Source organism: Paenibacillus popilliae ATCC 14706 (assembly GCF_000315235.1).
Classification (GTDB): domain Bacteria; phylum Bacillota; class Bacilli; order Paenibacillales; family Paenibacillaceae; genus Paenibacillus_B; species Paenibacillus_B popilliae.
Genome location: NZ_BALG01000133.1, coordinates 57,672 through 114,684, shown reverse-complemented (window position 1 = coordinate 114,684; position 57,013 = coordinate 57,672). Strand labels below are relative to the sequence as shown.

The window sequence follows — 57,013 nt, the reverse complement described above, 5'->3', positions numbered from 1 at the left end:
ATGAGGGGCTCGAGCTTGATCTGAGATATCTCGAACGGACGCTGCCGTATGTCTACACCTTATGGGGCAAAGCTGTCCATCTCGAGACGAAGGTCGAGGAGAAACTGGTGCTGTTCACCTATGACGGGCAAAAGGCGTCGCGGAGGTTCAAGTGAGCATTTCCTGAATCAAGAAGCCGGCACTTCTCCGCCTGCGTCGATTCATTCCAAGGAATATGGGAACACGGTTCGTATGCTTCTATCTGATTACGAGGAGAAAAAAGAATGGCTTCGTTTAAACGGCACCATCCTGAACGAATAATGAAGACCAACTGAAGCTCTTGCTAAAGGTTGGTCTTTATTTTAAGGTCGCCTGTCAACTGCCGCTTAAAGTCTGTCATGGCCGTCCAATCGCTAATATTGGGGTAACACGCTCTTCAATGAGGTGTAGAACACTTCGTCCTCACCGATACGAACGGAAATCTCTTTCTTGATCGCATGCTCCATCTGTGCCGCTTTCGTCTTTAACCATAACAAAATAGAAGCCAACGATAAAAAAGCTGCAAATGTACAACTTAGCTTATCGTAACGAGTGGCCAGTCTGCGATAGTGTTTACGTTTGTTAAATAAACATTCAACCAGATGGCGCTCCTTGTAAAGCCACCAATCACATGTTCGTTGAATTTTTCGATGCTTCCGACTCGGAATGACAGCGGTGGCTTGCTGTTTCTCGATCAGTTCCAAAATGTTATTCATGTCATAACCTCGATCGGCAATCACTGTCTATCTATAATTGCAAGAATTTTAGTCGTTATTCCGCCTCTGGAGCGCCCGATGGCCTGGAATTGCTGCCCCCTTTTGCGCCCGCTCCATTTTGGTGGACGCGGACGATGGTCGCATCGATCATGACATTTTCCATATCAGGGGATACGGAAACATGCTTTAGAATTTCATCCCATATTCCCGCCCTCTTCCAGCGACGAAAACGAGTGTACACCGTTTTCCATGAGCCGTAGTGTTCGGGGAGGTCTCGCCATGGCGCTCCGCTCCTAGCGACCCTGAGCATGGCATTCAACATCATTCGGTTGTCCTTGGCAATACGTCCACCTTGAGGTTTTCGCTCTGGTGGTAGCAAATCTATTATTTGGTCCCATTGATCATCGCGTATTTCGTATCGTCTTCTCATAGGATAAGTTTACCATGCCTTTTGGTGAGTTTATAGTTTGAAGACACGCTTTAGTATGATATCTTAACTTTCGCAGCATGAAATTGGCAGTAAGGCAGTTAAGTCCGTACTAATTGTGTAAAATAGTTTCTTCCAATAAATGAAGAGAGCCACATTCAAGAAGCTTGATCCCATCGTACTCGCTTGGAGCAAGCGTCCGCTTTGGGGCAGTCATGTACTATTTGCGCGGGTAAATTGCTATGTACTTGAAGGTGCGTGAAGATGGTCGTGTGCGCTCTCGCGGGCTCTTCATTGCAACAGGAGTACATACCGACGGAACACGTAAAGTGCTCGGCCATATGCTTGGTGACTCGGAATCGGAAGAGACTTGGGGAGCGTTCTTCCAAGAACTGAAGCAGCGTGGATTACGAGGTGTGGATTACATTGTCACTGACCAGCATGGAGGGCTTATGCGGGCCATTCACCAGTACTTCCAAGGAGCGACATGGCATGAACCCGAATTTCGACGCTCACTTTTCAAAGCAAAGCTAAAACGGCCTTACATGGGTTGTCGATTTGGATTTGGAGAAGTTCTTTGACCGCGTGAATCACGATATGCTTATGGCCAAAGTAGCACGGAAAGTACAGGACAAGCGTGTTCTAAAACGAATCCGGGCCTACCTGAACGCCGGAGTGATAGAGACGACGGTAACATCTTCGTTGTAAACCGGGAGAAGAGTACGGTAAACGGGCCCATGGAACTGCAAATTCCTGAGGTGTGCTCGAATACGCCCTGGTCCGTAATTTACAATAACCTTTTAACGCTTTTTTTTTCTGATTTCGGGTATACTATACCTATACGCGTATGTGTGTGAGCAGAATGGAGGGAAAGGGATGAATCATTACTCTGATGACGTGAAAAAAAGGCTGAAGCGGATTGAAGGACAAGTGCGCGGAGTACTGCGCCTGATGGATGAGGGAAAATCGTGCAAGGAGGTCGTAAGCCAGTTATCGGCGGTACGGAACGCCGCCGACAAGGCGTTGGCCCAGATCGTGGCCGATAACTTGCAGCACTGCCTGCTGGAGGAGCAGGCTTCGGGCGGAGATACGGGGGAGAGCGTGAAGGAAGCGGTCGAGCTGCTTGTCAAGAGCAGATAACGAAAGGGAGGGCATCGCTGCAGCTCCCTTTCTTCTTGCGCTGGTCCGCTTTACGTGCACTGAACCTGCGGCACGTCCGGCCGGAGGCTATGGCCACGGCCAGATCCGCAAAATTCGCTTGTAATTAAAGCATATTTCCTATGGATGCAGCGATGATTCTACCACCTGGCTAATATGTTCGTACATTTCTAGATACAGATCCCGCAGCTCGTCATGCGTCTGCACCGCCTCCAGCACGATCTCGTCCAGCTGCCGCTGAATGGTCCAATAGGCGCTTGCGGGGTTGCCCTCGCGCAGCGGCTCCAGGATAAAGTTGAATTCCGGGAGCGCCCGGAACCATTGCTCCCTTCTTGCGGCAAGCTGATCCGATTCCTGATCAACCTGCGGCAGGTCATCAACATTCAGATATACTTCCTGCCGCTCCAACACCAGGCCGCCAGTGTGGACAGAGAGCTCACAATGAGCGGCCAGTTGCATTCCCGATGAATCCCCACCTTCTTCCTTATCGCATTTAAGCACGACTAGCCGGAAGCCGTCCGCTTCCCATGCTCCCAACGGCACCGTTACCTGCTCTGCCCCGGACACGGCCTGGAAGCCATAGACTTCCCGCACGCTGACCGACCGATCCGGGAGCACGGTCAACTGTAGTGGCTCTCCCGCTCCTCGGCCGGCCGGAATGCCGAATGACATCTCATTCCCCCTGGCCCAGATGAGAATAATCATAAAAAAAGTGCGAGTCTGCCCCATTAACACATGCCCATCACTACAAACGATGCGCATAGAAGAGTTGACTGACAAGTCTCATTCCTCTTTTCATTTCATAATATTTGAAAATTTAATTAATTAGAATGAATACGCATATTTCTCTATTATGGACCATTCTCCCTGTATTGTCACCCTTATTTTCCGCCGCTGGTTGAAGTACCCGCTGCTGCAAAAGATTGACGGGCAGAAGAAACAGGTACCTGGCAATACCCTTCGGTTTTTCCCTCCATCTTATGATAGAATATAAGAATCGAATGTAACTCGGACACAGAATAGGGGATTACGTATGTTAGCCATCATCTATGATCTGGAAATGACTGTAAAGCGAAAAAAAGGGGAATTCGCGGAAATTATCGAGATCGGCGCGGTAAAAGTAGCAGAGCAGGACGGCAAGGCGGCCATCGCCGACACGTTCCAAGCCTTTGTCAAGCCGACGCTCTCCCCCAAGCTGTCGCAGGATACGGTCAATTTCACGGGCATCCGCCAGGAAGACGTCAACGGTTCGCCCGTCCTGCAGGATGTGCTTGATCAATTCGTTGCCTGGATCGATACCGAGGATTACGCGCTCTGCTCCTGGGGACCGGACGACAAAGCCCAATTCCTGAAGGAATGCCGGATGAAGCGCATCCCGCTTCACTGGCTGCGCAACCATAACAATTTGCAGAAGCCGGTCTCCAAGATCATGAACCGGAGCAGCCACCAGCAGGTCGGACTGAAGACGGCGCTTGACACGCTGCAGGTTCCGTTCGTTGGCACACAGCACCGGGCGCTCGATGATGCATACAATACGGCGCTCATCTACATTCATATGATCGATCGTATTCAGCTTCAGCAGAATGAAGTTCATAAGCATCCGAGCTATGAGAGCGCAGTCGTCTATCGGGACGAGGCGGAAGACGATACGGATAACAATCCGTTCGCGGCGCTCGCCCGGCTGCAGCTGCCGAAGGAGTGAACCAGGGCGAAGCGCCTGGCATCGGACGGCCGAACGAACCGGATCGTTCCGCCCAAGCCTCGGCTAACTGCTCCTTGCACGCCGTTTATCGCTGATCTAGGCGAACGGGATGCCCAGCAGGAGATGACGAAGGTGCGGCTGTTCTTCGGGCACAAGCAAGAACCGTCCGCAATCTGCCGAACGGCTCCTCGACTCGGGACGTATGTCCCGCGCATATGATCAAGCTATCTTCAAGCGTTATTGAATTCGTCCGGATTCGGGCCAACGCGCTTACCCTGATTTAACTCGTTGATATCCGCCATTTCTACTTCCGTGAGCTCGAAGTCGAAAACATTGAAGTTTTCCCGGATGCGCGATGGCGTGACCGATTTCGGAATGACGATATTACCCTTCTGCAAATGCCAGCGGATCACCGTCTGCGCAGGCGTCTTCCCATGCCGGTCCGCAATCGCCCCGATCGTCTCGTTCGTCAAAATATCGCCGCCCTGCATCAACGGGCTCCAGGCCTCCAACAAAATCTCGTTGCGCGTGCAAAATTCCCGCAGCTCATTCTGAGCCAGGCGTGGATGGCATTCCACCTGGTTGACGGTGGGCTTCACGCTGCACTCCTGCAATATCTGCTCCAGATGCGGGATATGGAAATTCGATACGCCAATCGCCCGCACGCGGCCGTCGGCATACAATTTCTCCAACGCTTTGTATGTATCGACATACTTATCGTTCGCAGGCACCGGCCAATGAATCAGGTACAGGTCGATATAGTCAGTGCCCAGCTTTTGCAGACTGGCATCGAACGCCCGGAGCGTCTCGTCGTAGCCTTGATCGGAATTCCACACTTTGGTTGTTAGGAAAATATCTTCGCGCTTCACGCCGGAATCACGCATTCCCTCGCCTACGCCTGCTTCATTCTGGTAAATCGCTGCCGTATCAATGAGACGGTACCCAGTCTCCAGCGCCGTCTTGACCGATTCTGTGACTTGCCGCCCTTCTTCTACGCGCCATACCCCCAGGCCCAGCTGTGGCATGCGCACACCATTATTCAAGGTAACGATCACGTTAACAACCTCCTCATTAGTAAAAAAGTGATTCCATACAAATACTGCGCGATGATGCTTTCTCTATTTAGTATAGCCCCATTTCGCACCCCAAAACAAATGCTGCCGCCAATTCACCCAACGGCACCGCATTCCATTTATCGTCCTGACGGCCCAAGGGACAAGCCTCCTCCAGAGGAATAGCCGCATCCATTGGAAGCGGCCTGGACTTACGATTATGCCTCATCCTGCAGGCGTGGCGTCACGCCCGGATATTGATAATTTAGCGGCTCATCGAAGGTCGCATAATCGAAATTTACCATCAGCATCACGACGCGTTGCCCTGTATTCGGATCGCTGATGATTATATGATCGCGTCCCGCTGCCTCCAGGACGCCGCGGAACACCTTCGCGTTCCATTGGGAGTTGTTCTCGTAGGTCATGTAGAAGGTGCCGACTTTGCCCAGGTTCAGACGGAAAATGTTTTCGATGTAGGACTGCTCATACATTTGCGGCGGCATTGTGATAACGGTTCCGTTCGGCGTCATCGCACTGCCGCTTGATACCGGCGGCGGAACGGCAGCGCCCTGCACCTGCTGCGGTACCATATACCCGGACGTCGTCGGGGTGGCCATATACGGGGTCGGTGTCGGGGAGCCCATGTACGGGGCCATACATTTCGAACCGCCCCAAGATTGCGGCTGATACGCCGGTGGGTTGGAATATCCATACGTGGAATAGCTGTAACTCATCTTGCACTCTCTCCTTATCAGCCTTTACGGCTTTGTAATTTGTTGTATCACACACGAGGGTCACGCTTAACAACCACTGCAGGATGAAGACTTACCGATACACATCCGGACAATCGTCGCCAGACGGGGCAAAGAAGCAATGGGCCTTATACCGCCCGGAATTCGGCTGATTGTACCAGGTTGCCGGACATCCTCCCTCCGGACGGAAGAACCACAACGCGTAAGTAGCGGGCCATGTACGTTCCCCATTGATGACACGTCTGGCCATCTGGATATCGGAATCACGCGCCCTTTGATAGAAGTAGCTTTTCTGAACCGACTCATATCCTCCCGGACTTTGAAAGACCATATCCCTCATATTCCGCACATTTGCAAAATCAAGACAGTCCGCTAAAATGCGATTCACTCCGACATTGCCAACCATCAGCATGCCAAGTTCTCCTTCGCCTTCCGCTTCGGCCCGCAACAGCCGCGCCAACAGTCTTGCGTCTTCGGAGTTTGCTTTGATAACCGCCATCTTCGTCCGCTCCCCTCCTTTCTTTCGATATCCTCATCATATGTGCAGGTGCCTAATTGGTGACAACAGACAAGGACCTCAAAGCAAAAAAAGACCGGCTCTTGCAAGAGTCGGTCCGTTACACCTCTATGAATCCTTTGGTAAGGTACGAATCCTTTTCTACTTCGTTACACGGAAGCGTACAAGCGTTCTACACTTTGTTCCGCTGCGCACTTGGCGTTCTCCAGCAATTCCTCGGCACGGTCCGGAACAGCGTTCATGCCTTCAACAACGATGTTCTCATATTCCGTAATTCCGATAAATGCCATAACTGCTTTTAGATACGAATTCGTGAACTGGAACGCCTGAGCCGGTCCTTCGGAATAGAAGCCCCCGCGCGCTTCGATATGCACGACACGTTTGCCTTGAAGCAGGCCTTGAGGGCCTTCTGCCGTATATTTGAACGTCCGGCCTGCAATAATGACGTTATCAAGATAAGCCTTCAGCATCGCAGGGTAGCTGAGGTTCCACATTGGCGTAATGAATATGATCAGGTCGGCTGCAATGAATTGCTCCAGAATTTCGTTCATGCGGCTGAGCACTTCCGTTTGCTGCGAAGTCAGCGCTTCGCCATTCGCGGCTTTGCCCCAACTGTCCAGCACGCTGCCGTCAATGAGAGGAATCGTATCTTCATACAGGTTAACGTGTTCGATAGCAACGTCTCCCTTCGCCTGCAGCGCAGCCAAATAATGCTCGCCCAGACGGAGTCCATAGGACATTTCCGTCGGCTTCGGATTAGAATTAACAACCAATACTTTTCTCATCTTATCTTTCACCCCTGTGTCAATTTTACTATCAATATCGAGTCGTTGATGTTAACTCAATATTACAGCTTAATTAATAACATAAACTTACTTTATGTAAGTATAATAACGAATGTTACTTACGAATGTCAAGCTATATTTTTTATGATTAATTTGATAAAGGCGGCCCTATAGAGCCGCCGCGTCATTACAACAATGGGTTGCTGGATTGGACACTTCGCACATGATCCTCCGTGCTGGAAGACAGCGACGAAGTGATGCTTTGCACTTGACCGCTTGGATGGAAGTGGCCTGGAACTACGTTTTGCTGCGCGCCATGCGTTTGCGCCGTAATGCTCTGCACTTGACCGCTTGGATGGAAGTGGCCTGGAACTACGTCTTGCTGCGCGCTGTGCGTTTGCGCCGTAATGCTTTGCACTTGACCGCTTGGATGGAAGTGGCCTGGAACTACGTTTTGCTGCACGCCATGCGTTTGCGCCGTAATGCTCTGCACTTGACCGCTTGGATGAAACGATTGGCTTGCAAATGATGGGGCTCCATAGCTATGTAAGCCACCTGGTTGGTAAGTTCCATAGTTGGATTGAAGCCCGCTTACAATACCGCCGGCCATGCCGTAGCCGCTCGTTGGCGCATAGCTTCCTTGACCGCTGAAGCTGCTGTACGCTCCTTGATTTGCTGTGCTGCCCGACGGGCCAGAACTGTTCCCGCTGTATGTGCTTGCCACGATGCCCTCGGGCTGACCGACGGTCATGCCATAGCCGCTCGTTGGCGCATAGCTTCCTTGACCGCTGAAGCTGCTGTACGCTCCTTGATTCGCTGTGCTGCCCGACGGGCCAGAACTGTTCCCGCTGTACGTGCTTGCCACGATGCCCCCGGGCTGACCGCTGGCCATGCCGTAGCCGCTCGTTGGCGCATGGCTTCCTTGACCGCTGAAGCTGTTGTACGCTCCTTGATTCGCTGTGCTGCCCGACGGGCCAGAACTGTTCCCGCTGTACGTGCTTGCCACGATGCCCCCGGGCTGACCGGTTCCGGATAACGGCGCCTGACTTTGAGGTCGTAATGGTTGAAAAGTCATGCCTTAGCCTCCTTATAGGATATGAAATGGGCCGAACCTGCGCTCAGCACTCGCCATTATTATGGATAGACAGGCAGGAGGTTTATGCATTTCCCTTTGTGAACTACTCACCACATAAATTCTTACGAATTTTGAAGTGGGAGCTTCTGGGTAGTAGGAGCTTTTGTTATCCTCCTAAATTTACCAAGCTATAACCGTAGTTCCTACGGCTAAAAATAATACCAATTACATGGCTAGTTTTAGCAAATTTCCACTTGCATTTACATCCCTATCGTGATGGCTATTGCACTCTGGACAAGTCCATTCACGTAGATTTAGGTTTTTTACATCGGGATTCTTGTGACCACATTCAGAACACAACTGACTACTTGCGTAGTTTTTTGGTGCGATTATCAAATCACGACCTTTCATTGGACAATATTGCAAAGTCTTTTATACCAACATTAATACCTACTGCTGTATCAAGTTTAGGGAATAATTGTTCATTCTCTTCGACCAATACAGAAGCAAAATATTTGTTAGATGGTGTTTTAGAAATAGTTACAGACTTGATTAGACCATCAAATTGTCTATGTTGTTTGATTTTCACAAGAGTTCAAGGCTGTCTACTTCCTTTAGGAACAGAAATTCAGCCTTGTATTGAGCTGGGGTAGGATATTTGATAGATTTATCAATTTTTTCTTGAGATTCCTTATAAGAATCAATTCTATCAGCAAGCATCTTATTGTACACAAAGCGTACACAACCAAATGTTTTGCGAAGAATAACTATTGCTGTCGACATGTAAAGGAGCTTATCAATGTTCGAATGGAAAAATATCTTTCGCGGAATTCTCATTGGCGCCAGCGATCTCATTCCTGGCGTAAGCGGCGGAACCATCGCTATTATCCTGGGGATGTACGAACGGATGATCGCCGCCATCAGCGGGTTCTTCAGCCAGGAATGGAAAAATCACTTAGGCTTTCTCATTCCGCTGGGAATTGGGATCGGCACCTCGCTGCTACTGCTCAGCCGCTTGATGAAGTGGCTGCTGGCAGAGCATCCCCAGCCAACATTCTTTTTCTTTTTGGGTTTAATAGTCGGCATTCTTCCTATTCTGTGGAAAGAAGCGGACGCCTCCCGATCCTTTAAGGCCGTTCATTACATATTGGCCATTGTCGCAGGGGCAGCCATAGCGGCGACCGCTTACGTCCGTCCCGAGGGACAGGCTCCGATAATTGAATTGACCGCCTCTTCCGGCGTGTTCTTATTTCTGGCGGGGTGGCTCGGAAGCATGGCCATGATCCTGCCGGGAATTAGCGGCTCCTTCGTGCTGCTGCTGCTCGGTGCCTATCCGACGGCGATCCACGCGCTCTCCACCCTCGATTTTCCGTTGATCGCCATCATCGGCAGCGGCGTAATCGTCGGCTTTATCGTCAGCAGCAAGTTCATCCGCATACTGCTCACACGCTTTCCGATCGTGATGCATGCGCTAGTCATCGGGATGGTCGTCGGCTCGCTCGTCGTCGTATACCCCGGATTGAACGGGTCTACGATGACGCTCATCATCAGCATCGTTACGCTGGCAGCCGGATTTACCGCAGCGTTCTTCCTCGGGCAACGCCCGAAGCATAATAATAAGTGAAGGCACCGGCCGCCACAGCCAGTGTCTTCTACCGCAGATATAAAGTCCATCATAGATGCTGTGAGATTATTGTTCATCCCTTCCATTGGCGCATGTCCGATCGGGTATGCCCCCCTCGGGCATGGATGTGTCGGCGGCGTTATCCGGACGAATCTCCACCCATACGTCCCATCGGGTGTGTCCGCGGCCGTTGCCGTACGGGACACACAGGCTTTCGCGCACATAATGATCATCGGTAAAAAACCTGCAAGCCCTTCGCTCGCAGGTTTCCCGTTATTCCCTTATTCACTTCCGACTGCTTAGCGGTTCAGCAGGCTCCCCACATAACGCAGCAGTTCGTTCGCGCAAACCGGGCAATAGCCGTGCTCATTCATCAACCGGGCAGACACCTCATTGATGCGCTTCAATTGGTTCTCATCCGGCGTCTTCGTCGAGGTCGTAATTTTCACGATATCCTTCAAATCGGAGAACAACTTCTTCTCCACCGCTTCCCGCAGCCGTTCATAGCTGTTGTAATCGAACTTGCGTCCTTTGCGAGAATACGAGGACAAGCGGATCAGAATCTCCTCGCGAAACGCCTTCTTCGCATTTTCCGAGACGCCGATTTGCTCCTCGATCGAGCGCATTAACCGCTCATCCGGATCCATCTCTTCGTCCGTCAGCGGATCATGGATTTTTTTCCAATTGCAGAAGGCCTCGATATTATCAAGATAATTCTCGAACAGCGTCTTCGCCGACTCTTCGAAGGAATAGACAAACGCTTTCTGCACTTCCTTCTTCGCCAGATTGTCGTATTCCTTCCGCGCCACCGAGATGTAATTGAGGTACCGCTCCCGCTCCTCCTTCGTAATCGAAGCATGCTGATCCAGACCGTCCTTCAACGCACGCAGCACATCCAACGCATTTATGCACTGAAGATCTTGTTTGATCAAGGCGCTCGATATCCGGTTTATGACGTAACGCGGGTCAACCCCCGACATCCCTTCCTCGGAAAATTCGCTCTGCATTTCCTTCAGATCATTTTCTTTATAGCCCTCAACCTCTTCACCATCGTACATTCGCATCTTTTTGACTAGATCCATGCCCTGCTTCTTCGACTCCTTGAGCCGGGTGAGAATGGAGAAAATAGCAGCGGCCCGCAGCGCATGCGGCGCGATATGAACATGCTTCATGTCGCTCTGGTTAATCAGCTTCGCATATATTTTTACTTCCTCGGACACTTTGAGATTGTACGGTATCGGCATCACGATCATCCTGGATTGAAGCGCTTCATTTTTTTTGTTGGCAATGAAGGCCTTGTATTCGGATTCGTTCGTGTGGGCAACGATCAGCTCATCCGCGCTGATTAACGCGAATCGTCCCGCCTTGAAATTACCCTCTTGGGTAAGCGACAATAGATTCCAGAGGAATTTCTCATCGCATTTGAGCATCTCCTGAAACTCCATCAAGCCGCGGTTCGCCTTGTTCAACTCCCCGTCGAAGCGATATGCCCGTGGGTCGGACTCCGACCCGTACTCGGTAATTGTCGAGAAGTCGATGCTTCCGGTCAGATCCGCGATATCCTGGGACTTCGGATCGGACGGACTGAAGGACCCGATGCCGATGCGATTTTCCTCCGAGATCAGCACGCGTTCGACCGGAACTCGTTCGATGTCATTCCCGTATTCGGTGCGGAGCCGCATCTGGCACGCAGGACACAGATTGCCCTCAATGCGGACGCTCAGCTCGCGCTCCACTTCGGATCTCAGCTCATGCGGTATCAGGTGCAGAGGTTCCTCGTGCATCGGACAGCCCTTGATCACAAAGACGGCTCCCTTCTCCGTGCGCGAAAAGTGCTCCAGGCCCCGCTTCAGCATCGTAACCAACGTAGATTTACCGCCGCTCACCGGCCCCATCAGCAGCAGGATGCGCTTGCGCACATCAAGACGCTTGGCTGCCGAATGGAAATATTCCTCGACCAGCTTGTGCACGGCACAGTCGAGACCGAAGATTTCCTTCTCGAAGAAGGCATATCGCTTATGCCCGCCAACCTCCTCCACGCCGTGCGACGCAATCATCTCATACAAGCGTGCATGAGCCGTCATCGCAGGTGTCGGGTCTCGACGCAGCAATTCCACATATTCTTTAAAGGTACCGGTCCAGGCCAATCGTTCGCTCTCGGCGCGGTGCTCCGAAATCCGCTTGAAAATATCCATACTCTTTACCTCCATTGCTCCCGATTTGCAACACAGCCCTTTATCGCCGCTTCGCTACGTATACGGTATGCACATGTATCAACGATTGCTCATGCTTCTTATAGACTGGCCGTGTCTCTTGGGCTTTCTCATCCCTGCTGGAGCGGATGCGTGAACAAAGTGTAATACATACTTATGCGGCCCGGACGAATGATTAGCACGATAATTTGCAGACCAACTTTGGGAAAAGCAAGCCCGCTCCACTCATGTTATACTCGTATTATCAACGATCCGCGAATGCCTGTGGCGCGGGATCCGACCGGGAAGTGAGGGTCAACCCATGTTCGGATGGATGAGAGGAGTTGCGAGCATGAACGCTTTAGGCCGTCATGAAGCAAAGCCGGCCAGAACGGCGGCACGGAAGGAATCGGAGCTGTACGCTCCGTTAAAATCATTCTTTGAAGCAAGGGGCTATATTGTGCGCGGCGAGGTACGCCATTGCGATCTGGTCGCGATGCGTCCTGAGGGGGAGGAAGGGCAGCAAGAACCGCCGATTATTGTAGAAATGAAGCCTTCCTTCAATCTGACGCTTGTCCTGCAGGCACTCGAACGGCAGAAGCTATCGCCGCAGGTATACGTCGCAGTCGAGAAAAAAAAGGGAGGCAAAGGACACTCCGTCTCTACCCTGCGCCAGCTGTGCGGTAAGCTCGGCATTGGCTTTCTGCTCGTGACGTTCTACAAGCGCAAAGCGCCGTTCGTCGAGATCATCTGCTCGCCGGCGGGTACGGAAGCCAGTTACATGGAGACGCGGCCCGTGAAGACAAGATCAGCCCAACTCGTGCGCGAATTCAGCTCCCGCAGCGGGGATTACAATGTGGGAGGCACGACGAAGCAGCCGCTCGTGACGGCTTATCGGGAGAAGGCGTTGCGCGCAGCGCATTGCCTGGCTGATGGCCCGCTCCGAGCGGCCGCCGTTCGGGACGGAAGCGGCGTCGGCGATGTGGCCGCTATCCTGCAGCGCAATTATTACGGCTGGTTCGAGCGCATCAGCCGGGGCATCTACGCGCTAACCGGGGAAGGGCGTGAAGCGCTGGAGCGCTACGCCCATATCGTGCGCGAATGGCCCAAGCCCGGGACCGGGACGGGGGATATCACGATCACCAGCCTGCTGACGGCGGGTGATAGATAAGCAGTCACCCGGCTGCAGGCTACAACCCTACACCCCGACATAGCGCCCGAGGAATTCGGATACGGCTTCGCTCAGCCGCTCCATGCCCGTGCGGATAACGTCCGGCTCCGCAAACGAGTAGTTCAGCCGCATCGTGTTGCGCTTCGGCTCTCCGGCATAGAATGACATTCCCGGCACGAAGGCAACGCCCTTGCCGACGGCGCAAGCCAACAGCATCTGGGAATCCAGTCCCTCCGGCAGTTCCACCCAGAAGAACATGCCGCCTTGCGGCTTGTTCCAGACGGAATCGCTCCAAATGCTCCGGGACAGTTCTGCTTCCATCGTCTCCATTCTCTCCTTGTAAATGGAAGACAATTTACGGATATGATCATCAAGCTTGAACACTTCCGGCAGCAGCATCTCGCTCAAAATCAGCTGATCCAGTACACTGGTATGCAGATCCGCTGATTGCTTCGCACGCGCCATCATGCGGATAATCTGGCGATCAGCGACAATCCAGCCGGTTCTTAACCCAGGCGCGATCGTCTTGCTGAACGTGCTCGTATAAGCGACGAGGCGGTGATCCGCCTTGCCCTCCAGCGCAGCGATATTGGGTACGCGAGCCGAAGTGAACCGCAATTCCCCATACGGGTCATCCTCCAGGATGACCGTTCCATGCTCCCGGCACAGATCCAGCAGCGCTTGTCTCCGCTCGACACTCCATACCCGGCCGGTCGGATTGCCGAACGTCGGTACGACATAGACGAACTTGGGCCTATGGTGCTTCAGCTTCTCCGCCACATCCTCGGGAATCATGCCGTGGTCGTCACTGTCCACCGGAACGACATTGGCTTGCTGCATGCGCAGCACTTGCAGGCAGGCCAAATAAGTCGGACTTTCCACCAGGACCGTATCCCCCGGATCCAGCATCGTCCGCGCGAACAGATCGAGCGCCTGCTGCGATCCGTTCGTGATGAGAAACTCGTCGATAGCGGCGGGAATGTTCCGGTGCGATCCGAGACGCTCGCCCAGACGCTCCCGCAGCACGGTCGTTCCTTCCGTCAAGCCGTATTGAAGCGCTTGCGGGCTGTGCTTCAGGATGCGATCCGCTGCATAACGAATCGTTTCCATCGGGAAGTATTCTTCGGCCGGCAGGCCTCCTGCGAACGAGATGATCGATTTTCCTTGCGTTAATTTTAATATATCGCGTAAAGCCGGATTTTCAACGGATGACACGCGGGTTGAGAATGAGTATTGCATCGGCTATCGCCCTTTCTCGTTTTTCAAAAATGATACACTCAATATTAACATTATGCAATGGGATAGGCATTGCACGAAGTGCTGTCTAAGAGGAAATCTATCATTTTTTGTTATATCTATTTCTATTTTGTATGTTTTTTGCAAAATTCTATCCCAGAGTGATAGAATACATGCTAAAATAGTATATGTTTTGACGAGATACGACTTCATTCGAGGTGATTAGACTATGCAGCCATCCACGAATTCCACTCCCGAGACTACCCGTCGCGCTCGAACGAAGACTAGCGGTTCGAATGCCAAATGGTTCCTTCTCTTCTGGGTCGTCATGATCGGGATTGGCGTGACTGCGACCTACTTCTATAGTAATCATATGAAAAAGTCAATGCTGCAAGATTTGCAGAAGCAGACGGAAGCCCAGTTGAAAATGGTACAGCAGTCCTACGAGCAGCAGTTGGCCGACATGAACAAAAAGCTGGACCAGATGCAGAGCAAGGTGGACATGTTCAACCAGCTTCTCACCTTTACGAAGGACAATGCGTCGGATAAGACCGACAACAGCAACAAGCTGTACACCCAATTGAATGAAGTGAAGAAGCAGTTGGATGAATTGAGAAAAAAAATGGATCTCTTGAAATAGCAGTGAGGCGATACGATGAATGTACAAGTGAAACAAATGAACCGGCTGTTCATGCTGGTTACCGCCCCGTTCATAGGGATGATGATCTGGATGATGGCTTCCACGCTGCACGTCACCGCAGAACTGGGTTGGTCCCAGCCCTCCGAACCGGCGGGCTGGGTGGACAAGAACGAGAAGCTGTACATAAGCTTGGATGAAGCGCAGCATACGGCCTCCTTCACGGTAGAGTCCATAAAGAAGACGTCGGTGGTGTACCGGCAGACCACCCAATCGATGAATGACATCGTTAGCACAGCCAGCGCGCAGGCGAAGCGTCCGGAGCAAATCTATGACCAGCGCATCTCGGCCAAGCTTGGCACCGTGCAGGAACGGATCGACAGTGACAAGCTGTGTGCCGAATTGTACCGGATTAACCAGCCGACCTACCAGGGCTATGCCATGAAGGTGAAGCTGAAGGATCCGTCGGCCATGCGCCTGACACTGGGCAAGGACAAGTACGGTGGGGCCGAGACGACCTTGCAGGCCGTCAAGCGCTACAGCGCCGTCGCCGGAATCAATGCCGGCGGGTTCGCGGACGGAAAGGGCAACCGGTATCCGCTCGGCACGACTGTCATGAACGGCGAATATGTCAATTCGTTCGAACCGACCCACAAAGACTTGGCGTTCGTCGGAATCGATGTCAGCGGGAAGCTGATTGGCGGCGAATTTTCAGACAAGGAGCAATTAGATACATTGAAGCCTCAGCACGGGGCCACCTTCGTGCCGGCGTTGCTTAAGAACGGTCGTAAGCTGGCAATACCGCAGAAATGGCAATCTTCCCGGGCTCCGCGCACCGTTATCGGCAATTATAAGGACGATCAATTATTAATTCTCGTCACGGATGGGTATGCTGTGAATGGAAGCTCCGGCGCCAAGCTGGAGGAGCTGCAGGCGAAGCTATCGAACCTTGGCGTCATCAATGCCTACAATCTTGATGGCGGCGGCTCCTCGTCGCTCATCTTCAACGACCGGGTGGTCAACAACCCGTCGGACGGAGAGCTTCGAGCGGTGCCAACTCACTTTTTGTTTTTCAAATAAACATGCATTACCACAGAATGCGTTTGTCACACCGTGCGATTTTTCGCGTTTATCATTTCTTTTTTAGCATGTCTTGGTTATAATGAGGCTAGATCAATGGAGGTGGGCGTACCATGACGACGACGTTCTGGATTATCGTGCTCGTGATGGCCATGTTCTTGACAGCTATGTTAACAGCAGGTTATAACGACGATAAGACCAATGGCTTATAAAGGCGAAAAAGCTTCCCGGACGCAGGGGAGCTTTTTCTCGTGTATGGCGCAATTTGCGCAAAAAAAAGAAGCATCTTGCGATGCTTCTTGGCCTGGCTAGCGAGTGAGATGCGCCATCTCATTCATGCATAGAGAACATATGTATCGTTCCTTGAATTCAACGACTCCATCCATGGACCCGCAGAATACGCACTTCGGACGGTACCGCTCCAAAATAATATGGTCGCCTTGCACCAAAATTTCGACAGGATCCCCCTCGTTCATCTGGTAACGTTTTCTCAATGATTTGGGCAGCACAATACGTCCCAGTTGATCGACTTTACGGACTACTCCGGCAGGTTTCATCTATTCCACCCCTCTTGTACATACTTCCTTATGATTTACCCTTAGAAAACTCTGCTTCTATTACTTCGATACGATAGACGAAATTCCTGCTGAAAAATGTCAATCAATTTCGTTTTTATCTATTCTGTTCTTCTAATGTCTATATGTCCCTGTAGAAAAGTATGCCGCATGCCGCTACTGGCGGGCAATGCAGGCGCGCATCAACCTGAGCATATCTTGGCATATCTCCTTCAAATTCTCCATTGCCGCCTATTTGATCAGGCCGGGAAAATCGAGCTGGCGCAGCGCTTCATAGACAATGATCGCGGCCGAATTCGACAAATTAAGCGAGCGGACCTTGTCAGTCATCGGCATGCGCATGCACGTTTCACGGTTCTCTTCGATCAACTCGGGAGGCAGCCCTTTTGTCTCTTTGCCGAAGATGAGGAAGTCACCGTTCTGGAACGAGAAATCACTGTAGCATTTGTCCGCCTTGGTCGTGGCATAAAAAAAACGCGAATCCGCGTATTGATCCAGTACCTCTTGGAACGAATCATGATATTGGATATGGACAGCGTACCAATAATCCAGACCAGCGCGCCTCAATGTCGCGTCATCCGTACGGAAGCCCAGCGGCCGCACAAGATGCAGGTGGGTTCCTGTCGCGGCACAGGTGCGGGCGATGTTGCCAGTATTGGCTGGAATCTCCGGTTCCACAAGCACGATATGCAGTGCCATTCTGTTCACCTCACATTCTGAATTCATTATACAACATCATGCCAAAAATCGCGATGTAACATTCGTTTACGTTTGACCGGTTAGCGGTAGAGCTTGCTCCGTTTCGCTGAATGGGGTGTCGCCGAGAACGATCTGGAGGGACGGGGGAAATCTTTGTACTAACGCCCGCTTGCCTGTAAATACAACGCCCCGCGAAAAAGCCTCGCGGGGCGTCATCAATTCTTGTTTTAGCCGTTCTTCTGTTGGAATTGCTTCATGAACTGCGCCAACGCCTCGCAGCTCGCATAAGGGACCGCATTATAGATCGAGGCGCGCAAGCCACCGACGCTGCGGTGTCCCTTCAGACCGACGAAGCCCGCTTCCTCGGCTTCCTTGATGAACCACTTCTTCAGCCCCTCATCCGCGATCCGGAAGGTGACGTTCATCATTGAACGGCTGTCACGCGCCGCACAGCCGCAGTAGAAATCGCCGCTGTTGTCGATGATGTCGTACAGCAGCTCCGCCTTCGCCTGATTGTCCCGCTCGACCTGCTGCAATCCGCCGCGTTGCTTGAGCCATTGCAGCACCAGGTTCACCATATAGATGGAGAAAGAGGAAGGCGTATTATGTAAGGAATTATTTTCATGATGAATGCTATAACGAAGCATAGTCGGAATCGTCGCGGGGCTATTCGCTAGCAGTTCTTCCTTCGCGATGACAACCGTAACGCCGGACGGCCCGAGATTTTTCTGCGCACCCGCGTATATCATTCCGAACGTCGACACGTCGATCGGACGGCACAAAATGTCGCTCGACATATCAGCGATAAGAGGCACCGTGCCTGTATCCGGGTAAGCGGCGAATTGCGTTCCCTCGATCGTCTCATTGGTAGTCAGGTGAACATAGGCGGCATTCGCCGGAACGACGATCTCCTCCGGTGCCGGCATCCGCATAAAGCGATCGGATTCGGTCGAGGTGATGACCCGGGTATCGCCGATAAGCTCAGCTTCCTTGATCGCCTTGCCGGCCCAGCTGCCGGTATGAACGTATGCGCCCACCTTGCCCTCGGCGAGCAAGTTCATCGGCACCATAGCGAATTGCAAGCTCGCTCCTCCCTGCAAGAACAACACGTCGTAACCTTCCGGAATATGAAGCAGTTCCTTCAATAATTGCTTCGCTTCATTGTGAACCTGTTCGTAGACGGCGCCGCGGTGCGACATTTCCATAATGGACATGCCATGGCCCTGAAAATCAATGAATTCGGACTGGGCTCGCTCCATTACTTCCAATGGCAAAGCTGCTGGACCGGCATTGAAATTGTACGCACGTTGATGTTGTTCCATCCATTTCCCCCACCTTCGTGTTTTTGTATTTCCAATATTTTGTCGATAATCATAGCAGCAATTGATGTTCACTTCAAGGAGATAACGCAAAAAAGTCTACGCATCTCGAGCATCCTCGGTTGGCGTCTGCAGCGAATGACAACGTGATCGATCGCTGTCCGCTCTGCTAGATCGACATAGAACCATTGATCATTGTCACGTAAATAAAAAAATCCCCCCCATCTAACCTGGATGCGGAGGAACCAAACATCTATTTGATTAGCAGTCGAAATAAAGGCTGTATTCCTGCGGATGAATGCGGATCGCAACGGATTGGGCTTCCTCCCGCTTGATGCTGACATAATTGTCGATGAACTCGCGGGTGAATACGCCGCCTTCGAGCAAAAATTCATGGTCCGCCACCAATGCGTCGAGCGCCTCTTCCATCGTAACCGGAACGCGGCGAATGTCAAGCTTCTCCGCCTCAGACAGCTCATATAGATTGCAGTCATACGGACCGAAGCCGGCAACGGTCGGATCGATCTTGCGCTTGATTCCGTCCATCCCTGCCATCAGCATTGCCGCAAACGCCAGGTATGGATTTGCTGTCGAATCCGGCGTGCGGAACTCGATGCGGCAGCCCTTCGGCGTGACGGCGGCCACCGGGATGCGAATCGCGGCGGAACGGTTGCCTTTGGAGAAGACCAGATTGACCGGAGCTTCGTAGCCAGGGACGAGCCGCTTGAACGAGTTCGTGCTCGGGTTCGTCAAGGCGATAAGCGCAGGCGCGTGATGCAGAATCCCGCCGATATAATGAAGCGCCATCTCGCTTAGATTAGCGTACCCGCCCTTCTTATAGAACAGCGGCGTATCGCCGTTGAATATCGATTGATGCACATGCATCCCGCTACCGTTATCCCCGAACAGCGGCTTCGGCATGAAGGTGGCCGCCTTGCCGAACTGCCGTGCCGTATTATGGACGATATATTTATATTTCATCAGATTGTCGGCCGTGGCCGTCAACGTATCGAAGCGGAAGTTAATCTCCCCTTGCCCCGCCGTCGCCACCTCATGGTGGTGGCGTTCGACGCGAATGCCGCAATCCTGAAGCAGGCGGCACATCTCGCTGCGGATGTCTTGCTGCGTATCGACTGGCGCGACCGGCACGTATCCACCCTTTGGCGGAATTTTGCCCCCCAAGTTGCCGCCGGCCTCCTCGCGATTCGTATTCCAGGACGCCTCTACCGCGTCGACATAGAAGGAGGAGCGGTTCACCGTATTCTCGTAACGCACCTCATCGAAGACAAAGAACTCTGACTCCGGAGCGAAGAATGCAGCCGTACCGACCCTGGACGTTTGCAAATACGCTTCCGCCTTCTGGGCGATGCTGCGCGGATCGCGATGATAGCGTTCGCCATCCGGTGTAAAAATATCGCACATGACAATGAGCGTCGGATGCGCCGTGAACGGATCGACGTAGCAGGAGTTCGCATCCGGCATCATCACCATGTCAGATTCTTCAATTCCGCGGAACCCTTTGATGGAGGAACCGTCGAATGCAACTCCGTTCGTGAACGTGCTCTTATCCACCTCTGAAGCGGGAAGAGTAATATGATGTGCCCGACCGACCAAATCAACAAAGCGAAAATCTACATATTGAATTTTTTTCTCCTGAATAACTATCAAAGCTGGATTTGTCGACATGATGATTCCTCCCATTTCCGAACAATACACGTTCATCACGCATTCATTGTTCCACTTTCAATATGAAGTTGTTGTCATTATAAGCGCTGCAGAGAAATCTCGTCAATATATATGTGAGGTATTTTTATATATTATGTTAGTTTTTATTACACTAAATGATGGGGAACGATAGAAAATCCGCTTTTGCCTATACACTTGATTTATTCTTGTGCCCCCCTGAGGCGACAAAGCGCATGTCGTCGCATGCTACCTAACGAGCTCACATAGGCATATGCCGCTAAAGCAAAAAAAAGCCTCTTTCCTCATAGAAAGAGACTGTACTTCTGCAATATGTCTACTTGACCCATGTCGCGAAATGGACCGACTCCATTTTCTTCATATTGAAGGTCTTACCGCACAGCGGGGCGAGCTGCTCCAGTTCGCGCAGCAGATTGGCGGCTACCCGCTCATTGACGACAGCGTCCCCGCTCGATGAATGGCGGCCCTTGTTATGACTTCGACTTCTCGCGGATGACCGGAAGCAGCTTCTTCATGTTCACGGTCCGCTTCAATTCCCATGTCTCCGGATTGTTCTCGTCATACTGCTCCAAATAAGCGACGACTTCCTTCGTAATCGGCGTCGGCGTTGAAGCGCCGGAGGTCACGCCGACGATCCGGACCCCATCGAGCCATTCCCGCTTCAATTCCGACAGATCGGAGATGCGGAAGGCTCGCACGTCGGCAATCTCCTCCGCCACCTGAGCCAGCCGATTCGAGTTGTTACTCCTCGGATCACCCACGACGATGACGAGGTCGCAACCTTTGGCCTGCTCGGCTACCGCCGCCTGTCTCTCCTGCGTCGCCATACAGATCTCGTTATGAATCTCCGCCGTCGGGAATCGGGCGATGAGCCGATTCATAATATGCTTGATATCCCACTGGCTCATCGTCGTCTGATTCGTAATAACCAGACGATCCGTGCCTACCTTCAAATCGGCGATCTCGGCTTCCGTCTCGATCAGATGCACCTTGTCTGGAGCCACGCCGATGGCTCCTTCCGGTTCAGGATGCCCTTTTTTGCCGATATAAATAATCTCATAGCCCTCAGCCGTCTTTTCCCGAAGCAGATCATGCGTCCGCGTGACATCGGGACATGTCGCATCCACGGTGGTCAGCCCCTTCTCCCGCGCCTTCTTCCGCACTTCTGGGGATACGCCGTGTGCCGTAAATATTACCGTCCCGGAATCGATCTGATCCAGAATATCCAAGCGGTTCGCCCCATCGAGCGTAACGATGCCTTCGCCCTCGAAGGCATCCGTTACGTGACGGTTATGAACGATCATCCCTAATATATATATCGGACGGGGCAAATCCAAATTGCGCGCCGTCTGTTGTGCCAGCACCATCGCATCCACGACGCCATAGCAATAGCCGCGCGGTGTAATTTTCCTAACTTCCATCGGTACACCTGCCTCCTCATTATCACTGCGCTTGACATCCGCTCCTCTATTATACCGGATAATCTTCGCTTCCGTCGACCGTAGCCAGCGGCAGCCACACGATGAACGACGTTCCTTCGCCCGGCTTCGTGACGACCTCAACCGAACCCCGGTGCTCATCAATAATCCATTTGGCAATCGCCAGCCCCAGTCCGGTACCCGATGTGACGCCGCGCGACACGTCGGCTCGATAAAAGCGTTCGAAGATGTACGGTACTTCCTTCTCGTTCATGCCGATCCCCGTATCGTCCACCTTCAGTCCAATCTGGTTTTCCTGCCGCGCAGCCGTAAGCCGGACCTTGCCTTCCGAGGTATATTTGAACGCATTCTCAATGAAAATAAACAGCATCTGCTGTAAATAATCTTTGTTGCCGTACACGTACAAATCCTCGAGCACCTCGATATTGCCTAGTTCCCATTCGGCCTTGCGCGGCAGGAACTGTGCCCGGCGCACGACCTCCTCGACCATCGGCTTCAGCTCGACGAGCACCTTGCTCATCGCATAGCCGGCATCAGCGCGAGCGAGCGACAGCAAATCATTGACGAGATGGCTCATGCGCTGTGACTCGCCCGCGATATCGCGCAACGCTTCCAGCGACATCAGTTCCCGCTCGCTCTGGCTCATCTGATTCGGATCCTGCTGCTGCATCCACATTTTCTGAAGCAGATCGACATTGCCGCGAATCGTCGTCAGCGGCGTCCGCAGCTCATGGGACGCATCGGATACGAACCGGCGCTGAGCCCGATAGGCCTCGTCCAACTCGTTATAGAACGTCTCCATCCGGCCCAGCATGCTGTTGATCCGGTCGGTGATCTGCCCGATCTCGTCGTCTGGCGGACCTTCGCGCGGGATACGAACACTAAGGTCGGCCCCCTTCTGAATCCGGTCCGTGGCCCGGATGATATTCTCGATCGGCCGCAGCGATTTCTGAGCTAGGAACAGGCCGAGCGAGAATGCAAGCACGATCGTGACCATCGACGCAATGAAAAGGATGCTGCGCAGCCCTTTGGTGAATAAGGCTTCACGCCCGGTGAAGGCGAATACCTGGAAGGCACCGAAGGTGTCCTCAACCTGGTCGCCCAGCATGATCGCACTTTCATAGACGAGAAATTCACGGCCGTTAACTTCGACTTTGCGGTAGCCTTCTTGGATCTGCGACGCCTTCTGCGGCATCGGTATATTGAGACCGAGCTCCGAACCGAGCTTCGACAGGTTCGGCGACATGCGCTGCGTTTGGTTGCGGAAGTTGATAATCTGAATGTATAGCTCGGCATCTTCCAGCCGCTGGACATCGGATCTAGGGACATCGAAGTCGAAGCCGTTCTGCAGATCGATGATCGGCCGCACCTTCAACTGTTTGACCTGATTCTCAATCCGAGACTTAATGTCCGTATATGTGTAGTACTCGACAAAGGTGTAGATGGTGATTCCGAATAATAGCAATGTAAACGAGAGCAGAACGGAATACCATACCGTAAGCCGCAGCCGAATTGACATTAATGATCCCCTCTCAAGACGTAGCCCGTTCCCCGAATCGTCTGGATGATACGCTTTCCTCCATGTTCTTCCGTCTTCTGGCGCAGCATGGCGATATACACCTCAAGCACATTCGATTCTCCGCTGTAGTCATAGCCCCATATTTTCTCCATAATGACGTCGCGCGGCAGCACCCGCTTCGGATTCTGCATGAACAGATGGAGCAGCTCGAACTCCTTCGCCGTCAGCTCGATCGGCTTGCCGTCGCGAAGCACTTCGCGGGTATGCAGATCAAGCACGACATCCTCGAACGTCAAGCGGTGCGTCCCGCCCTCGCCCTCGGCCCGGCGACGCAGCAGGGCGCGCACGCGGGCCAGAAGTTCCTCCAGCGCGAACGGCTTAACGAGATAATCGTCCGCTCCGATATCGAGCCCGTGTACCCGGTCCTGCACCTCATCCTTCGCGGTCAGCATCAGCACCGGCACGCTGCTGCCCACTTCCCGCAGCCTGCGGCATACCTCCCAGCCGTCCACCTCAGGCATCATCACGTCCAGGATCAGCAAATCGGGCTCGCGGATCATCATCTCGCGCAAGCCCTCGCTGCCATTCACTGCCGTCCGGACCTCATAGCCTTCGAACACCAAGCCACGCCTCAGCATGGATGTAATTTTCTCATCGTCATCCACGACCATAATCGTTGAACGCGTCATCCTACCAGCCTCTCTTCACCCGTAGATTGATACTTCTCTTCCTCGCCGCCATTCGCATCCCGAATAGCGAAAAGGAAGCCAAGAACGGCGCAGGCCGTCTTATGCTTCCTCTCCCGCTACGTCCGGGCCGCAGCACTCAAATTCATCATAAGCCATGCGGCTTATGGCTGTTGTTGCTGCGACTCACCCTGCTTGTCGAACTTGTTCCGGTCGCCGAGCTTAATCTTCAATTCCATCTCTTTGCCGTTGCGGATTACCTGCATCGTAACGGCATCGTTAACCTTCTTCTGCTGTATCGCTTCGATCAATTCCTCTTTGGTCGCGTACTTTGTGCTATCCATACCTACAATAATATCATAGGCGCGCAAATCCGCCTCATAGGCTGGCGATCCGAACACTACATTGAGCACGAGCGACCCATCCACATTTTTGATGCCCATTTCCTGCGCAATGTCACTGGTCATCGTCTGCAGCGTAGCGCCAATGAACGGAATTGGATCCTGCGCTATTTCACGGTTCGCCTTCAGATCGTCCACAACCTTCTTGATCACATTCGAGGAGATTGCGAATCCGATGCCTTGCGACTGCTTGCTTACCGCGACGTTCATGCCGATGACTTCGCCCTTCATGTTCAAGAGCGGTCCGCCCGAGTTGCCGGGATTGATCGATGCGTCCGTCTGCAGCAAATGCTCGTATTCACGGGTGCTTCCGTTATCATCGACGTTGATCGAGCGCTCGCGGGCGCTGAGCACACCGGTCGTAACCGTATGGTCGAAGCCGGACGGGTTGCCGATTGCGACGACCTGCTCCCCGACTTCCGCCGCATCGGAATCGCCCAGAGTTACCGTTGGAAAATCGCCTTCGCCGTCAATCTTGATAACCGCTAAGTCCAGAACCTCGCTCTGGCCGAGCAGCGTCCCTTTGAGCGGCTTCTTATAGCCTTCCACCGTAACCTGGATGACTTCCGCCCCGGAGATCACGTGCTGATTCGTCAAAATATAACCCGACTTATCGAAAATGAAGCCGGTTCCGATGCCAAGCGGCTGCAACTGCTGGCTCTGACTTGAGCTGTTATTCCCGCTGCCGCCGAAGAACTGGCTGAAGAACGGATCGTTCATCCAAGGGTTGTTGCCATAGCCGTTCTGTGTGCTCACGCGGGCCAACGTCTCGATTTTGACCACCGCCGGACTCGTCTTCTTCACCACATCCGCCACGCTGCTAGCGCCGTTCGGGAACGGAGTCGGCGTCCCGTTGGTCACGACCGCGCTCTCAGACGTTCTGGCCGCGCTCGCCTGTTCCTGTCTTCCCGTGAACAGATTGGTGGTGTCTGCGGCATACATCAAGCCGGTGATGACCAGCATCCCTGCCAGGAAGGAAGCGAACATCGCGCGGACAGAGGTGCCCCGCTTGTGCTTCGGCTCCTTGAACTGCCAATTGCCCTGCTGCGGCTGGGGAGGCATGCCACCTCCGCCGCCTTCGGATCGGAAGCCGTTGCCGGCTCCTTGACCGGTCGCTCTGGAGAATGGCGTCGGCTTGATGGGAGCAGGGGGCGTAACCTCTACTTCACTCACCTTTCCGGATGTCTCCGTTGTTGTGCTGCCCTCGGAATGTTTGCCGGACTGATAAGGGCCGTAAGCGAAATAATAAGCGCCGCCATCCTCCGGCTTATGCGCCTTGGCATCGCCCGCCTGCGGGCCGTCTTGCGCACTTCGAGTCTCATCCGATGCTGTTGTATAAGAATCCGAATCGGAGTCGGATGCAAAAAATAATTCGCGGCGTTGTTCGTCCATAATTGTTACCTCCCAAGTAAGCTGATGTTCACTCGTATCAACAAGCGTTCAATGGTGTGAATAATATATTTATATATTGTACCATCAACCTTAAGCTCAGCTTAAAAAGATTATAAAACCCAATAAAAAGATAATCCTTCGGAGGCAACCCGCTGCAGGCCCGAAGCGGGAGCGCTGGCCGGATACGCAAAAAACAGGCCCATGGACCTGTTTTACGATCTTATTGTGGACGAGGTCAGTTGCTTTTAACCCAACCTTTGCGGTGTGCATGGACGGCAAGCTGCGTCCGATCCTGCACCTCGCATTTCATAAGCAGATTGGACACATGCGTCTTCACCGTCTTGATGCTGATGTGAAGCTCTTCGGCGATGTCCTTGTTCGTCTTCCCGTCGGCGATAAGCAGCAGTACTTCCCGCTCCCGCTCGGTCAACGCCTCATCATCCGACTGCGATGCCTGTTTGCGCAAGCCGCGGGTCAGTGCCTGCGATACCTCTCCGCTCATCACCGGCATGCCGCGCAAAGCGCCGCGAAGCGCATAGACCAGCTCCTCGGCGGATACGGTCTTCAACACATAACTGATTGCCCCGGCCTGAATCGCTTCGAATACTTGATTATCCTCCATGAAGCTCGTCAGCATAACGATCTTCAAATCCGGGTAGCGGCGCGTCAATTCCCGCGTCGCCTCGACGCCGTTCATGTCCGGCATCATCTGATCCATCAGGATGAGATCAGGTAGCCGCTCTCCCCGCTCCGCCCGGGCCGAGATCGATTGGATCGCTTCAAGCCCGCTTCCGGCTTCCCCGATGACTTCAATATCCGGATCCAGCATCAAGTATGTCTTCAATTCCATTCGGACCATCTCATGGTCATCCACAAGAAATACCGTCATTACCGTCTGTACCATTATGAAATCCCTCCGTCTTCGTCCTGCTCTTCCTGCTCGGGGCCGCTTCCCGCCTTCAATCCGGTACCTGACGAGGCTGTCTCCTCCTCTTCCTCTTGTTCGCGAAATAACGGGATATGAACGCGAATCGTCGTTCCCGCGCCGGGCTGGCTGATAACGTCCAGATTGCCGCCCAGCTTGTCTATCCGTTCCTTCATCGTCGTTAGCCCGTAGCTTCCGGTCTTATAGGCCGCACCATGCAGATCGAAGCCCTGTCCGTCATCTGCGATGGCCAATATGAGCTGCGCCGGCGTCGTGTGCATCGTAAGCGTAACCTGCGTCGCCCGTGCATGCTTCACGACATTGGCCATCGCCTCCTGAATCATCAGGAAGCTCTGGTGCTCGATCGCCTCGGACAGCTTGATGTTCATGTCAATATCGAACTTGCCTTGAATGCCGTTCTGCCGGCAGTAGTCGGGGAACCAGTGATCGAGCGCCTCCTGCAGCGTGCGTCCATCCAGTTCCAATGGTCGGAGCTGGGCAATCAGGCTGCGCATTTGCCGTTGGGCGATATGCGACATCTCGATCAATTGGTTGACTACCATTTCTGCCCGCTTCCTATCCCGTTCCATCACTTTGGACAGGGAGGAAGAGGCCATATGCAGCGCAAACAGTTGCTGGCTGACCGTATCATGCAGATCTCTGGCCAGCCTGCGGCGCTCTTCCAGCACAACCGCCTCGCATTCCTTCTCCCGATCCATCACCTGCCGCTCCGACATCTTCTGCAGCAAGCGAAGCTTCTTCTCCATCACGTCGACCATCCTATTGAAGTCTTCATAGAGTTGATCGAAGGATGCCTCGTCGCCGAGCGGAATCCGCTCCGACCAATTTCCCTTGATCACCTGCATCATGCTCAGATGCAGCACGTCGAGGCGGCGCTGCAGCCGGACGCCGGCGACATAGCCCATAATGAGCGACACAACGATGACCGTGCTGATGCCGAACAGCCACCAGTTCATGCCGTGGTACCATGCGCCGCCGTATACAATGCCAATCCAGAAGACGCTCATAATAAGGCCGCCTGAGATAAGGAAGGTAAGGAGAAGCTCCCATTTGACGCTCCGGGAGCGGCGAACCCAATTCATCAGCATCCGTTATCCTACCTTTGTCACCTTCACATCACCGATGAACGTGCTGACGACGATGCGAATTTTTTTGCCAGCCTCATAGAAATAAGGAGTCTCCATCTGAACGCTGCTCATCACCCCGTCCTTCTTCTGATCGAATATTTTGACATCGCCCAGGAAGGAGCTCGACGTTACGCTAACTCCCAAATCCATATCGTTCGGAACGAATACCTTCACGTCTCCGATGAAGGATGAGACCGTAATCTTCGTCTCTCCGTAAGGAACCTGCGCCTTCGTCAAGTCAATGAACGTATCGCCGATAAAATGAGAAAGATTAGTTGGCTTCAACTCCCAATAATCGCTGCCCAGATGAGTATCGCCGATGAACGCCGATTTGTGAAGCGTATCCCGCTTCGGACTGCCTGCCATTCCTCCCATCGGAGGCCGCGGTGGAACCGATCCGGCGAAGGAGCCCGGCTGGCTATGGAAATCATTGCGCTTCGGCTCCTTTTTTGTATAGTTCGTGCCGAATTGCTCATCGAACTTGCTGTCGAAATCATAGTCCGTCGGCGTCGGCGGCGGAGCCTGCGTTTGGGCGTCGTATCCCCAATCGTCCTCCTTCCACTCCTTCCGGCGATAACGTTTCCGGTCCGGCCGCGGATCATCCCGCTTCTTGAACAGCATCCATACTCCGCCCACAATAAGAGCAAGTGGGAACAGCATTTTGAAGAAATCGCCCGGCGACATATAGATGTACCCCAGATTCGACAGCAGGAAGTAGCCGCCGACACCAAGCAGAATGACTCCCCAGAATGCGCCATGCAGGAGCGAATTCAATCCAATAAGGATCAAAATGGCTGGCCAGAAGGTGCGGAACAACTCCCCGATATTCATATCGATGTAGCCTAGCTCGCTAAGCATAAAGAAAGCACCAAGTGCGATGAGCACCAGACCGCCGAACCATCGTCCCCGATGATGTTGCATGTTTCATCCCTCGCTTCTGTCCAAATACGGCTCAGGCTCAAGCCGCTTCATGTATCTCTAGTGTAAATGATGACTCGTCCGGGTGCCAGCGGCGTAAGGTTGAAATCCGCCTCGGTCTCCAGACCGAGGCGGAAGAAGCTGATTCCAGCCTCTCGGGGTCGCAGCCTTCACTCTACCAACAGGCATAGCCGGAGGCGATTAGAGTCAATCTGGTTATTACCAATGGGATTGACAATGGTATGCTGTTTGTATATGATGTGTATTTAATACATGCACAGTTGGTATTGATGGAGGTCCCATGAAAATTATTATTTCCAACGTATCCGATCCGCCGATTTATCAGCAAATCAAGGACCAGATCAAGGATGCCATCCTGTACGGGGAGCTGAAGGAGGGCGAATTACTCCCATCCATTCGGGCGCTGGCCAACGATCTGCATGTGAGCGTGCTGACGACGCGGAGAGTGTATGATGAACTCGAATCCGAAGGATTTATTACAACAAGGCCCGGCAAAGGCTCCTTTGTCGCGAAGGAGAACCTCGAGCTATTGCTGGAATCGAAGCGACATATGGTTGAAGTCAAACTGACAGAAGCATGGATAACCGCTCGTGCGCTCGGGATCAGCAAGGAAGAACTCGTGGCCATGATGGAGATACTTTTCGAGGAGGAAGACCAATGAATTCGATTCTGGATGTCACAGGGCTTCACAAGCAAGTAAGCCCTGATCTTTCCCTACCGTCTGCCGCACAAGCTTGGCTTCCCGTACTGCTCGGGTTGTTGATTGGATGGATGTCGATGCGCCTGTCTGTAGCAATCTATTCGAGACAAAGCCTGTAATCGTGAAACCGGCGCTTGGAAGAAATCGATATGCCGTTTAGGTGCCGGCTTGGATGCCTCAGCAGATTGCACTAGATGCAAAAAAGACCGCCTCATTCGGCGGTCACTTCATCTTTTTATCATCGGAGGACGATCTAGTAGCCCTCCATGGCAGCGGAATGGTTACAGTTGTTCCGGTTATCTTTTGGAGACACGGTTCGCTTGTGGATTGTTCAGAGCGCTTGCAGCACCTTCCGATTCTACTCCAAATTCAGTATCCGCAACGGTGTTTCTTGCGGCTCCCGTATCTGCAGCCGTGTTTTCTGCCGCAAATTCAGCGTCAACATATTTCGAGTTCGCCGGGGACATTCTGTTCGCTTTGTTGTTTTTCATCGCATTTCACCTCCTAAAGTGTTCGCCATCGTTGGCAAGCGTGTCAAGGAAACATCGTTTCCCACAACAAGTAGTATGCGATGGTCCGCTCCGCTTTATTCACTTGGCAGGCTACTGCAGCAATTTAGGAATCGAGCCAGTTTTGAAGACGGCTTTATTCAGTTCATTCAGCATCTCCTCCGACACCTTGCCGTTGCCTTTCTGAATGAGTTGAACTTCCACTTCTTTCTTGCCCCACTGATTATATACCTGCTTTGTTGTGTGAAAATACAAATCGATTTTATTTCCCTTGATTTTCGAACCGACATCCGTTACAATGCCGTAGCCGTAGCCAGGGATATATAATATGCTGCCTAGGGGGAAGACGGACAGATCAGCGGCGATCGTGGATACGTAATCTCTTCGAACCTTTACCCCGGAGTAGGTGATCCCGTATTCCGGATGGCCCGGTTTTTTTCCAGTCGACTCTACCCCTGCCGTATAGCCCGTGGCGATGACCTTTACGCTCTTGATTACCTGCTGCTTACCCGGCGCCAGGTTGATGTCGGAATACGACATTGAGGAAGTTGGAACCGACTTGCTCGGCTCCTTCGAAGCCGAACCGTTCACCAGCGATAGAATAGCCGCATCTCGCTCCCACGTCTCCTTAAGAACGGCTGAGCCTCCCTGTGCAGGTGCAGACACGGACAATCCTTCCCGCTTGATGGTGGCAGACATCGACCCTTGCGCCATCATCTCCACATAGCAGAACGGATAAACATCCGCCTCTGTTCGATCCGGCGCTAAGGCAATGGCCAGTACGCATAGCATAAGAAGAGCTGTTAGCCTTCGCCGCGAACACTTGCCGCCCACACCATCCGACTGCATCATCAGATGTTGTCGCCGATTTCGTTCCTTTTTCATTTCTGTCAACATATGGTTGCCCCTCCCTTAGTGGGAAGGGTGTCCATGGATGGTTTATTTTATGCAAAATCGGTAAAAAACCTTTCGCCCATTCGCAAGGAAGAGATTCTTTCAACATCAGCAACAGCACTCTACTTATGCTCCAATCGGGCAGGTTCAGCGGGTAATGGGCCGATAACATCCAGGATGACGTCAGCCTTATGAATGTGGACACTCAGCACCAGCCCGATCGACACCATATTCTCCAATAAAGAGCTGCCGCCGTAGCTGATGAACGGCAGCGACAGGCCGGTTAACGGAACCAAGCCGATGTGCATGCCGATATTGACGAAGATTTGAAAGACCAGCATCCCGGCAATTCCGATAACGAGATAGGAGCCTGCCAGGTCGGGGCTCGCGCGCGCGATGAGCGCCATGCGGCAGATAAGAAGAAAATAAAGCAGCAGCACCATTTAGGAGGATACGGCGCCAAGGAGAAGGGTATAATCGAACACCGCGACAAGCAGAGTCGGAATGGTGAACACGGCGAACAAGACAACGTTGTTCACATATAAGCCGTCCAGGTTGGTGCCGGAAGTAGCCCCGTGCACGGCTATCGTCCCAAACCCGCCACGCAAAAGGCGGTAATGGCGACCAGTCCGGCCAGCGTGCTGCCCGCATTGAAGCCGAACCATCCGATCTCCCTTGCCGGCAAATTAAATGTAACGTAAACACTTTGCTTCTTATGTCAGGCTGATAGTAAAATACCGCAGGGGAATACATCCCCTGCGGTGTAGAATATCGATTTCTATTATTGCTGAAAAATTTGGGAAATCGGATTCTCGGTAACCTTCTCCTTATAGATCGTGCCGTCTGGATTAAATACGTTATACTGGTAGAAATTCTGCGTCGGGAATAAGGTGCTGAAGCCAGCCAATGGCAAAAATGCCTCTGCCGCCTTGTCATTGATATGATCATCGGTCCAGAAATAATGCACCACAAGCCGGTTCTTGTTATACGGATGAACGGTGCCGTAAGCGCCATAGAGCCCACGCTTGCCCATCACTTCCTTCCATGTGAAACCGGATTGTGCCGATTTCTCCACGAGTTGAGGCTTCATCGCTTGCACGAAGGCGTTCTTCGACGAATTGCCGATCGCGATAACATTGCTCTTCGCCAGCGTCGTCTCCATATTTTTCTTAATCGCCTGCCGCTCCGTCAACACCGTAGCCTTCAATCCCCACGAATCCAGCATATTAAGGAGGCTGTCCTTCACGATCTCCTGCTGCGCCGCGGCTTCCGGGCTTACGGAATCGCTCAGCACGATGGCCAGCGGCTCGCCCTGCAGCGTCTTGTCCATGATGCGGAGCATCGATTGTTGCGGAAGATCTGGATGTTGGCCCAGGATGGCGTCGTATATTTGAGTCATCGTCGTCCGGCCGAAGTTCGCTTTCTCCGCTTCGGTCATCCGGAATTCAGCCTTGAGCTCATAATTCGGCTTGTTCAGATTCTCATCCATCCGCTGGCGAATCTCGGTCCCGAACTGCTCCTCTATCGTCTGCAGCAGCCCTTCGACTGTCGCGTTCCGGTAAGCGTAGCGATCATAATATGCCTTCATGAACGCATCGAATTTGGCTTGTCCCACCGTACGGTACAGTTCGTATATAGCCTGGCGGCCTTTTTTGTAAAATACGGCATCTGGAGCGTCGCCCACATTGTCATTCGTGGAGTTGATCGTTGCTTCCAGTGAATATTCATCCATCCGTACGCCGTCGAAGCCGCTTATCTTATTGCCCTGCGCTTCATAGAAATAGGCCATGGCGAAGTCGGCAAAGCCTTCATCAAGGAACGATTCATGCTCCGAATCATTGCCGATGATGGAATGGAACCATTGATGCGCAATCTCGTGCACGAAGGCCGTATTATTCTCCGGATCGTCCTGCGGACGAACCAGCCCCATTTGGATAAGTCTTGAGAATTCGACGGCATAGCCCTGGACATGGGATTCCACAATGCGGAATTCCGGATAGTCGTAAGGTCCGAACTTCTTGCTGAAGAAGCTGATCGCCTTGAACGCCTGATCGATATATTGATGAATAACGTCCGTCTTTTTCGCATCATTGTCGTCATTGTAATAATAATATTCCACCGTTAAGCCGTTTACCGTTTTGCTCGCCTTATGGTACTTCGGGCTAGCGAAGAATACGAACTCCCGGGTATTGTTGGCCTGGGCCGTGACCGTTTTGCGTCCGGCCTCTGCCGCCGATTCGGTCAGTTGGCCCGGCATCGCCACCTGCAGCTCTTCCGGGACATTCAAGCTGACGTGATAATCAGCTATATCGTAATAATCGGATTCGAACGTTTTGCTGTACGGCTTTTTCGCCCAAATATGCGTCTTCCCGTCATAGACCGACATGACCGGGAACCAATGCGCGCCATTTACAATGTCTTCGTAATAGGATAGTCGTTGCTCGCCGAACGGAATCTTCGTCTTGAATTCCAGCTCCAGCGTCACCGCTTCCCCTTCCTTCAATGTCTTCGCCAACGGAACCGTCAGCGCCTGATTCTCCTTCTGGTAGTCGAGCGTCTGTCCTGTGCTCGTATCCTTCACGCTGATTATGTCGATTCCACCGAGAAAGTCCTCCGGCTTCTTATCGGGATTATCCTTGGCGATCTGCTCATTGTTCCCGGCAAACATGGTCGGCTGGGTCTCCTTCGAGCGGTTCGCATCGGCGAACAAACGGAAGACGACATCATGAAGCGGGTCGGAAGACGTATTGCGGTACGTTACGGTCTGCTTGCCGGTAATCGTCATCTTCTCCGTGTCCAACTTCGCTTGAATATCATATTGAACCTGTGCAGCGACTTCCCGCTTCGCCTGTTCCGCTGTAGAAGCATGCTGTGCCAAGCCAGGCTTGGAATTCTCCTGGGCATAGGCGGTGCCTGTCCCGGCCAGAGGGACCGCCAGCATCGTGAAGGCCATCGCTGCCGCCAAGGTCGTATGCAGCCGTTGGCGTCCTGTTATTTTTATCAAAATCCCCACTCCTTGTCCTTACAGATAGGTCTTGCTGTTATTCCTATTGTAATGGAGGTGAGAAGCGGAATACCAGTGTTTTCCCTTATCGGAAACTTACAAACTTGCAACATAACCGCCGATCCTATCATTTTGTCCCCCCGATAATAGAAAGCTTAACGCAGTGAGACCCGGAACATCGAATCGAAGTCAGGCATCAGGCGGGCGCTCATCTTCTATTTGGTTTCAAGCCCGCTACGCCGCGTCATCGGCAGGGAGCCGGCGTGCCGCAACTGGGAAGCAGCCAAAAAAGACAGCGGAATTCCCTCCAGCAGCCCTCTATTCTCAACAAGGGTTTTTCTGATATATTGCCCTGGAGCAGGCTTTACGTATGCATTCATAGAAATAGAATCAGCAAAACCATCCACCTGCATCAGAAAAGTATAGGCCCCCATAGCAATGAGTTGGAATCTTAGATCCAGGTACTAAATTTACTACAATCCATTGCGCACCAGATTCAGTGGTAGACACTGTTTTAAAATTTTCATGTCTACCATTAATATTAGAAACGAAATGCGAGGTAATATATTTTGTTTCTGTGTATCCTCTAGTACCACCTGCTGCCAAATACTTAATCGAAAAGCTTAACCAACCAACTCCACGCGGTTTTGAAATTGTTTTTTTGTACGTCCCTTTCTTTTTTTCGTAGTAATTCCGGTTAGTAGGATATTGGTTAGAAATGAAAATAAAGAAATGAGGCGACATTATTAGGAGATAAAATATGGTGAATAAGAAACAATTAATTATCGGAGCTAAACCTATTATATGTATACTCACCTGTGCTTCATAACCATGTTGAAACTACTCGTATTGATAAGGAAGTTATCCAAAGCAGTGCTTTTCATTTCGCGAAATTAAGGAATACACTAGTATATTTACCTAGAATGGAAGGTCGAAATCATTTGGCATCTATAGCTTCCCCAGTTCATGATGTCATGCATTTAAGCGTTTCCATGATTCGTGTACATATAAATAATTTATTTATTAGATATCATGTTAAGTCCCGTTCAGAGCTTGTAGGACTATATTACAATTACCATTTGAATGAAGGGAACTATTTATCATAGTCATGTATGAACCTCGACACTGACATTGCCGTATCCGCTCAGGGCGAATCCAATAGACATACAGATCAACAGAAGACGCCTGTCAGCGGCAGGCGTCTTGCAATGACTTCACCGTATTGACCACTCGGCCCGCGAAGCTTCGGCTTCGTCCGCGTGCTGGCAGGCCATGCAGATTATTGTTCCTTCGGCTCCGCGATATGGCGCGTCCGGATCTCTTCCTGCATCAAGCCGATAAGTTCCGCGAGCGGCTTCATGCCCAGATCGCCTTCTCCGCGCTTGCGGACGGAGACGGCGCCTTCGTTCTTCTCATTCTCGCCGACGACGAGCATGTAAGGCATTTTCTCCAGCTGCGCTTCACGGATTTTGTAGCCGAGCTTCTCGTTCCGCACATCGGCTTCCGCGCGAATGCCCGCATCGAGCAGCTTCTCGGTCACTTCCTTGGCATACGCCTCATAGGTCGGCGATACCGGAAGCACCTTCGCCTGAACCGGCGCCAACCAGAGCGGCAGTGCGCCGGCGAAGTTCTCCAGTAGGAACGCCGTCATACGCTCCATCGTGCTGATAATGCCGCGGTGAATGACGACCGGGCGATGCTTCTGCCCGTCATCTCCGACATATTCCAGCTGGAAGCGCTCCGGCAGCAGGAAGTCCAGCTGCGCGGTGCCCAGCGTCTCTTCCCTGCCCAGCGCGGTCTTGATCTGCACGTCGACCTTCGGACCGTAGAAGGCGGCTTCCCCTTCGGCCTCGAAGAACGGAAGTCTCAGTTCTTCGACCACTTCGCGGAGCATACGCTGGGACATCTCCCACATCGCATCGTCCCGGAAATACTTCTCGGTATCCTGCGGATCCCGGTAGGACAAGCGGAAGCGGTACTCCTTGATGCCGAAGTCATCGTATACTTTGCGCAGCAGCGTAATGACGCGTGCGAACTCTTCCTTAATCTGATCCGGACGGCAGAAAATATGAGCATCGTTCAACGTCATCGCCCGCACGCGGTGGAGCCCCGTCAAGGCGCCGGACATCTCATACCGATGCATCATGCCGAGCTCCGCAATCCGGACCGGCAAGTCGCGGTAGCTGCGCATCTCGCTCTTGTACACCATCATGTGATGCGGGCAGTTCATCGGACGAAGCACGAGCTCCTCATTGTCCATCTCCATCTTCGGGAACATGTCTTCCTGGTAGTGCTCCCAGTGGCCCGACGTCTTGTATAGCTCGACGTTCGCCAACACCGGCGTATAGACGTGGCTGTAGCCGAGGCGCTCCTCCATGTCGACGATATAGCGCTCCATCGTGCGGCGCATTGTCGCCCCGTTCGGCAGCCAGATCGGCAGCCCCTGGCCAACTTCGCGGGAGAAGGTGAACATTTTCAGTTCCTTGCCCAGCTTGCGGTGATCCCGTTTTTTCGCTTCCTCCAGGAAATGCAAGTATTCGTCCAACTGTGCCTTCTTCGGGAAGGCGGTACCGTAAATCCGCTGCAGCATCTGGTTGTCCGAATTGCCACGCCAATAAGCGCCGGCAAGGCTGAGCAGCTTGAACACCTTGATCTTGCCGGTCGACGGCACATGCGGACCGCGGCACAGATCGAAGAACTCGCCCTGATCATAAATGGTGATCACCGAATCCTCCGGCAGATCGCGAATCAGATCCAGCTTCAGCTCGTCGCCCATCTCCCGATAGATCGCCAACGCCTCTTCCCGGGAGACAACGCGGCGCGTAATCGGCAGATTCTCCCCGATAATACGTGCCATTTCCTTCTCAATCTTCGGCAGATCTTCCGGCGTCAACGAAATATCGAGATCGATATCATAATAGAATCCGTCCTCGATAACCGGGCCGATGCCCAACTGCACATGCGCATCCTTGTATAGGCGCTTAATCGCCTGCGCCATCAGATGGGCGGTGCTATGACGCATCACCTCCAGCCCTTCCTCCGAATCCGCTGTCACAATCGCCACCTCGGCGTCATGCTCAATCGGCGTCGCCAGATCGACCATTTTGCCGGCCAACTTGCCGGCCAGTGCGTTTTTCTTCAAGCCGCTGCTGATGGAACCGGCGACTTCCTCCAATGTTGTGCCCTGCGCATACTCCCGTACGGCGCCGTCGGGCAGAGTTACTTTGACCATAGACATGATGTTGGACCTCCTCATTTCAGCTGTTGCGCTGTGAATGCGTATGCGCCACCTGTGCGGCCATTGCGAACCCGCGAATAACAAAAAACACCCGTCCCTAGCAAGGGACGAGTGTTCAAATACGCAGTTAACCCGTGGTTCCACCCTCATTCAACCGGAAGGCCTGCACTTTCGCATCACCGCATAACGGCTCCCTGCGATCGGTCTGTCCGGTTCTTGAGCATTCGGTAACGGGAATGACTCGTTAAGCGATACTGTCCGGCATTACCGCATGTTCGGCCTCCGGGGTTCCCGCCCAATGCTACGAAGGGGTCAATATGCGCGGCCACCGAAGGGACTTGCAGCCAAGGTCCCTCTCTCTGGGCGGTTCCGTCTCGCTATTGTTGTCTTCGTCACAGCATGTTGCATCGCGAATAGTATCGCATGTTTGATTATGCCATATTATATGGCATTTTCGGCAGAAGGTCAAGCAGGTGCCTGACGCGTCGTCCTCAAAAATCAGGCGCCGTCTCCTGCTTCTGCCAGAGTATCGCTTGACAGGCGTTGCAGCGGACACAGACATGAACCCGCGCTTCGAAAATTTGCTGAATCGTCTTGATGACCTGCGAATCCGGCTCTCGAGTATGAATGACGATATTTTGCGGAGAGACATGAATAAGCGTACTCACAATCATGTCCTCCATTTCCATATCGCAATCGACCATTTCCACGATCATGCCGTCCATGACATGCTTCGACTCAAACGGCTGCAGCTCCTCATTCAGCAAGGTAAAATCATGGCCTCCGCTATGCATCAAATGCGCCAGCGGCACCTTCGTTTCCTGAATATAGACAAAATATTTCAACAGTGCGATAAATTCCTGGTATTGCCGTTCAAGCACAAATTCACCCACGGCATAATCGACGACTTCCTGGAGCTCGGCCATATAAGGCTGCAGCCGGAAGCGGATAAACCCGTCCATCTGAAGGAAGGAATTCTCCTCCAAATAACTGCGGATGGCCCGCATCACCTTCTTTTTGCGGCGCCGCCGCGCTTCCTTGCCACCGGCAACCGTATCATCGCCGCCGCTCAATAGAAGCAGACAATAATCTTCGATTTTGACGCATTCCTCCGGCTCATAGCTCGTATCTTTTTGAATCAAGGAGCGCAGAAGCTGATCTTCTTTGGCAGACAGAATAAATTCGGCCAAGGCGCGGGCGCTTCGATTCCACACTTCAGCGCCATAGCGCGCTAATTGAAAATCAGGAAGCACTCCGCTGCATGCAATGGAGCTCATCTGTTCACCGAACGTGACATCCAATTGGATAACCGTCTGCTCTTTATGTAAATCACCCAGCTCCTGCTGCAGCAATTTGCTTAAAGACAAAACCTCTTCCCGTGACGCATTCGGGAGCGTTAACGTGAACAGTTCCATACGCCCACTCCTTTCTGTTCCTTATTCAGTATATGGGACTGAAGAAACAGATATACGAAGTGACTCCTGGAAATGAAGGCAAACCGGACAAGCGCTGGAGAGTTCGTCTGACAAGCTGATGGAATGTACGTCAGACAAGGTATCCTGTGAGGAGCAAAGCTCTACTGTGCCGCGACCCGTCAGAAAAGCTCGCTTGGCATGGCGAATTGAAGTATTGCGTTGCATGGCCATACGCACCACAACACGAAAAGGATTCAGAGATTATAAATCCGATTGAAATAGGGCTTGCGAAGCATTAGCTAGTATATTTTACCGTGTTGAAGATGAAGCATTTCGTGTACAGTTATGGGTATGTCCGTATAATAGAGGAAGGAGCGGCCTTTTGCCAGGCTGCTTTTTTGTGCGATCAATGATAACCACGCCCTAGAAGGAGGACGCGATGAATATTCTAGTTGTCGATGACGAGCAGAGCATCTTGAACCTCATCCGTCTCAATCTCGAGATTGAAGGCTACACGGTACACACGGCCGCGAGCGGCCAAGCCGCTCACGAACAATGGCAGGCGCAACAGATAGATTTGATTATTCTTGATGTTATGCTTCCCGATACAGATGGGTATCAATTGCTACGCGAGTTCCGCAGCAGCAATTCAGACGTTCCCGTCATCATGCTTACCGCCAAAGGACAAATCAACGACAAGTTGCTGGGACTGCAATTAGGCGCTGATGATTACCTCGTCAAGCCGTTCCACAGCACGGAGCTGCTGCTCCGAATCAAGGTGATCGAAAGACGGATGAAAAAACAAGAGCAGACGAACTCCGGATCCAGCATCATGCATTGCGGACCTTTTCGAGTCGATCCGGAAAAGCGCGCGATAGTTGTGAACGGACAGGACATTACGCTAACGTATCGAGAGTATGATCTGCTTCTGCTGTTATTATCCAATAAGCAGCGTATCTTCACTCGCGATGATCTCCTTATGAAGGTGTGGAAGCTTGATTATCCGGAAAATACGAGAGCAGTCGATATTATGATACAGCGCCTCCGCAAAAAGCTAGGAAAAGAAGGAGAGCGAATCAAAACCATTTACGGCGTCGGATACAAAATAGATTGTTGATTTGCACGCCATTTTGAACAAGGTGGACAACCCATGACTTTACAAAAACGCTTTCACTTGGCACTTCTTGCCCTATTCATTCCTGTCATGCTTTTTCTCTATATCGTGCTTGATATTTCTTTGCAGAATAATGTTTATCAATCCGCGGTCAATTCGCTGCAAAAGCTAAGCGTAGAAGCTCAGATCTACACGATCAATTATGTGGAGCGCGAACAAAAAGGAAAACCAGACTTCACGCTTCAAAAAGGCGCGCCGCTTATTGCCTCATATCTGTCCAAGCGCATGGGCGTTCGCGTACAGCTCATTAACGCGCATCATCTCGTCCTGGCCGATACCGAGCGTGGAGCGCTGTCTTATGTGAATCAGGATATGGAACAAGCGATGCATGGCAGTAAGTCCTATATGATTCAAAAGGCCTCTCCTTCTCCATTGCTGCTGTTCTCCAGCCCAATCTACGTCGACAATCAAGTCATCGGATTAATTCGATTCCTCCAGCCCTTGGAGAATGAATCACAGCTGCTCAAGCGAATGAAGATCACCTTCGCGGTTGCTTGCTTGCTTCTTCTCGCTGCCGCCGTGTTGATTGCGAATCGCTTCGCCAAGTCGCTGAGCAAACCGATCGAGCAGCTTCGAGATATGGCGAAGAAGCTCGCCAACGGCCATTACGGCAGCCGTATCGAACTAAGCGGTTATGAGGAAATAAGTCAGCTGGCGCATTCCTTGCATGCAATGGCCGATGCAATCGAGCTGCACATCAAGCAGCTAAGCCGGGAGAAGGACAAGCAGCGCGAGTTCCTGGATCGAGTCACCCATGAGCTAAAGACGCCTCTGACCGCGATTATGGGATATTCGAACCTAATTCCACGTCTGAAGGATCCGAAGAATGTTCAAGAAAGCCTGCGCCATATCTCCGTGGAAAGCGAGCGCATGCTTACACTTGTCGAGGAACTGCTCAGCCATTCCAAGTATGGAGACAGCCCGTTCTCGGTATCTCCTACCATATGCGATATCGCGGCGATTGCGAGCGAAGCCATGTATATAATGCAGCCACGACTCGATAAATATCAGATTCGGCTGCACAACGAGCTAGTAACTACAATAGTTGTCGCAGATCCGGATAAGACGAAGCAGATTTTCCTGAACCTGCTCGATAACGCAATCAAATATAGCGATGCATCCGAGCTAGTGATTCAACAGACATCAAGCGATAATGCAGAGCGAATTACGATCCGGGACGATGGAATCGGCATAAGCCATTCACTCATTGCACGGTTCGAAAGCTCTTCATCGGACGCAGCCCTGACATCGACCGCAGGCAATGGCTTCGGATTGCTAATATGCAAGCAGCTGATGGCCCTGCAAGGAGGAGAAATGTCCATACAATCCGAGGATGGGATCGGAACGACAATCACGCTCCAATTCCGCTCACCGGCAGCATTGGATACACATCCTACGCCAACATGCTCTAAATAATACATTTGCGAAACAATTCCGTGGAAATTATGAAATGATGATTGTTTATGCTGAGCAAGGAGAGTAATGCAGAATGAACAAGCTTATATGGAGTGCCTTTCTTTTTACGGGAATCATTCTATTGCTGTCTTTTGCCGGGTTCTTCCTGAATGAGCAGGTCTATCAGAAGGTCGGCATTATCAATGATAAGGATGAAGTATTGCGAAAAGTAAGCGATTCCCTTCCTGTTCAAGCAACAATTTCTCATCAGAAATGGGGATCTTTGCATGTCAATGATGAGGTAAGTCTGCACGCGTTCGTATCCTATATGGATCGGATCAAGCAGGAGTATGAACCGAAGCTGTCTACTGATACCGACAGTGAACAGGCCATTCTCTCGGGACGCATCCAATATTTGAACGGAAGCGAGCAGACCTTTGAGCTTGGCAGCACCTTTACCCTAGGCAAATGGTCTTACGGCCCAGGACATGAGACTCCTCTGCTGACTGCCCTGCAGACTCAGCTGCAAAGTCTTTTTTTTACGCCCGAGCATTTCGCACAATTCATACGAACTGCAAAGGGGCTCACTTTCCGTTCTGACGGCGTACAAGGAAATTTGCTTGATCATGAAAAGGGTTACTTGGTGTCCAGCATTCAACAAGCATTGGAAATCAAAGATCAGGTCGAAATTAAGCAATTGTTGCTCCGCAAGCAAGAGCCGCTCGGCTCTATTACTGCATACAAGGAGGACAAGGAGCTGAAAAATGACCGCAGCAATATCCTGCATATCGTCGTTTATTCCGGCTATGTTGTCATGCAATATATGGGCGATGACAACGGAAATTCGATTTATTTGCAGGCAGGCTTGGGGAAACTGCTGCTTCATGGAAAGAACGAAAAGGCGGATATAAGATGACACGATTACTCTACCTTTTACTATTCGTCTGTCTCGTTACGCAGGCAGGCTGTTCCAATGATCATCATGTCATTACTGTGGATGAGCAAGGTATGCCCGACATGAAAGGGCGCCATCTGGTTGCATACGTGGCCGCTCGTGAAGAAGTCGGCAGTGCCCTGCTGTCCTCATTCTGTCAACAAACAGGATGTACGTACGAATACATCCGACTGTCGACAGAGGAGATATTGCGCCGTGTGTCTCAGGAATCAACGAAGCCGCAAGCGGATCTCGTCATTGGGGGAACGATCGATGCGCACATGACGATGAAGGAAGAGGATCTATCCTCCCCGATTCGCAGCGCAAATATGGATCTTATCCCTTTCCCGTTCAAGGATGAGGACAGTTATTGGGCTGGTTACGAGGTTGAGCAGTTATCCATTGCGGTTAATCGCGAACGCTGGGATCAAGAATTTGCGCCGCTCGGGTTGAAGTTCCCTAAGACGTGGGAAGAACTGCTTGTTCCTGCATATCGCGGCAAGATCGTCATGCCAGATCCGAATTATTCAGGAACCGCGTACACGTTTATCGCCTCGTTATACGATGCATGGGGCGAGCAGAGAACTTCCGATTATTTGCGACAGTTGAATCGCAATATCGGTCTGCTTACTGTAAACGGCTTCATGCCGGCACAATACGTCAGCTCGGGCGAGTATGCAATCGGTATCAACTTTCTGGGAGATCAGCGCAAGCTGCGCGAGGCCGGGTTCGATATCGTAAGCAGCGTTCCGATAAAAACGAGCCTATTCGCCAATGGCATATCGAAAATCCGGAACGGGCCCAATGAGGCCGCTGCAGACTGGTTCATCAATTACTGCTTGTCACAAGAGGCTGCGGCTGTCTTGGAACGAGTGTCTTACGGCACCCCGACCGTTCACGAGAATAAGCAGGATGTAGAGAAGTCTGCTGTCTTGCCTGTACACAGTTCTATGCGTAGGCATGAGCAAATCCTAGACCTGTGGAACAGAATGCGTGCGGACAAAAAAGGTCAAGGAGAATGAAGAATGTTTGGTTGGTTGAAAAAAGCTCCCGCCATACCTCGATTGCCGGAGCACATGATCGCGAAGATGTACCGAATTTTCCGTATGCGTACTATAATCGGCATTTTTATCGGTTACGCAGGCTACTACTTAGTACGCAGCAACTTTACGTTGTCCACACCCTATTTGAAGAGTGAGTTCGGGTTCAGCCCTTCTCAAATCGGTATGTTGAGCGCGGCACTTGCCGTTACCTACGGAATAAGCAAATTCTTCATGGGGAATTTGGCGGATAAAGCCCATACGCAGCGATTTATCGCTGTTGGTTTGTTCTTGTCTGCCGTAGTTAACCTTATCTTAGGATCTACTTCCTCGTTCGGTCTCATCTTCATGATGCTTGTCGTGAACGGGGTGTTTCAAGGGATGGGCGCTCCTCCTTGCAGTATCGTACTGGCGAACTGGTTCTCGAAGAAAGAGCGCGGTACGTATATGGGAATCTGGAATACGTCCCATAATATCGGCGGAGGCATTATCGCGCCAATCATCGGTGTTGCATTAGGGATTCTCGGCTCTGCTTACTGGCAAACCGGAATTTTCGTCGTTCCCTCGATTATGGCCATGATTATCGCCGTTTTCGTATGGTTCTGCGGCAAGGATACTCCACAATCGGTTGGTCTGCCGCCAATCGATGAATATCGCAACGATTATGACGATGTGGAACGCAATCCAGACGGCGACAAGCTGTCCATGAAAGAAATCTTGATCAAATATGTACTTAAAAACAAATTCATCTGGTACCTGTGCTTGGCGAACGTATTCGTGTACTTCATTCGCTTCGGCGTCTTGAACTGGGTACCATTATACTTGACGGAAGAAAAAGGCTTCACGCAATCGCAATATCACATTGCATTTGCTGTATTCGAATGGGCAGCCATTCTGAGCTCGCTCGTCGTCGGTGTGCTTAGCGACAAGTTGTTCAAAGGCAACCGGATGCCGCTCTGTATTATCAGCATGATCGGCGTCGTGTTGGCTACGCTTGTGTATTGGCAGTCTTCGAGCGTCCTCGTAATTACTATCGCCGTATCCATTATCGGCTGTCTCATCTATGTGCCGCAGTTCTTGATTGGCCTTAGCGCAATCGACTTCGTACCGAAGTTCGCTGTAGGTACAACTGTTGGTTTGACTGGTTTGTTCGCTTACTTGTTCGGTAACTTGACTGCAAGCGCACTTGTTGGATTCATCGTCGAATCCTCCGGTTGGAACGGTTGCTTCCTGTTGCTTCTCTTGAGTGGCGTACTGGCAACACTCTTCCTGACGATGATTCAGGTCGGTCGCAAGAAGAAGCTGGCTAACGCTGCGAACCAAGCGTAAGTCGTAGCAGGATATAAATTATAAAAAATAACCCTCTGATGTCACGCTACCAGGGCTGGGCATCAGAGGGTTTCCTATTTATTCAACATTTTGCGGGAGTTTTATCAACACTCTGGAACCGGCGTTCACCGGACCTTCAACTTTCCTCATAAATAAAATAACGCAATCAAGCGCATCCTAAAACAATAATAAGGTTGACCGCCGTCCGGCAGAATTAATTTTGCATGACGAAGTCGCAATCCACCTTCACGTTCTCGTCGTTGAACACCTTCAAAATATTGTACTTCGTGTCCCGCTGCGCCGGAATTTTGCCGGCCTCGCGGATAAGCTGCAACGTACTGCTAATGTTGACCTTATGCGTCGTTCCTGCCGCAGAGACGACATTTTCCTCAATCATTGTGCTGCCGAAGTCATTGCAGCCGTAGCTTAGCGTCTTCTTGCCCACTTCTGGCCCCATCGTTACCCAGGACGCCTGGAAGTTCGAGATATTATCAAGGAAGATGCGGCTGATCGCCAGCGTCTTCAAATATTCCTCCGGGCTGACCGGCTCACCCTTCATATTCGTATTCTCCGATTGGAACGTCCATGGAATGAAGGCAAGGAAGCCCTTGGACGGATACTTGTTCTCCAGGCACTCGTCCTGGGCGATGCGGATCCGCTCCAGATGAAGGGCGCGCTCCTCCAGGAGCTCGCCGAAACCAACGACCATCGTCCCGGTCGTGTTCATGCCGACCTTGTGCGCGGTCTGCATCACATCCATCCAGTCGCGCCAGGAGCCTTTGAGTCGGCTGATTTTGCGGCGGGTGCGATCGTCCAGAATCTCTGCACCGCCGCCTGGCAAGGAGTCAAGCCCTGCCTCGTGAATCATGCGCACCACTTCCTCCAGAGACAAACCGTCCGATACTTCCTTCATCTTCCATATTTCCGCCGGAGAGAAGGAATGCATCGTAATTCTAGGGAAGCGCTCCTTAATCGCTTTGAGCAGATTCGTATAATAGCTGAACGGAAGCTCCGGATTCGTTCCGCCCTGCATCAAAATTTCCGTTCCGCCGACATTGATCGTTTCCTGAATCTTCTGGAAGATGACTTCGTCCGGAAGCACGTAGCCTTCTTTGGAACCCGGTACGCGGTAGAACGCGCAGAACCGGCAGTACGTATCGCATATATTCGTATAATTCACATTACGTCCGATGACGAACGTAGCGATCGGTTCAGGATGCCAATTCAACATGATCTGGTTGGCGACATGCCCGATCTTCTCCACCTGATCGGACGCGAACAACGTCACACACTCATCCGTGTCGATACGTTCACCGCGCAGCGCTTTATCCAAAATGCGATCAATCGGTGACATCGTCACAGTCACTTCCTCTCTCAAAAGTTGCATGCTGTATGAGCGTACATGCAGCACAAAGCGGATGCATCCAGTACGATGCTCCTCTATTCACAAAGTCATTCGATATCCGATCCTGACATACGCCGCTACGCGATCAAGCATAGGAGCGTTCATGTCAATGACTTCATAATCGTACCACAATAATGGGTGAAAAAACAGCACCCTCTCTAGCGAAATCAGGCGCACGACATGGACGGTTCTTCGCGTTTATTGAATGCCGGCGGCTCGTAAATGTCATGGATGATGGAACGTCGTTGCCTCATGCCGGACTCCATTTCTCGGCTCCGCTTATCCTTGCTCCACCTCCAACCGGGCAGCTTCCAGCACCTGCGCCAGCTCTTCGATCAAGTCGTCGACATGCTCGATGCCGACGGAGAAGCGCAGCAGCCGCTCGTCGACCCCGATCCGGTCCCGAATTACCGCCGGAATGTCGGCGTGAGTCTGAACCGCAGGATACGTCATGAGCGACTCGACGCCGCCCAGGCTCTCCGCGAACGCGATCAGCTTCAGATAGCGTAGAATTGGATCGACATAGCGGGCATTCTTCAAGCGGAAGGAGAAGATGCCCGTGTTGCCGGAGGCTTGGCGCCGCTGAATCTCGAAGCCCGGATGGTTCACCAGTCCAGGGTAATAGACCGCTTCGACAGCCGGGTGCTCCAGCAGCCATTCTGCGATGCGGGTCGCGTTGTATTCATGGCGCTCCATCCGCAGCGCCAGCGTCTTCATGCCCCGCATCATCTGATAGCAATCCGACGGACTCAGCACAGCGCCGATCGAGTTGTGAAGGCAAGCCATCTCTTCCGACAGCTCGCGCCCCTTCGTCACGATAAGGCCGGCCAGCACATCGTTGTGGCCGCCGAGATATTTCGTCGCGCTATGTACGACGATGTCTGCTCCCAGCTCCAGCGGTCGCTGGAAGAACGGCGTCAGCAGCGTATTGTCCACAATCGTCAGCAGATCGTGCTTCCTCGCCCAGGCCGCCACCCGCTCGATATCCGTAATCATCATCAGCGGATTGGTCGGCGTCTCAATGAAGACCGCCTTCGTCTGCGGCAGGCGGGACGACTCCAGCGCATCTAGGTCATTCGTGTCGACATAGGTGGCGGCAACCCCGCAGCGGGACCATATCCGCTCCAGCAGACGGTACGTACCGCCATACAGATCGAGCGACACGATCAGATGATCGCCTTGCCCGAACTTGGAGAGCACCGTCTGTATCGCGGCCATGCCCGAGCTGCAAGCGAAGCCGGCATCGCCTTGCTCCAGGGCGGCTGCCGCTTCCTCCAACACGGTACGTGTCGGATTCTTCGTACGGATATAATCGAAGCCCGTGCTCTGTCCCAATCTCGGATGACGATAGGCGGTAGCCTGATAAATCGGATAATTAACGGCTCCTGTGGCCGGATCGTGAACCGACCCGATCTGGGCAAGCCGGCTTTCCATGCGGCAATCGGCTTCGTTGCGCTGCACCATTATACGTTGGCCCCTTCCTTACGCCATTCGGCTTTGCCCAGTTCGTATGGCGTTTCCTGATAGACATAGTAGTTCAGCCAGTTCGAGAATAACAGATTGGCGTGGGCGCGCCACGACGAACGCGGCTGGCGTGACGGATCGTTGTTCGGGAAATAATTGACCGGCAGATCCATCTCCATCCCTTTGGCAATATCCCGATCGTATTCCCATTTCAACGTGCAAGGGTCGTACTCGGAATGACCGGACACGAAGATGTGCTTCCCGTCCCGCGTCGCCACAAGATATACGCCCGCCTCTTCCGACTCGGCGAGAATATCCAGTTCAGGGACGCGCTCCACGTCCTCGCGGCGAATCTCCGTATGCCGGGACTGTGGCACGAGGAATACGTCGTCGAAGCCGCGCATCAGCCTCACATTGTCCAAGGTCGTACAGTGCGGATACACGCCGAAAATTTTGCGATCGAGCGGATATTTCGGAATGCCGTAATGGAAGTACAAACCAGCTTGGGAAGCCCAGCAAATATGTAACGTGGAGGTCACATTTGCGGAAGACCATTCCATAATACGGCACAGCTCGCTCCAATACGTTACTTCGTCAAATTCCATCTGCTCTACCGGCGCTCCCGTAATTATCATGCCGTCGAATGGCTGTTCCTCGATTTCATCAAATGTCTTATAAAATGCCGATAAATGTTCAGCGGATGTAGTTTGGGACGTGTGCGTCGCAGGATGAAGCAGCGTCACATCCACTTGCAGCGGCGTATTGCCTATGAGGCGCAGCAAGTGGATCTCGGTCGTTTCTTTCGATGGCATCAGATTCAAGATGACAATTCGCAACGGACGAATATCTTGGTGATACGCGCGGGTTTCGTCCATGACGAATATATTCTCCTGTGACAATATTTCTTTGGCTGGCAAATGATCGGGAATCTTGATCGGCACGACGCACTCCTCCTTCATGACATCCATCATGGCTTGGTTGTCGCTTGCGGTATAGCGGTATAATGGTACAAAAAAACCTTCCCCGACACTCGAGAAAGGTTGTGCATTGCCTGGTTCATGCGCCTCTCTCATCTGTCAGCAGCCGTCTGCTGACCGCTGCCGCAAGAAGCACCGTGCGCACTGCAGATACGTCCTTGAATGCAAGAACGGCTCTACGCATCTGCCGGTTGCCGGGTTTCATCGGGCCGAAGATTTGGTAATAATTTAAAGCTAAGCCAAGCAATATGTCAAGAGGAAATCACCTTTTTCTCCTTCCGGTATTTCGTATTCCATATACGTCGCGGCAACCCGATTTTGTCTTGAAAAAGGGACGTGCCGAGCAGTATACTAAACAGGTGCCTGAACGGTCACTTTGTCATAAAACGTTCGAAGCTTTTCGTAAAATCATGTAATATTTAACGGCTCTAGACTGCATCTGCCCTGCGCGAATCGTCTGAACAGACGAAGCAAGCTGCTGCATGCCGAAAGGGGGGAAAGCAATGAAAATCCGTCTAGTTAGCGAAGGCGTCTTTACGCCCGTGGATGACATACAGATGACACTGACTCCACCGGAGAACGGCTTCTATTGGTTAGATGCCGACCTCGAAGATCTGGTCGAGCTGCAGCCCTTGTTCTCCATTCATGATCTCGCTGTCGAGGACTGCATGAGCGAGGAAGAGCAGCGGCCCAAAATCGAAATTTATGAGAACCATTACTTCATCGTTCTTAACAGCATCCGGTTCGACGATGAGGAGATATTCCTGCGGGCCTTGAACATATTCCTCGGCAAGCACTACATCATCACCGTCACGAAGCAGAAAATCAATGAATTGCGCATGGTCAAGCCAATATTGTGGGAGCAGCAGGCAAGCGCGGCCGACCGCATGCTGTACCACTTAATCGATATTTTGGTGGATAACTACTTTTCGGTAGCCGATCGGATCGAAGTCAAGATCGACACCTTGGAGGAAGCACTGATCGTCAGCGCCAAGAAGGCCCATTTGAATGAGATTATCAGTCTTCGCAGCGAGATTCTATGGCTGAAAAAAGGATTGGCCCCGCAAAAAGAGGTGCTGCTTGTCCTCTACCGGAAAGATCTGCGGCTTATCGATGACGATCTGCAGAAGTACTTCCGGGATATCTATGAAAATGCGGTCAAAGTCTCCGAGACGTTCGAGACATTCCGCGACCTGATGGGCAACCTGCGTGAATCCTATCAGCTCAGCATCGCCAACCGCGCGAATGATATCATGCGCGTATTTACCGCGATTACGACGATCTTCATGCCGCTGACGCTCATTACCGGCATTTACGGTATGAATTTCGATTTTATACCATTCATGTCATGGGGATACGGATCGCTCTATATTATCGGCTTTATGCTCATTCTCGGGGTCCTTTTGTTCTACCTGTTCCGTAAAAAAGACTGGATCTAAGAGAGTCCGAAAAACGACCTTTTATTATATGTATTGATGAACAAACCCGCTTCAAGGGATGCGGGTTTGTTCATCAATGTTGTCAGGTTAAGCAGCTAAAGCCCTCTCTGAACCATCTGAGCTTGGGCCAGGCTCCGGTTTTGGTATGGTCGGCAAGCTCGATGGTCCGGTAACTAAAATCAAGCTTCACATCCATATTTATCAATAGTAACCTCATACTCTTCCTTCGTCGCTTTGTTGACGGCTTTCATCTTAATGAAATCCTGAATCAGAATATTCGTATTATCCAAAACAGAGTCGTTGACAGCCCCTGTAATTTTTCCTTTGCGTTCCTGCGGATGATCTACCCAAATCTCTGGCTTCTCAACCTCGACTGCGGGAGCTGTATTGTCGATCCAGACAGGTGTGCGCTGATCATCCAAACATTCGCCATTTACAACGGGCACCAGATAATATTTACCGTCGGCAAGTGGAATGGAAGGGTTCCCAACTAGACTTCCGCCCCAATCGTTGGACAATAATCCCGGGTTCTCTTCCATTGTATTTACGTATGCATCCCCGACTTCTTCACCATGGCGATTTAGGATAGTTAGTTTGAAATCGTTGATTTTTTTATTGAGCTGCGAACTTAGTTTTGTCTTATTATGGTCGGGATGCCCGTTCGGCGCAAATATTTTGGGGCTGACCCTAAGCTTCTCGATTACGGGCACTTCAAATTGTTTACCGACATACACGTTTACAGGAAGCCTGATCTCGTGGCCACCATCGCCTTTCAATATAATATTGCCTTCGAAATTCCCTGTTACGTGAGCCGGGATGTGCAATATCACGTCGAACATCTGCCCAGGGCTAACGGTTGCCACACTCGACGTTACGATTCCGCCGTCTGTAGGCCAATCGATGGCGACCGAATATGACTGACGGGCATTGGAGATGCTCTTCAGCCGTACCGTTTTCTTATACGTATTAGTCGGAGATATGGCCCCGAACGATAGGCTGCCCGTTTCATATTCGAACGGTGCGCCGGGATGATCTTTAAGCGGAACGTTCGCTGTCTCTTGCACCAAGGCGATTGCCGGAGCCTCTATGCAGCGCTTCAAATCAACCCGGCCTGCACCTTGTTCCGTCAGCTTATATAGGTTCCCCGTGCGATCTTTCAGATCTACGGCATGATTCATTATCAGCGCCTTGATTTCATCCGGAGTCAGATCAAGGTTGTTCTTGCGGGAATACTCCACCAGCAATGCTGCAGCGCCGGCGATATGTGGCGAAGCATAGCTCGTGCCTTGTGAGCTTTCGTACGCGTGTTCGTAATTGCCGTCCCAGGCCGGCACGGATGATGTGATGGCCACGCCCGGCGCGGCAATGTCCGGCTTTATCGTATAGTCTGGCAGCGCAGGACCGCGTGAGCTAAAGGAAGCAAGCATATCTTGCTCCTCGACATCGGTGCAGACAACCGTGTTCTCCTAACCGGATGTAATATCATTTTTCAAGATAAGGCCGTCGGCTTGCGAAATAGCATACGTAGGAACGAATTCATCGACGTCCCCATGAAGGTTGGGGGCCCAATCGCCATCTTTGTCGTTGAAAATAATGAGCACCGCGGTTCCGGCTATTTTGGCGATTCTCGATTTGTTGCCGGACCTGATTTTGCCGCGAGCGACGAGCACGAGCTTCCCTTTCACGTTTTTGTTTTTATAATCATCTGGCGTTCCGAATCCGGCATAGACCGCTTCAAGCGGATGATCTACGGCCAGAACCAGAGATGGAGTGGCGTGATGCGAGAAAAACTTCTGATACAGTCCCTCGACGTGAAACACCGGGGTCAGGACTGGAGGGCAAGAGGCGGCAACGGAAATGGCCGCATGGGCTCCTCCCGGACAATTCAGCATGCGCGGCTTCGGTCCGGAATTGCCCGCAGCGACGGCCACGACGATACCGGCTTTGGTCGCATTGTCCAGCGCAACCGATTCGGCGGTGTACTGGAAGTTGTAATCGCTGCCGAACGACAGATTGAGAACATCTACCTGATCTTGATAGACGGCATGCTCAATCGCGCGTAAAGTCCTTTCCGTATTTCCTTTCCCATATGGCCCGTTAACGCGATAAGCATACAGGTCTGCCTGCGGCGCGATTCCACGGATTTTGCCGCTATCGCCGGGATGGTCGTCATTTCCTCTGCCGACAATGATTCCTGCGACATGCGTACCATGGGTGGTATGATACTCTTTTCCATCGATTTTGGGCTTTGCCTTATTTGGTTGCGTCTCCATCGGATCATCGTCGTTATCGACGAAATCGTACCCGCCTTTCAAGGCGCCCTTCAGGCTCGGATGATGGTAATCGACACCAGAGTCAAGCACCCCGACCTTGATGCCTGCTCCCTCATAGCCTGTTGCAGTTCTACGATCACGGTAATCCTGTCGCTGCTGTCCGCAGGCGGGACAAAGTTTTGTGCTATGGCACCAGATCGGTTCTGTTCAGAGATGCGGGGGAGTTGCAGCTTGGTTGCAGGCTGCTCCGTGAACTGATCCTTGACTTCGCTCTGCAGTTGATGCGCCGTCTCGGAGGCGTCCCCGTCCATTTTGTTGGTCGCGCCCGCTACTCCCGGCAACACCATGTCGGCAAGCAGCAAGGCACTAAGGATTAAAGATATGAAATTGCGAAATGAATGCCGTCTCAAACGTAAGCCTCCTTTGTATAATTGTCGGATTTCTCCTTGATGCAGGCAAATGGCGGCCTCAGCCTCCTTTATTGCGGGCGGTATGGAATACATGATATTTGTCAAATGATGTCGATATATGAATCAAGCTTACATCTACTTCGTATGGAAGGTAAGGGGACGATTCCCTATATCCCCATTCCTTTCCCTGTTGAATAATGTCGAAAATTTTCTAACCGCACCTTTTCTTTGAGACTTCCAAGCACTTCACTTGTTCCGTCCGTATTTACTCCTGTTGCAATTAAGAGCCCGCAGGAACGCACATGACCGTCTTCACGCACCTTCAAGTACATGGCATCCACCAGTATAAAGGGAAAGTGGCTCTACTAAAAACCGTGGATGCTTTCTCAACGGCTCTTCGTTTTGTTTTTCGATACGGACATAATACCACTAATAAATATTTTCTTGAGAATTTTGTTGAAAATCATACCATTAGTTTCTGATAATCTGATACTTTAGTCCTATTTATATAAAAAAACATCCCTGTAAATCTTAATTTTTTGAATTCAATTTAATACGATAGGAGGCTATATTATATTAAAAGAGGCTCAATCAAAAATGATTAAAACTACGGCAACTGGAGGTATTGAATTAGACTCAAAGCTTGTAGGCGATGTTAATATCCTTAACAACTATGTCACAGAAGGTCCAGACAAATTATTGCACATTGATCCTAAAGCAAAAGAAAAAGTTAACCATGAATCAACGTGATACTGAATTATTTGCATATCAAATGAACCAATTTAAAGCAGGATTTGCCACAGAAGCCGCTATAGCGGGGGTGATTGGTGGCATAGTAAGCGGACCCGCCGCATGGTCTGCTGCGGCAGCCGGTGCACTAGTGTCGCTTGGCTACAGTCTAGTCGCTAACAGTCTTGAGGCGCTCAATAATCCAAATGGTACCACGCTTAATGTACATTGGTTACCAGTTCTACATTACGAAGTCACAGAAAACAGTCAAAAACCATATTGATTATGTTATAATTAAAGTTACACTTCCGGGGATGTGATTCTTTGATAGCGTATCGCCAATATTAAGTGTTACTACTCTTCTTCTTTATGGAGGGTGATTTTACATGTTTATGCACTAATTACTGTAGGAGTTGTTGTATGGATCTTTTAACGCTTAAATAAACCCAATGTTATTAGTGCGATATTGGTGTTAGTTATAACCTTAACTAGTGCGATTTACCAGTTTATAAACAACTCAGATGATTTCTCGATATTTGATGTTACGACTTTAAGCTTTGTATTGATCATTATCGTTACCATAGCAACAATTCGTCGAAAAAACGATTAGTAATTCTGGATGACTGTAATCAGGGGTATATTCCCAATTACAGTCATTTTTTGTCTCTTCAACTTTTCGGCCATTTCCCCATCTGCTTCAATATCCGATCTAACACCACCGCTAACTCAGCCCACATAATCTGCCCATTCGTTCATGCTCCCCCCCAGATTAACCAGCCTTCGTCTGTCGCGCCTGCCGCCTCTCCCGTCTGCGGTGCAGGAGCCGGAGAAAGCGAATCCGTTCATAATTGGTCTGGATTTCGGAAGCCGACAGCTCCAGTGCCGCTTCGCCGAATACTTTGATATAGATCGGCTTGATATACTCGTCCCCCAATTCAATGAGGGCAGACTCGACCGCTTCTCGCTCGGGGGGAGGCATAGAAGCCAGCTCTTCCTCGGCCAGCCCTTCGATCGCGCCGCCTTCCTTCGCAATCTTCTCGATGCGCATAATCATTTCGCGCCGATCCACCTGGAGTAGATCCATCAGCTGCTCGATCCCCATTCCTTGCTGCAGCCCTTCCATCAGCAGGCGGCGCTCCGATATTTTGGCCAACTCATTTGCCTGCTTCGCTTCCCATTCCACATAGACCCATCTGGCGAATTCAGGCTCGCTAACAGCAGCGGCCACCCAGTCCAGCGGGAAATCCGTCGTGCGGGCATACTGCTTCGTTATTTGAACAATCTCTTCGCCGAAGTCGCGAACCTTCACTGCGCCGAACCCCGGAATCTGCTCCAGCTCCTCCGATTGCTGCGGCAAATAGGCGCTGACCATGCGAAGCATCCGGTTCGAAGCGATCCAGTACGGAGCGCGTCTGAGCCTCGTGGCCGCTCCCCTGCGCCATTGGGCCAGCCGATCGTACACCTCCGAATTCGGATGGAGATCGGCATAGCAGGCGATCCACTCCTGCTGCTCCCGCATGCGGCGCTCATGAATGTCCACCTCTGGAACGAAGCCAAGCGACAGCCGATACCCTGCGCTCATGAGTCGCGCCATGCCCCACCGTAGTGAAGCTCGCATCTCGACCCAATCGCCGCCTTCGAACCAGATCTCCGGCTCCGCTCCTTCCGCCTCCCACAGCACCATCCATTGCCCCTGCTCCTCGCCTGCGGTCAGGAGCCCGAAGGGAGCCGCGCACGAGTCTTCCTTCCGCTTGCCGCCGCGCTTCGGCCGCTTCTCGCTCCCATCCTCCTCCATACTACGCTCTAATCGTACCATCCATACAACCTGCATGATCTACCATCCTCCTTCTCGCTTCTCAATACCACCCATACCTAAGCGCAAAAAAAAGAAAGCACCTCTTCCAATGCAGCCTACGCATTATGAAGAGGTGCTTCCTCGTCCTAGTTATGAGTTTATATAGATTATAACATGACTGCGGAATCTGTCAATTGATTATGACCTTTACGCAAGCGTGCGGTATAATGATAGTGTTACTGATACAAGGAGGCTCTTCCCATGAGTGCACATGAACTCGATTTTTTGGCCGATCATACTGAAATGACATCAACGAGGTTCGTTACGTTTATCGGCGGCAGCATGCGCCGCTTCAATCTCGCGCTTACCATAACTTCCCGCTTCTATGGCAAGACGCTCGTCACCGATCTGCAGAGCGGTCTGACCTCGATTCTCGGACAGGACGATCTGGAAGAGGAAGGCTATCTCGAGCATTTCTACCAGTTAACGGACGAAGAGGCCGCCGATCTGCGCCAATTCCTGTCCCTTGTTGTCGGTGCCGCGCATTTTACCGACTGATTTGGACTCCGCGATGTCCAGACACGAGCTTACTCAGAGCACCAGAGCACATTGCTCAGCTCCCGTCCCGGTGTAGAGAAACATATGATCATTACTCTTAAAATTATCACTCTAATTGAGATAATATAAGGTAGCGTTGTAACCTGTAACCGTCAAGGTACTTTTGAGCAGATTCCGCTAAATAATTTTCAACACCTAGATATTCCTAAATATGGTTTCTCGATGCTTGAGGCGGAAGCTGTCTCCGCTCAACTTAATGACCTCGCTCTTATGCAAGATCCGGTCGAGAATGGCGGTCGTGATGGCCGGATCACCGAGCAATTCACCCCAATCCTCCGGTCCCTTGTTCGAGGTCAGAATGATAGATGTTTGACCATAGAGCTTGTTCACAAATTGAAAGAATAAATGCGATTCCCCTTTCTCCATGGCCATGAACATCAAATCATCAATGATTACTAGGTCGGATCCCAAAATACGCTTCATTCGGGTCTGTGATGTTCGTGCTATCTCATGTGTCTTGAGGAGATGGATGAGGGTATCCATCGCAACAAAACTGACCCGATGCCCTCTCCCTAACGCTTCGATTCCAAGCCCCACGGACAGGTGAGCCTTTCCTACCCCAGGCGGGCCTAAAAGGATTACATTGTAGGTGTGCTCCAGCCAGAGCAGTTCCCGCAATTGCTCCATATGGCGCTTGCTGAGTGACTGCTGTTCCTCCAAATGAAAGTCATCCAACGATTTTATGAAAGGGAATGCGGCCCATTTCATCCGTTTCGTTCGCTGTTTTTCTTCCCGCCTTTGCAGCTCGTACTTGAGGAGATGGCGCAGGAAATGACTACAGCTCCAGGTAGTGGCTCACGGCATCTGCAAAGTCGGCAGCACGGTACAGGCTGTGCGGGCCTGATCCACATCCGTGAATCGTTCAGCCACATGATCGATGTACGCCTGAACACCCTTTGTCCGATCTCTGCCGTGATTATGGTTTCGTATGAGTTCACCCTTGCGATGAAGACAAAGCGTATGCTCCGCCAGGATGTGCCCCGAGCCTTCCTCATAGATGATCAGTTTGTTGTCTTCCGCAACCCGTACAGCGACTTCCTTATCGGACCCGTCATACGTACCGATCGGGACGGTATACCGGTTCGATTCATACCAGATGGTATTGTCCTTCCGTACGGTCCTTGTTATACTGGAGTTGCTTATTCTTTCTATTTTTTTCTGGACTGGGCGGAGGTGCGCTTTTTCTGAAGCGTACACTTCGGCCGGTATTTTTTGGGTCGTATGATGCATCTTGGCGTTGCCCGTGCGGCTTAGCCAGGCCAAGCACTGTTCATTGAGCTTGTCAATATTTGTGAATGAACGATGCCTTGCAAAGTTGCGTTTGATGTATTTCACCACGTTCTCTATTTTGCCTTTGCTCTCCGGATCGGCTTTGCGACACAT

At 51.8% G+C, this 57,013-nt stretch carries 53 protein-coding genes and 7 pseudogenes (2 of these 60 only partly in view); 20 read left to right on the top strand and 40 right to left on the bottom strand.

Annotated features, from left to right (window positions below):
• Nucleotides 1–155 (top strand): annotated as a pseudogene (locus tag PPOP_RS10305) (SpoVR family protein) (its annotated part extends 1,120 nt beyond the left edge of the window); the annotation flags it as partial.
• A 363-nt stretch (nt 156–518) separates the two neighbouring features.
• On the opposite strand, the pseudogene PPOP_RS20535 reads toward PPOP_RS10305, so the two are convergent.
• Nucleotides 519–1,164: pseudogene (locus PPOP_RS20535) on the bottom strand (IS5 family transposase); the annotation flags it as partial.
• A 157-nt stretch (nt 1,165–1,321) separates the two neighbouring features.
• Between PPOP_RS20535 and PPOP_RS10290 the strand changes: the two are divergent.
• From PPOP_RS10290 to PPOP_RS10285, 3 genes and pseudogenes are all read left to right on the top strand, one after another.
• A pseudogene (locus PPOP_RS10290) lies at nt 1,322–1,697 on the top strand (transposase); the annotation flags it as partial.
• Nucleotides 1,696–1,842: pseudogene (locus PPOP_RS24200) on the top strand (group II intron reverse transcriptase/maturase); the annotation flags it as partial. The pseudogenes PPOP_RS10290 and PPOP_RS24200, both read left to right, overlap by 2 nt.
• Nucleotides 1,843–2,037: 195 nt before the next feature.
• Nucleotides 2,038–2,301: a metal-sensitive transcriptional regulator gene (locus PPOP_RS10285; RefSeq protein ID WP_006286248.1), complete on the top strand. Its 264-nt coding sequence runs from the start codon at nt 2,038–2,040 to the stop codon at nt 2,299–2,301.
• A 138-nt stretch (nt 2,302–2,439) separates the two neighbouring features.
• On the opposite strand, the gene PPOP_RS10280 is transcribed toward PPOP_RS10285, so the two are convergent.
• Complete coding sequence (locus PPOP_RS10280; protein WP_006286247.1) at nt 2,440–2,991, bottom strand: hypothetical protein; 552 nt, start codon at nt 2,989–2,991, stop codon at nt 2,440–2,442.
• A 361-nt stretch (nt 2,992–3,352) separates the two neighbouring features.
• On the opposite strand from PPOP_RS10280, the gene PPOP_RS10275 reads away from it, so the two are divergent.
• On the top strand, nt 3,353–4,021 hold the full coding sequence (locus tag PPOP_RS10275; protein ID WP_006286246.1) for a 3'-5' exonuclease: 669 nt from the start codon (nt 3,353–3,355) through the stop codon (nt 4,019–4,021).
• Nucleotides 4,022–4,251: 230 nt separating this feature from the next.
• On the opposite strand, the gene PPOP_RS10270 is transcribed toward PPOP_RS10275, so the two are convergent.
• From PPOP_RS10270 to PPOP_RS25905, 7 genes are all read right to left on the bottom strand, one after another.
• The gene (locus tag PPOP_RS10270) at nt 4,252–5,076 is read right to left on the bottom strand and encodes an aldo/keto reductase (protein ID WP_006286245.1); all 825 of its coding nucleotides are present in this window, start codon (nt 5,074–5,076) and stop codon (nt 4,252–4,254) included.
• A gap of 215 nt (nt 5,077–5,291) precedes the next feature.
• Entirely contained in the window at nt 5,292–5,807 is a 516-nt protein-coding gene (gene gerQ, locus PPOP_RS10265) for a spore coat protein GerQ (RefSeq protein WP_006286244.1), read from the bottom strand.
• A 91-nt stretch (nt 5,808–5,898) separates the two neighbouring features.
• Nucleotides 5,899–6,324: a cell wall hydrolase gene (locus PPOP_RS10260; protein WP_006286243.1), complete on the bottom strand. Its 426-nt coding sequence runs from the start codon at nt 6,322–6,324 to the stop codon at nt 5,899–5,901.
• Nucleotides 6,325–6,491: 167 nt separating this feature from the next.
• On the bottom strand, nt 6,492–7,127 hold the full coding sequence (locus tag PPOP_RS10255) for an FMN-dependent NADH-azoreductase (RefSeq protein WP_042228321.1): 636 nt from the start codon (nt 7,125–7,127) through the stop codon (nt 6,492–6,494).
• A 187-nt stretch (nt 7,128–7,314) separates the two neighbouring features.
• Nucleotides 7,315–8,202 carry a hypothetical protein gene (locus tag PPOP_RS10250; protein WP_042228318.1) on the bottom strand — a complete coding sequence of 296 codons (888 nt, stop codon included), beginning with the start codon at nt 8,200–8,202 and terminating at the stop codon, nt 7,315–7,317.
• Nucleotides 8,203–8,427: 225 nt separating this feature from the next.
• Nucleotides 8,428–8,613, bottom strand: coding sequence for a zinc ribbon domain-containing protein (locus PPOP_RS25910; protein ID WP_006286240.1), 186 nt, complete (start codon nt 8,611–8,613; stop codon nt 8,428–8,430).
• Nucleotides 8,614–8,787: 174 nt separating this feature from the next.
• Nucleotides 8,788–8,985, bottom strand: a complete 198-nt coding sequence (locus PPOP_RS25905; RefSeq protein WP_006286238.1) for a helix-turn-helix domain-containing protein — start codon at nt 8,983–8,985, stop codon at nt 8,788–8,790.
• 16 nt (nt 8,986–9,001) lie between these two features.
• On the opposite strand from PPOP_RS25905, the gene PPOP_RS10245 reads away from it, so the two are divergent.
• Nucleotides 9,002–9,826 (top strand): DUF368 domain-containing protein, encoded by an 825-nt coding sequence (locus PPOP_RS10245; RefSeq protein ID WP_006286237.1) that lies wholly within the window; start codon nt 9,002–9,004, stop codon nt 9,824–9,826.
• A gap of 299 nt (nt 9,827–10,125) precedes the next feature.
• On the opposite strand, the gene PPOP_RS10240 is transcribed toward PPOP_RS10245, so the two are convergent.
• Nucleotides 10,126–12,021, bottom strand: a complete 1,896-nt coding sequence (locus PPOP_RS10240) for a PrkA family serine protein kinase (protein ID WP_006286236.1) — start codon at nt 12,019–12,021, stop codon at nt 10,126–10,128.
• 349 nt (nt 12,022–12,370) lie between these two features.
• On the opposite strand from PPOP_RS10240, the gene PPOP_RS10235 reads away from it, so the two are divergent.
• Nucleotides 12,371–13,189 (top strand): DUF2161 family putative PD-(D/E)XK-type phosphodiesterase, encoded by an 819-nt coding sequence (locus PPOP_RS10235; protein ID WP_006286235.1) that lies wholly within the window; start codon nt 12,371–12,373, stop codon nt 13,187–13,189.
• A 27-nt stretch (nt 13,190–13,216) separates the two neighbouring features.
• Here the strand turns inward: PPOP_RS10235 and PPOP_RS10230 are convergent, their stop codons facing one another.
• Nucleotides 13,217–14,428: an aminotransferase-like domain-containing protein gene (locus tag PPOP_RS10230; RefSeq protein WP_006286234.1), complete on the bottom strand. Its 1,212-nt coding sequence runs from the start codon at nt 14,426–14,428 to the stop codon at nt 13,217–13,219.
• 226 nt (nt 14,429–14,654) lie between these two features.
• Between PPOP_RS10230 and PPOP_RS10225 the strand changes: the two genes are divergently transcribed.
• Together PPOP_RS10225 and PPOP_RS10220 are read left to right on the top strand one after the other, a co-directional pair.
• Entirely contained in the window at nt 14,655–15,065 is a 411-nt protein-coding gene (locus PPOP_RS10225) for a hypothetical protein (RefSeq protein WP_006286233.1), read from the top strand.
• Nucleotides 15,066–15,080: 15 nt separating this feature from the next.
• Nucleotides 15,081–16,142: a phosphodiester glycosidase family protein gene (locus tag PPOP_RS10220; RefSeq protein ID WP_006286232.1), complete on the top strand. Its 1,062-nt coding sequence runs from the start codon at nt 15,081–15,083 to the stop codon at nt 16,140–16,142.
• Between the two features lie 308 nt (nt 16,143–16,450).
• On the opposite strand, the gene PPOP_RS10215 is transcribed toward PPOP_RS10220, so the two are convergent.
• The 11 genes from PPOP_RS10215 to liaF form a co-directional block, all read right to left on the bottom strand.
• Nucleotides 16,451–16,699, bottom strand: a complete 249-nt coding sequence (locus PPOP_RS10215) for an AbrB/MazE/SpoVT family DNA-binding domain-containing protein (protein WP_006286231.1) — start codon at nt 16,697–16,699, stop codon at nt 16,451–16,453.
• Nucleotides 16,700–16,948: 249 nt separating this feature from the next.
• Nucleotides 16,949–17,416: a tRNA (uridine(34)/cytosine(34)/5-carboxymethylaminomethyluridine(34)-2'-O)-methyltransferase TrmL gene (gene trmL / locus PPOP_RS10210; protein ID WP_006286230.1), complete on the bottom strand. Its 468-nt coding sequence runs from the start codon at nt 17,414–17,416 to the stop codon at nt 16,949–16,951.
• A gap of 227 nt (nt 17,417–17,643) precedes the next feature.
• Nucleotides 17,644–18,738, bottom strand: coding sequence for a 3-phosphoserine/phosphohydroxythreonine transaminase (serC, locus tag PPOP_RS10205; protein WP_042228316.1), 1,095 nt, complete (start codon nt 18,736–18,738; stop codon nt 17,644–17,646).
• Between the two features lie 258 nt (nt 18,739–18,996).
• A complete protein-coding gene (glnA, locus tag PPOP_RS10200) occupies nt 18,997–20,421 on the bottom strand; it encodes a type I glutamate--ammonia ligase (protein ID WP_006286228.1) in 1,425 nt (474 codons plus the stop codon).
• Between the two features lie 488 nt (nt 20,422–20,909).
• Nucleotides 20,910–21,860, bottom strand: coding sequence for a 4-hydroxy-3-methylbut-2-enyl diphosphate reductase (locus PPOP_RS10195; RefSeq protein ID WP_006286227.1), 951 nt, complete (start codon nt 21,858–21,860; stop codon nt 20,910–20,912).
• A gap of 49 nt (nt 21,861–21,909) precedes the next feature.
• A complete protein-coding gene (locus PPOP_RS10190; protein ID WP_006286226.1) occupies nt 21,910–23,397 on the bottom strand; it encodes a sensor histidine kinase in 1,488 nt (495 codons plus the stop codon).
• A complete protein-coding gene (locus tag PPOP_RS10185; RefSeq protein ID WP_006286225.1) occupies nt 23,397–24,086 on the bottom strand; it encodes a response regulator transcription factor in 690 nt (229 codons plus the stop codon). Before PPOP_RS10185 ends, PPOP_RS10190 begins: the two co-directional genes overlap by 1 nt.
• A gap of 161 nt (nt 24,087–24,247) precedes the next feature.
• Entirely contained in the window at nt 24,248–25,876 is a 1,629-nt protein-coding gene (locus tag PPOP_RS10180) for a S1C family serine protease (RefSeq protein WP_006286224.1), read from the bottom strand.
• Nucleotides 25,877–26,111: 235 nt separating this feature from the next.
• Nucleotides 26,112–26,780: a response regulator gene (locus PPOP_RS10175; protein WP_006286223.1), complete on the bottom strand. Its 669-nt coding sequence runs from the start codon at nt 26,778–26,780 to the stop codon at nt 26,112–26,114.
• Complete coding sequence (locus tag PPOP_RS10170) at nt 26,780–27,910, bottom strand: HAMP domain-containing sensor histidine kinase (RefSeq protein WP_042228314.1); 1,131 nt, start codon at nt 27,908–27,910, stop codon at nt 26,780–26,782. Before PPOP_RS10170 ends, PPOP_RS10175 begins: the two co-directional genes overlap by 1 nt.
• Before the next feature lie 3 nt (nt 27,911–27,913).
• The gene (liaF, locus tag PPOP_RS10165; RefSeq protein WP_006286221.1) at nt 27,914–28,870 is read right to left on the bottom strand and encodes a cell wall-active antibiotics response protein LiaF; all 957 of its coding nucleotides are present in this window, start codon (nt 28,868–28,870) and stop codon (nt 27,914–27,916) included.
• A gap of 298 nt (nt 28,871–29,168) precedes the next feature.
• On the opposite strand from liaF, the gene PPOP_RS10160 reads away from it, so the two are divergent.
• Together PPOP_RS10160 and PPOP_RS20520 are read left to right on the top strand one after the other, a co-directional pair.
• Nucleotides 29,169–29,549: a GntR family transcriptional regulator gene (locus tag PPOP_RS10160; protein WP_006286220.1), complete on the top strand. Its 381-nt coding sequence runs from the start codon at nt 29,169–29,171 to the stop codon at nt 29,547–29,549.
• Nucleotides 29,546–29,707: a hypothetical protein gene (locus PPOP_RS20520; RefSeq protein ID WP_006286219.1), complete on the top strand. Its 162-nt coding sequence runs from the start codon at nt 29,546–29,548 to the stop codon at nt 29,705–29,707. The genes PPOP_RS10160 and PPOP_RS20520 overlap by 4 nt, the downstream gene beginning before the upstream one ends.
• Nucleotides 29,708–29,884: 177 nt before the next feature.
• Here PPOP_RS20520 and PPOP_RS10155 read toward each other — a convergent pair whose 3' ends face one another.
• The 8 genes and pseudogenes from PPOP_RS10155 to ytxC form a co-directional block, all read right to left on the bottom strand.
• Nucleotides 29,885–30,079 (bottom strand): hypothetical protein, encoded by a 195-nt coding sequence (locus tag PPOP_RS10155; RefSeq protein WP_006286218.1) that lies wholly within the window; start codon nt 30,077–30,079, stop codon nt 29,885–29,887.
• A gap of 111 nt (nt 30,080–30,190) precedes the next feature.
• Nucleotides 30,191–30,889, bottom strand: a complete 699-nt coding sequence (locus PPOP_RS25325) for a 3D domain-containing protein (RefSeq protein WP_006286217.1) — start codon at nt 30,887–30,889, stop codon at nt 30,191–30,193.
• A 224-nt stretch (nt 30,890–31,113) separates the two neighbouring features.
• Nucleotides 31,114–31,434: pseudogene (locus PPOP_RS24190) on the bottom strand (FtsW/RodA/SpoVE family cell cycle protein); the annotation flags it as partial.
• On the bottom strand, nt 31,435–31,656 hold the full coding sequence (locus PPOP_RS24185; RefSeq protein ID WP_006286215.1) for a hypothetical protein: 222 nt from the start codon (nt 31,654–31,656) through the stop codon (nt 31,435–31,437).
• Nucleotides 31,657–31,772: 116 nt separating this feature from the next.
• Nucleotides 31,773–33,995, bottom strand: coding sequence for a M1 family metallopeptidase (locus PPOP_RS10140; RefSeq protein WP_006286214.1), 2,223 nt, complete (start codon nt 33,993–33,995; stop codon nt 31,773–31,775).
• Between the two features lie 215 nt (nt 33,996–34,210).
• Nucleotides 34,211–34,408, bottom strand: a complete 198-nt coding sequence (locus PPOP_RS10135) for a hypothetical protein (RefSeq protein WP_042228311.1) — start codon at nt 34,406–34,408, stop codon at nt 34,211–34,213.
• An 866-nt stretch (nt 34,409–35,274) separates the two neighbouring features.
• Nucleotides 35,275–37,233: a threonine--tRNA ligase gene (gene thrS, locus PPOP_RS10130; RefSeq protein ID WP_006286211.1), complete on the bottom strand. Its 1,959-nt coding sequence runs from the start codon at nt 37,231–37,233 to the stop codon at nt 35,275–35,277.
• 491 nt (nt 37,234–37,724) lie between these two features.
• Complete coding sequence (gene ytxC / locus PPOP_RS10125) at nt 37,725–38,648, bottom strand: putative sporulation protein YtxC (RefSeq protein WP_006286210.1); 924 nt, start codon at nt 38,646–38,648, stop codon at nt 37,725–37,727.
• Between the two features lie 439 nt (nt 38,649–39,087).
• Here ytxC and PPOP_RS10120 point away from each other — a divergent pair, with 439 nt between their 5' ends.
• The 5 genes from PPOP_RS10120 to pgtP all read left to right on the top strand — a co-directional run bounded on the left by PPOP_RS10120 (nt 39,088) and on the right by pgtP (nt 44,520).
• Nucleotides 39,088–39,765 (top strand): response regulator transcription factor, encoded by a 678-nt coding sequence (locus PPOP_RS10120; RefSeq protein WP_006286209.1) that lies wholly within the window; start codon nt 39,088–39,090, stop codon nt 39,763–39,765.
• Between the two features lie 33 nt (nt 39,766–39,798).
• Nucleotides 39,799–41,238 carry a sensor histidine kinase gene (locus tag PPOP_RS10115; RefSeq protein WP_006286208.1) on the top strand — a complete coding sequence of 480 codons (1,440 nt, stop codon included), beginning with the start codon at nt 39,799–39,801 and terminating at the stop codon, nt 41,236–41,238.
• Between the two features lie 73 nt (nt 41,239–41,311).
• On the top strand, nt 41,312–42,133 hold the full coding sequence (locus PPOP_RS10110) for a DUF3919 family protein (RefSeq protein ID WP_006286207.1): 822 nt from the start codon (nt 41,312–41,314) through the stop codon (nt 42,131–42,133).
• On the top strand, nt 42,130–43,173 hold the full coding sequence (locus PPOP_RS10105) for an ABC transporter substrate-binding protein (RefSeq protein ID WP_006286206.1): 1,044 nt from the start codon (nt 42,130–42,132) through the stop codon (nt 43,171–43,173). The genes PPOP_RS10110 and PPOP_RS10105 overlap by 4 nt, the downstream gene beginning before the upstream one ends.
• Nucleotides 43,174–43,176: 3 nt before the next feature.
• Nucleotides 43,177–44,520 (top strand): MFS transporter, encoded by a 1,344-nt coding sequence (gene pgtP, locus PPOP_RS10100; RefSeq protein WP_006286205.1) that lies wholly within the window; start codon nt 43,177–43,179, stop codon nt 44,518–44,520.
• Nucleotides 44,521–44,734: 214 nt separating this feature from the next.
• Here pgtP and mqnC read toward each other — a convergent pair whose 3' ends face one another.
• The 3 genes from mqnC to metA all read right to left on the bottom strand — a co-directional run bounded on the left by mqnC (nt 44,735) and on the right by metA (nt 48,330).
• Nucleotides 44,735–45,874, bottom strand: coding sequence for a cyclic dehypoxanthinyl futalosine synthase (gene mqnC, locus PPOP_RS10095; protein ID WP_006286204.1), 1,140 nt, complete (start codon nt 45,872–45,874; stop codon nt 44,735–44,737).
• Between the two features lie 330 nt (nt 45,875–46,204).
• Entirely contained in the window at nt 46,205–47,389 is a 1,185-nt protein-coding gene (locus tag PPOP_RS10090; protein WP_006286203.1) for a PLP-dependent transferase, read from the bottom strand.
• Entirely contained in the window at nt 47,389–48,330 is a 942-nt protein-coding gene (gene metA / locus PPOP_RS10085; RefSeq protein WP_006286202.1) for a homoserine O-acetyltransferase MetA, read from the bottom strand. Before metA ends, PPOP_RS10090 begins: the two co-directional genes overlap by 1 nt.
• Before the next feature lie 539 nt (nt 48,331–48,869).
• Between metA and corA the strand changes: the two genes are divergently transcribed.
• Entirely contained in the window at nt 48,870–49,805 is a 936-nt protein-coding gene (gene corA / locus PPOP_RS10080; RefSeq protein WP_006286201.1) for a magnesium/cobalt transporter CorA, read from the top strand.
• Nucleotides 49,806–49,984: 179 nt separating this feature from the next.
• Here corA and PPOP_RS24180 read toward each other — a convergent pair whose 3' ends face one another.
• The 4 genes and pseudogenes from PPOP_RS24180 to PPOP_RS24165 all read right to left on the bottom strand — a co-directional run.
• The gene (locus PPOP_RS24180; protein ID WP_006286200.1) at nt 49,985–51,232 is read right to left on the bottom strand and encodes a S8 family serine peptidase; all 1,248 of its coding nucleotides are present in this window, start codon (nt 51,230–51,232) and stop codon (nt 49,985–49,987) included.
• Between the two features lie 39 nt (nt 51,233–51,271).
• Entirely contained in the window at nt 51,272–52,168 is an 897-nt protein-coding gene (locus PPOP_RS24175; RefSeq protein ID WP_006286199.1) for a S8 family serine peptidase, read from the bottom strand.
• Nucleotides 52,129–52,488 (bottom strand): hypothetical protein, encoded by a 360-nt coding sequence (locus tag PPOP_RS24170; RefSeq protein ID WP_006286198.1) that lies wholly within the window; start codon nt 52,486–52,488, stop codon nt 52,129–52,131. Before PPOP_RS24170 ends, PPOP_RS24175 begins: the two co-directional genes overlap by 40 nt.
• A gap of 236 nt (nt 52,489–52,724) precedes the next feature.
• Nucleotides 52,725–52,844, bottom strand: a pseudogene (locus PPOP_RS24165) (transposase); the annotation flags it as partial.
• Nucleotides 52,845–53,085: 241 nt separating this feature from the next.
• On the opposite strand from PPOP_RS24165, the gene PPOP_RS22715 reads away from it, so the two are divergent.
• Nucleotides 53,086–53,238, top strand: a complete 153-nt coding sequence (locus PPOP_RS22715; RefSeq protein ID WP_006286197.1) for a hypothetical protein — start codon at nt 53,086–53,088, stop codon at nt 53,236–53,238.
• The gene (locus tag PPOP_RS10070) at nt 53,225–53,500 is read left to right on the top strand and encodes a hypothetical protein (RefSeq protein ID WP_006286196.1); all 276 of its coding nucleotides are present in this window, start codon (nt 53,225–53,227) and stop codon (nt 53,498–53,500) included. Before PPOP_RS22715 ends, PPOP_RS10070 begins: the two co-directional genes overlap by 14 nt.
• 486 nt (nt 53,501–53,986) lie before the next feature.
• Here the strand turns inward: PPOP_RS10070 and PPOP_RS10065 are convergent, their stop codons facing one another.
• Nucleotides 53,987–55,048 (bottom strand): HRDC domain-containing protein, encoded by a 1,062-nt coding sequence (locus tag PPOP_RS10065; RefSeq protein WP_006286195.1) that lies wholly within the window; start codon nt 55,046–55,048, stop codon nt 53,987–53,989.
• Between the two features lie 225 nt (nt 55,049–55,273).
• Between PPOP_RS10065 and PPOP_RS10060 the strand changes: the two genes are divergently transcribed.
• Nucleotides 55,274–55,570, top strand: a complete 297-nt coding sequence (locus PPOP_RS10060; RefSeq protein ID WP_006286194.1) for a DUF3055 domain-containing protein — start codon at nt 55,274–55,276, stop codon at nt 55,568–55,570.
• Nucleotides 55,571–55,765: 195 nt separating this feature from the next.
• Here PPOP_RS10060 and istB read toward each other — a convergent pair.
• Together istB and PPOP_RS23360 are read right to left on the bottom strand one after the other, a co-directional pair.
• Nucleotides 55,766–56,416: pseudogene (gene istB, locus PPOP_RS10055) on the bottom strand (IS21-like element helper ATPase IstB); the annotation flags it as partial.
• Nucleotides 56,417–56,425: 9 nt separating this feature from the next.
• Nucleotides 56,426–57,013: the 3' portion of a transposase gene (locus PPOP_RS23360; RefSeq protein WP_199898964.1), read on the bottom strand. The gene runs 27 nt beyond the window's last position; 588 of the gene's 615 nt are visible here — the last part of the coding sequence; its start codon lies off the right edge, out of view; it ends in the stop codon at nt 56,426–56,428.

Excerpts from the sequence above, each read along its gene's own strand:
- ytxC (WP_006286210.1), bottom strand. The coding sequence starts at position 38,648 with ATGGAACTGTTCACGTTAACGCTCCCGAATGCGTCACGGGAAGAGGTT.
- PPOP_RS25910 (WP_006286240.1), bottom strand. The coding sequence starts at position 8,613 with ATGAAAGGTCGTGATTTGATAATCGCACCAAAAAACTACGCAAGTAGT.
- PPOP_RS10240 (WP_006286236.1), bottom strand. The coding sequence starts at position 12,021 with ATGGATATTTTCAAGCGGATTTCGGAGCACCGCGCCGAGAGCGAACGA.
- PPOP_RS10175 (WP_006286223.1), bottom strand. The coding sequence starts at position 26,780 with ATGGTACAGACGGTAATGACGGTATTTCTTGTGGATGACCATGAGATG.
- PPOP_RS10155 (WP_006286218.1), bottom strand. The coding sequence starts at position 30,079 with ATGAAAAACAACAAAGCGAACAGAATGTCCCCGGCGAACTCGAAATAT.
- PPOP_RS10105 (WP_006286206.1), top strand. The coding sequence starts at position 42,130 with ATGACACGATTACTCTACCTTTTACTATTCGTCTGTCTCGTTACGCAG.
- PPOP_RS10065 (WP_006286195.1), bottom strand. The coding sequence starts at position 55,048 with ATGCAGGTTGTATGGATGGTACGATTAGAGCGTAGTATGGAGGAGGAT.
- trmL (WP_006286230.1), bottom strand. The coding sequence starts at position 17,416 with ATGGCACTGCATATCGTGCTTGTGGAACCGGAGATTCCAGCCAATACT.
- PPOP_RS24185 (WP_006286215.1), bottom strand. The coding sequence starts at position 31,656 with ATGGTTCGGCTTCAATGCGGGCAGCACGCTGGCCGGACTGGTCGCCAT.
- PPOP_RS10225 (WP_006286233.1), top strand. The coding sequence starts at position 14,655 with ATGCAGCCATCCACGAATTCCACTCCCGAGACTACCCGTCGCGCTCGA.
- PPOP_RS10135 (WP_042228311.1), bottom strand. The coding sequence starts at position 34,408 with ATGCAGGTGGATGGTTTTGCTGATTCTATTTCTATGAATGCATACGTA.
- PPOP_RS10070 (WP_006286196.1), top strand. The coding sequence starts at position 53,225 with ATGAATCAACGTGATACTGAATTATTTGCATATCAAATGAACCAATTT.
- PPOP_RS10160 (WP_006286220.1), top strand. The coding sequence starts at position 29,169 with ATGAAAATTATTATTTCCAACGTATCCGATCCGCCGATTTATCAGCAA.
- mqnC (WP_006286204.1), bottom strand. The coding sequence starts at position 45,874 with ATGTCACCGATTGATCGCATTTTGGATAAAGCGCTGCGCGGTGAACGT.
- PPOP_RS24180 (WP_006286200.1), bottom strand. The coding sequence starts at position 51,232 with ATGCTTGCTTCCTTTAGCTCACGCGGTCCTGCGCTGCCAGACTATACG.
- PPOP_RS10255 (WP_042228321.1), bottom strand. The coding sequence starts at position 7,127 with ATGAGAAAAGTATTGGTTGTTAATTCTAATCCGAAGCCGACGGAAATG.
- PPOP_RS10185 (WP_006286225.1), bottom strand. The coding sequence starts at position 24,086 with ATGACGCGTTCAACGATTATGGTCGTGGATGACGATGAGAAAATTACA.
- gerQ (WP_006286244.1), bottom strand. The coding sequence starts at position 5,807 with ATGAGTTACAGCTATTCCACGTATGGATATTCCAACCCACCGGCGTAT.
- PPOP_RS10090 (WP_006286203.1), bottom strand. The coding sequence starts at position 47,389 with ATGGTGCAGCGCAACGAAGCCGATTGCCGCATGGAAAGCCGGCTTGCC.
- corA (WP_006286201.1), top strand. The coding sequence starts at position 48,870 with ATGAAAATCCGTCTAGTTAGCGAAGGCGTCTTTACGCCCGTGGATGAC.
- PPOP_RS10235 (WP_006286235.1), top strand. The coding sequence starts at position 12,371 with ATGAACGCTTTAGGCCGTCATGAAGCAAAGCCGGCCAGAACGGCGGCA.
- PPOP_RS10260 (WP_006286243.1), bottom strand. The coding sequence starts at position 6,324 with ATGGCGGTTATCAAAGCAAACTCCGAAGACGCAAGACTGTTGGCGCGG.
- PPOP_RS10190 (WP_006286226.1), bottom strand. The coding sequence starts at position 23,397 with ATGTCAATTCGGCTGCGGCTTACGGTATGGTATTCCGTTCTGCTCTCG.
- PPOP_RS25325 (WP_006286217.1), bottom strand. The coding sequence starts at position 30,889 with ATGCTATGCGTACTGGCCATTGCCTTAGCGCCGGATCGAACAGAGGCG.
- PPOP_RS10230 (WP_006286234.1), bottom strand. The coding sequence starts at position 14,428 with ATGCAATACTCATTCTCAACCCGCGTGTCATCCGTTGAAAATCCGGCT.
- liaF (WP_006286221.1), bottom strand. The coding sequence starts at position 28,870 with ATGCAACATCATCGGGGACGATGGTTCGGCGGTCTGGTGCTCATCGCA.
- PPOP_RS10250 (WP_042228318.1), bottom strand. The coding sequence starts at position 8,202 with ATGACTTTTCAACCATTACGACCTCAAAGTCAGGCGCCGTTATCCGGA.
- PPOP_RS10115 (WP_006286208.1), top strand. The coding sequence starts at position 39,799 with ATGACTTTACAAAAACGCTTTCACTTGGCACTTCTTGCCCTATTCATT.
- PPOP_RS10285 (WP_006286248.1), top strand. The coding sequence starts at position 2,038 with ATGAATCATTACTCTGATGACGTGAAAAAAAGGCTGAAGCGGATTGAA.
- PPOP_RS10110 (WP_006286207.1), top strand. The coding sequence starts at position 41,312 with ATGAACAAGCTTATATGGAGTGCCTTTCTTTTTACGGGAATCATTCTA.
- PPOP_RS10275 (WP_006286246.1), top strand. The coding sequence starts at position 3,353 with ATGTTAGCCATCATCTATGATCTGGAAATGACTGTAAAGCGAAAAAAA.
- thrS (WP_006286211.1), bottom strand. The coding sequence starts at position 37,233 with ATGTCTATGGTCAAAGTAACTCTGCCCGACGGCGCCGTACGGGAGTAT.
- PPOP_RS25905 (WP_006286238.1), bottom strand. The coding sequence starts at position 8,985 with ATGTCGACAGCAATAGTTATTCTTCGCAAAACATTTGGTTGTGTACGC.
- pgtP (WP_006286205.1), top strand. The coding sequence starts at position 43,177 with ATGTTTGGTTGGTTGAAAAAAGCTCCCGCCATACCTCGATTGCCGGAG.
- PPOP_RS10180 (WP_006286224.1), bottom strand. The coding sequence starts at position 25,876 with ATGGACGAACAACGCCGCGAATTATTTTTTGCATCCGACTCCGATTCG.
- PPOP_RS10170 (WP_042228314.1), bottom strand. The coding sequence starts at position 27,910 with ATGCTGATGAATTGGGTTCGCCGCTCCCGGAGCGTCAAATGGGAGCTT.
- serC (WP_042228316.1), bottom strand. The coding sequence starts at position 18,738 with ATGGAACAACATCAACGTGCGTACAATTTCAATGCCGGTCCAGCAGCT.
- PPOP_RS10220 (WP_006286232.1), top strand. The coding sequence starts at position 15,081 with ATGAATGTACAAGTGAAACAAATGAACCGGCTGTTCATGCTGGTTACC.
- PPOP_RS10280 (WP_006286247.1), bottom strand. The coding sequence starts at position 2,991 with ATGTCATTCGGCATTCCGGCCGGCCGAGGAGCGGGAGAGCCACTACAG.
- PPOP_RS10245 (WP_006286237.1), top strand. The coding sequence starts at position 9,002 with ATGTTCGAATGGAAAAATATCTTTCGCGGAATTCTCATTGGCGCCAGC.
- PPOP_RS20520 (WP_006286219.1), top strand. The coding sequence starts at position 29,546 with ATGAATTCGATTCTGGATGTCACAGGGCTTCACAAGCAAGTAAGCCCT.
- PPOP_RS10060 (WP_006286194.1), top strand. The coding sequence starts at position 55,274 with ATGAGTGCACATGAACTCGATTTTTTGGCCGATCATACTGAAATGACA.
- glnA (WP_006286228.1), bottom strand. The coding sequence starts at position 20,421 with ATGTCGACAAATCCAGCTTTGATAGTTATTCAGGAGAAAAAAATTCAA.
- PPOP_RS10215 (WP_006286231.1), bottom strand. The coding sequence starts at position 16,699 with ATGAAACCTGCCGGAGTAGTCCGTAAAGTCGATCAACTGGGACGTATT.
- PPOP_RS22715 (WP_006286197.1), top strand. The coding sequence starts at position 53,086 with ATGATTAAAACTACGGCAACTGGAGGTATTGAATTAGACTCAAAGCTT.
- PPOP_RS10120 (WP_006286209.1), top strand. The coding sequence starts at position 39,088 with ATGAATATTCTAGTTGTCGATGACGAGCAGAGCATCTTGAACCTCATC.
- PPOP_RS10195 (WP_006286227.1), bottom strand. The coding sequence starts at position 21,860 with ATGGAAGTTAGGAAAATTACACCGCGCGGCTATTGCTATGGCGTCGTG.